This window comes from Synechococcus sp. Tobar12-5m-g (genome assembly GCF_024345415.1).
Taxonomy (GTDB): Bacteria; Cyanobacteriota; Cyanobacteriia; order PCC-6307; family Cyanobiaceae; genus Regnicoccus.
This window is the reverse complement of the sequence record NZ_JAGQBB010000002.1, coordinates 1-53879: the sequence shown is the minus strand read 5'-3', so window position 1 is coordinate 53879 and position 53879 is coordinate 1. Positions and strand designations below refer to the sequence as shown.

The following is a 53879-nucleotide window of genomic DNA, read 5'->3' as shown; positions in this document are numbered from 1 at the left end:
CCTCGAAACCATGGGTTATCTGCCTGGTGAGGGGGAGCACACGGCCGATCTGGTGCTCTACAACACCTGCACGATCCGCGACAACGCCGAGCAGAAGGTCTACAGCTATCTGGGCCGCCAGGCCCAGCGCAAACGCCTCAATCCCCATCTCACCTTGGTGGTGGCGGGCTGTGTGGCCCAGCAGGAAGGCGAAGCCCTGCTGCGGCGGGTGCCTGAGCTGGACCTGGTGATGGGCCCCCAGCACGCCAACCGCCTAGATGCGCTGCTGGAGCAGGTGGAGAGTGGCCAGCAGGTGGTGGCCACTGGCGAGCGCCAGATCCTCGAAGACCTCACCACCGCCCGGCGCGACAGCAGTGTCTGCGCCTGGGTGAACGTGATCTACGGCTGCAACGAGCGCTGCACCTACTGCGTGGTGCCCGCGGTGCGGGGCCAGGAGCAGAGCCGCACGCCCGAAGCGATCCGGCAGGAGATCGAGGAACTGGCCGCCCGGGGTTTCAAGGAGATCACGTTGCTGGGCCAGAACATCGATGCCTACGGCCGCGACCTGCCCGGCATCACCCCGGAGGGGCGCCGCCAACACACCCTCACCGATCTGCTTCGCCAGGTCCACGATGTCGCTGGCATCGAGCGGATCCGCTTCGCCACCAGCCACCCCCGCTACTTCACCGAGCGGCTGGTCGACGCCTGCGCCGAGCTACCCAAGGTGTGCGAGCACTTCCACATCCCCTTCCAGAGCGGCGATGACGCCGTGCTCAAGGCCATGGCCCGGGGCTACACGGTGGAGCGCTACCGCCGCATCATCAAGCGCATCCGAGAGCGCATGCCGGAGGCCTCCATCAGCGCCGATGTGATCGTGGCCTTCCCCGGTGAAACCGACGCCCAGTTCCGCCGCACCCTGGCCCTGATCGAGGAGATCGGCTTCGATCTTGTCAACACCGCCGCCTACTCGCCGCGCCCCAACACCCCCGCCGCCGATTGGCCAAACCAGCTGCGCGAGGACGTGAAGGTGGAGCGATTGCGGGAACTCAACGCCCTGGTGGAGCGCACCGCCCGCTCCCGCAGCACCCGCTACCTGGGCCGCAGCGAGGAGGTGCTGGCCGAGGGGATCAACCCGAAGGACCCTGCCCAGCTGATGGGCCGCACCCGCACCAACCGGCTCACTTTTTTCCCCGCAGCAGGGCACAGGGCCGGCGACCTGGTGATCGTGGCGATTGAGGAGGTCAGAGCCTTTTCGCTCAGCGGCCGCCCCCTCGCTCGGCCGGCCTGACCCCGGCCGCCCCTGGCCGGGGGCGGATCGCTGATACGTTTGGCCCCGATCCGGCCCGCCGCTTGCTTCATGCCCACCCCTCCCCGCTGTCTTGGCCTGGTGTTCGGCGGGGCCTCAGGGGAGCATGCCGTTTCGATCCTTTCGGCGATCACCGTGCTGAAGGCGCTGCAAAGCGGCGCCAATGCCCAGCGCTACCAGGTGCGTTGCTTCTACATCGACGAGGTGGGGCGCTGGTGGCCCCCCGCCGTGGCCGACGCCGTCCTGCGCAGGGGCCTGCCTGCCACCGGCTCGGAACTTCCTGCCACGCCGGTTCTGGCTGGCTTCCAGGGGCTGCCGGAGGGGGCAAACGAGGTGGAGGTCTGGTTTCCTGTGCTGCACGGGCCCAATGGCGAGGACGGCACCATCCAGGGCCTGTTCACCTTGATGCGGGTGGCCTTCGTGGGATCGGGTGTGCTGGGCTCGGCGCTGGGCATGGACAAGCAGGCCATGAAGGCCGCCTTCGCCGCCGCCGGCCTGCCCCAAGTGCCCTACGCCGCCGTGCAGGCCGCCGAGCTGGGTGCCGATCCTGAGCGCTTGCTGGATCGGCTCGAGGCGCAGCTGGGCTACCCCTGCTTCGTGAAGCCCGCCAACCTGGGCTCTTCGGTGGGGATCAGCAAGGCCACCGACCGCCGCTCACTGCTGACGGGGTTGCGCCAGGCCGCGGCCTTTGATCCCCGCCTCGTCGTCGAGCAGGGAGTGACGGCCCGGGAGCTGGAATGTGCCGTGCGCAGCCTGGGCAACGGGCCCGGAGGCCCCCTGCAGGCCTCGGTGGTGGGCGAGATCCGCTTCGAGGCCGACTGGTATGACTACGAGACCAAGTACACCGAGGGGCTCAGCAGCACCGAGATCCCGGCCCGACTGCCGGAGGCCGTCAGCGCGGAGCTGCGCCGCCTGGCCATCCTGGCCTGCCAGGCCGTGGCTGCTTCCGGCCTGGCGCGGGTGGACTTTTTTTACGACGAAACCAATGGCACAATCTGGCTGAACGAGATCAACACCCTGCCAGGGTTCACCAGCCAGAGCATGTTTCCGATGCTGTGGCAGGCCAGTGGTGTATCGCTTGAGGACCTGGTGCACCAATTGGTCGGGGCGGCAGGGGAAAATGAGCTGTCGATGGTCGGAGAGATGCTGGCGCCATGAGTCACGGCCTGCTCTGGTTGCCACTCCTGGTGGTGTTCGTGCTGCTCACGGCCCTGGGCTGGCTGGAGCGGCGGCGGCAGCGGCTGTTCCGCAGCTGGGCGGAGGGGTCGGAGCTGGCCAAGCTGGATGGCTGTGGAGCAGCCCGGCTGCTGGAGGGGGTGCTCACCTGGAGCAGCTTCGAGGCCGGCGAGCTCAAACCCCAGGGCAGTTTCGTGATCAGCAAGCTTGAGCTGCTCGAGCTGATGGCCCTGGGATCCGGCGATGCGCCCCTCACCGAAGAAAGCCAGGGCCGCTGCCGCATCCGCCTGGTAGGCAACGGCGAACAGAAGGATCTGGCCTTCTCCGATGCCGAGCGTGCCCGCCGCTGGATGGACGATCTGATGGCCCGCTCCCGCTGCGAGCTGTGACAGCCAGCGCCAGACCGTCCCAACCCGATCCCCCGGGCGTCGAGCGTCGCCGGCAACTGCGGGACCTGCGCCGCAAGGAGAGGCTTCGCAATCTCTGGCGCCTGCTGCTGTTCTCAGCCTGTGCCGCTGGTCTGGGTTATGCCCTGTTGCGCCAGGGCTGGAGCCTGCGCAGCCCTGGCCAGGTCGAGGTGCTCGGCAGCCAGCAGGTCAGCCATGACCAGGTGATTCGCGCCGCCAGGCTTCAGTTCCCGGTGCTGCTGCTCAGCCTCCAGCCCAAGCGCCTGCAGGACGAGCTGGCCGCTGCCCTGCCGGTCGAGCAGGTCAGGGTGGAGCGGCTGATGCTGCCGCCGCGCCTGCGTGTCGCCCTCGTCGACCGCCAGGCGGTCGCCCGGGCCGAGCGACGCACGGCCAGTGGCCTGGAGAAGGGCTATGTCGATCGTCTCGGCAATTGGATGAGCGTCGTGCAGCAGCAGGTGGCCAGTCCGCGCAACGGTCTGGCGCCGGAGGTTCAGGTGGTGGGTTGGCAGGATCGTCACCGCCAGGTGCTTGCCCAGATCCTGGAGCGCCGCAGCAGACTGGGCAGCCCGCTGCGGGAGATTCGCTTCGAGCTGGACGGCAACCTCTGGCTGGTGACCCAATCGCTGGGGCAGGTTCGGCTCGGGCCGCCGGACGCCCAGCTGGTCCGCCGTCTGGATGTGCTTCAACACCTCTCCAGCCAGCTGCCCGCCCAGCTCAAGGGCCGCCCCTTTCGCTCGATCGACCTCAGTGACCCCGACCAGCCTGAACTGGGCCAGACCCCAGCGACCACCGCCTCCGGCGCCAAGCCTCTGGCCGGTTCCGGGGTCGACTGAACCGTGTGGGGCGCCCCAAAGCCGAGGGGGATCCCTGACGCGGCCAACCATGAAATAATCCTTTAAGGAAAAGTGATCGTTTGAACAGATTGGAGCCGTCCAATCGCCGACATAATGCTTGCCATGTCGAACGGAAGAGGGCTCTGCGTGGAGACTGCACTGGAAGCCACCGCCACAACAGTCCCCCCCTCTGAATCCCATCCCTTCTCCGTGACCACCTCTCACCCTTCCTCCAGCAACAACGGCATCGTCCCCAGCCAGTCCGCCAGGATCGAGGTGATCGGCGTCGGCGGCGGCGGCAGCAATGCGGTCAACCGCATGATTGCCTCCGACCTCGAGGGCGTGGGCTACCGGGTGCTCAACACCGATGCCCAGGCCCTGCTCCAGTCGGCCTCCCAAAAGCGGGTGCAGCTCGGCCAGAAGCTCACCCGGGGCCTTGGTGCCGGCGGCAATCCGGTCATCGGCCAGAAGGCGGCGGAAGAATCCCGCCCCGAGTTGCTCGCTGCCCTCGAAGGGGCCGACCTGGTGTTCATCGCCGCCGGCATGGGGGGTGGCACCGGCACCGGGGCGGCCCCGATCCTCGCCGAGGTGGCCAAGGAATGCGGAGCCCTCACCGTGGGCATCGTCACCAAGCCGTTCAGCTTCGAGGGCCGCAAGCGGCAGAAGCAGGCCGAGGAGGGGATCGCCCGCCTGGCCGAGCATGTCGACACGCTGATCGTGATTCCGAACGACCGGCTTCGCGACGCCATCGCCGGTGCTCCACTTCAGGAAGCCTTCCGCGCCGCCGACGACGTGCTGCGCCAGGGGGTGAAGGGCATCAGCGACATCATCACCAAGCCGGGCCTGGTCAACGTGGACTTCGCCGACGTGCGTTCGGTGATGACCATGGCCGGCACCGCCCTGCTCGGCATTGGCGTGGGTTCCGGTCGCTCTCGCGCCACCGAGGCGGCCCAGGCCGCCATGAGCAGCCCCCTGCTGGAATCGGGCCGCATCGACGGCGCCAAGGGTTGCGTGATCAACGTCTGTGGCGGCAAGGACATGACCCTCGAAGACGTGGGCAATGCCGCCGATGTGATCTACGACATGGTCGACCCTGACGCCAACATCATCGTCGGGGCTGTGGTGGACGAAAAACTCGAGGGAGAGATTCACGTCACGGTGATCGCCACGGGTTTCGAGAGCGGCATCTCCTACCGCCAGGACCAGCAGACGCCCAGCTTCACCAGCCCCCAGACCCCCCACGGCCAGGCCGGTGACCACCAGCGGGGGGCAAAGATCCCCCCTTTCCTGCTGAACCGCCAGGGCCGCACCAGCAGCGACCTCTGATCAGGACCTGCCCCTGTCGTTCAAGGTGCGCTCGAACGGCTTGAAGAGGGTGACCCGGAGTCGACGCCTGCCTGGAGCATCCCGTGTGGCTGCCACCTTCCGGTTCTGACCAGATTTGGGCGTCCCGGCCGCATCGGTCCGAGTCAAAGCGATAGTAGCAATCAGCTTTCGCGTCACCCCGCCCGTGCCCCTGCGTCCCGGTGATCTCGTGCATCGCAAGCAGGCGGGGCAACCGATCCGGATGCTGACCGCCTGGGACGCCCTCTCGGCCGCCTGGGTGGAGGAGGCGGGCGCCGAAGCGCTGCTGGTCGGCGACTCCCTGGCGATGGTGGTCCTGGGCCATCCCACCACCCTGCCGGTGACCCTCGAGCAGATGCTTCACCACACCCGGGCCGTGGCCAGGGGGTTGAGCCGTCCCCTGGACCAGCAACCCCTGCTGATCTGTGATCTTCCCTTTCTCAGCTATCAATGCGGGCCCGAGCGGGCCGTGGCTGCCGCCGGCCGGGTACTGAAGGAAACAGCGGCCGCGGCGGTGAAGTTGGAGGGCGGCGAGCCGGAAACCCTCGTGGTGGTTGACCGCCTGGTCCGCACCGGCATCCCGGTGATGGGCCACCTCGGGCTCACCCCGCAGTCGGTGCATCGGCTGGGCTACCGACGCCAGGCGAACGATCCGCTCAGCCAGGAGCGGCTGCGGCGCCAGGCCTTGGATCTGGAAGCGGCTGGTTGTTTCGCCCTGGTGCTCGAACACGTGCCCGATGGGCTGGCGGGCAGCCTCCGGCGCCAACTGACGATCCCGGTGATCGGCATTGGGGCGGGCGACGACTGCGACGGCCAGGTGCGGGTCACCGCCGACCTGCTCGGGCTCAGTCCCCGCCAGCCCCCGTTCAGCCCGGCGTTGATCGATGGCCGTGGTCTTGCCGTTGGGGCCCTGCGGGGCTGGCTCCAGGATCAGGCCGCCCGTCCCACCAGTCCAGCAGCTCCCGCAGCACCGCATTGCTGAGGGCTAGGCCCGCAGGGTCGCTGAGCCGCCAGCGGGAACCTTCGATCAGCAGCAGTCCACCCTCCAGAAAGGGTCCGAGCCGTTGCCGCAGGCCCCCCAGCTCAGCGGGGCCGATGCCGTGCTCGGCGGCCAACCGGTCCATCGACACCCCTTCGCGGCGGCGCAGCCCCACCAACAGCAGCTCATCGAAGGGCGGAGCGCTCACCGCCCCGCCGCGTTCCTCGGGCTGATGCTGCCGCCGGGTGTTCAGCCACTCCCCATAGGCCGCCCGGGTACGGGGCCGGGCCTGGCGCTCCCCGAACGGTGCCGCCGTGGCCCCCATCCCGAATCCCCACCAGCCCGCACCACTCCAGTAAACGCGGTTGTGACGCGAGACGTGACCCGGCTGGGCGTAGTTGGAGATCTCGTAGTGGCCATAGCCGGCGCCCCGCAGGCGCTCGGAGGTGAAGTCCATGAGGTCGGCCCCCATCTCAGGGTCGGGCAGGGGAAGTTGACCGCGTCGCTGCCGCCAGGCGAACACCGTGCCAGGTTCCACGATCAGGTCATAGATCGAGAGATGGGGCGCTTCGAGGGCCAGGGCCTGCCCCAGTTGCCCGGCCCAATGGTCCAGCGTTTGCTCGGGCAACCCCTGGATCAGGTCCAGGCTCCAGCTGCGCAGCTGGCCCTGGCGCCACGCTGCGGCCAGCCAGGCGGCCGCTTCGAGCAGATCGGCCCGCCGGTGGCGGCGCCCCAGACGCTCGAGCACCGGGTCATCAAAACTCTGGCCCCCCAGGCTCACTCGGTTCACGCCGATGGCCAGCAACTGGTCCAGGCGGTCCCGGTCGAAGCTGGCCGGATCCATTTCCAGGCTGATCTCGGCCCCGGGCGCCAGGCCGAAGTGATCGCCGAGGGCCGCCAGCAGGGCGCCGATCTGGCCGGGGGTGAGCAGGGAGGGCGTCCCGCCACCCACATACACCGTGGAGAGGGGCGGGCCGGGTGGGGAGCCGGCGATCTCGGCGTGTAGCAGCTTGAGGTAGGCCTCGATCGAACCGGAGTGGGCGCCGTCGGCCCTGTCGCCGAGGGGGACCACGGCGAAGTCACAGTAGAAGCAGCGCCGCTGGCAGAAGGGGATGTGGAGGTAGGCGCTGCGGGGTTCGCTCACGGATGTGGGGCCAATCAGGGGCAGAGGTGTGGATACCAGACCCAGGCAAATCGGCTGGAATCGGCCATGCTGCAGGGCCATAACCATGGTCAGCCCCCAACTCACCCATGGTGGACCCGCTGATCCTGCTGCTGTTCCTGGTCTCCGGAGCCGCCACCGGCTGGTTGGGCGTCGACCTGTTGCCGGAGGGGTTGCTGGTTCAGGTCACCAACCTGGATGGTCTGCGCTGGGTTCTGGGGGGGTTCGGCGCCTTCTTCGGATTGCTGGCCGGCTTCTTCTTCCAGTTGCTCCGCCGCCGCCTGATGCGCCAGGTGCGCTCGATGCCCACCGATTTACTGGTGAGCCGGGCGGTGGGTCTGATCCTGGGGTTGCTGGTGGCCAACCTGCTGCTGGCGCCGATCCTGCTGCTGTCCCTGCCCTGGGAGGTGGTGTTCGTCAAACCGCTGGCGGCGGTGCTCAGCAACGTGTTCTTCGGGGTGCTGGGCTACAACCTCGCCGAGGTGCACGGCCGCACCCTGCTGCGCCTGTTCAACCCGTCCAGCACCGACGCCCTGCTGGTGACGGAAGGGGTGCTCCAACCTGCCAGCGCCAAGATCCTCGACACCAGCGTGATCATCGACGGTCGCATCCGCGGCCTGCTCGACTCGGGCCTGCTGGAGGGCCAGGTGATCGTGGCCCAGGCGGTGATCGACGAACTCCAGCAGTTGGCCGATTCGGGCAACAACGAGAAGCGGGGCAAGGGGCGCCGGGGCCTGAACCTGCTGGCGGCCCTGCGGGAGCGCTACGGCCGCCGCCTGGTGGTGAACAGCACCCGCTACGAGGGCAGCGGCGCCGACGACAAGCTGCTCAAGCTGACGGCTGACACCGGCGGCACCTTGCTGACCGCTGACTACAACCTCGCCAAGGTGGCCGAGGTGCAGGATCTCAAGGTGATGAACCTCAGCGCCCTGGTGATCGCCCTGCGGCCGGAGGTGCAGCCCGGCGATGCCCTGCAGCTCAAGATCGTGCGGGAGGGCAAGGAGGCCGACCAGGGGGTGGGCTACCTCGAAGACGGCACGATGGTGGTGGTGGAAGCGGCTCGCAAGCGGATCGGCCAGCGGTTGCCCGTCACCGTGACCGGCGCGCTGCAGACCCCAACCGGCCGGATGGTGTTCGCCCGCTGCGACCCGGACGGGCCGAAGCACGGGGCCGTGGTTCAGCCGGCTTCAGACCCCCGCTAGGCTGACTTCTGGTTCTGGATCAGGTGAACGGATGTCGGTGTCGGCCCCTTACTACGGAGATTCCGCCGTGATGCGCACCCCTCCGCCAGACCTGCCGTCGCTGCTGCTGAAGGAGCGGATTGTTTACCTCGGCCTGCCACTGTTCTCCGACGACGACGCCAAGCGCCAGATGGGCGTGGACGTGACCGAGTTGATCGTTGCCCAGATGCTCTATCTGGAATTCGACAATCCGGAAAAGCCAATCTTCTTTTACATCAACTCCACCGGAACGAGCTGGTACACCGGTGATGCGATCGGGTTCGAAACCGAAGCCTTCGCCATCTGCGACACCATCCGCTATGTGAAGCCACCGGTGCACACCATCTGCATCGGCCAGGCGATGGGAACAGCCGCGATGATTCTCTCGGCCGGGGCCAAGGGCCACCGCGCTGCCCTGCCCCATGCCTCGATCGTGCTGCACCAGCCCCGCTCCGGCGCCCGAGGACAGGCCAGCGATATCCAGATCCGGGCCCAGGAAGTGCTCCAGAACAAGCGGACCATGCTGGACATGCTCTCGGAGAACACCGGCCGGAGCGTTGAGCAGCTCAGCAAGGATTCCGATCGGATGACCTACCTCACCCCCGGCGAAGCCCTGGAGTATGGCCTGATCGACCGGATCCTCACCAGCCAGAAAGTGCCCCCCCTGGCGTTGGCCGGGGCGGCCTGACGGCCAGGCCCCTCTCCCACTCCCTTTCCCTTTCCCTCCTCCTTACCCAACTCCCGCACCATGCCCATCGGCACTCCCAGCGTTCCTTACCGCCTGCCCGGCAGCCAGTACGAGCGGTGGGTGGACATCTACACCCGCCTGGGCGTGGAGCGCATCCTCTTCCTCGGTCAGGAGGTGAACGATTCGATCGCCAACAGCCTGGTGGCCCAGATGCTCTATCTCGACTCCGACGACAGCAGCAAGCCGATCTACCTGTACATCAACTCTCCGGGAGGCTCGGTCACGGCGGGCTTGGCGATTTTCGACACCATCCAGTACGTGAAATCGGAGGTGGTGACGATCTGCGTGGGTCTGGCGGCGAGCATGGGGGCGTTTCTGCTGGCCGCAGGCACAAAGGGCAAGCGGGTGGCCCTGCCCCACAGCCGGATCATGATTCACCAGCCCCTGGGCGGCACCAGCCAGCGCCAGGCCAGCGACATCGAGATCGAAGCGCGGGAGATCCTTCGCATGAAGGACATGCTCAACCAGTCCCTCGCCGACATGTGTGGCCAGCCCGTGGAGAAGGTCGCCAAGGACACCGACCGCGACTACTTCCTCAGTGCTGCCGAGGCCAAGGACTACGGCCTGATCGACCGGGTGATCTCCCATCCCAGCGAAGCCTCAACCTGAGCGTAAGCTCGGTTCCTGCTCCCCGCCCCAGCCCCAGCCCGGATGGCCCAGCTCTTCTACGACTCCGACGCCGACCTCAGCCTCCTGAACGGCAAGACGGTTGCCATCATTGGCTACGGCAGCCAGGGCCATGCCCACGCCCTCAATCTCAAGGACAGCGGCGTTTCCGTGGTGGTGGGCCTCTACGAAGGCAGCCGTTCGGCCGAGAAGGCCAAGGCCGATGGCCTGGAAGTGTTGAGCGTGGCTGACGCCTGTGCCAAGGCCGACTGGATCATGGTGCTGCTGCCCGATGAATTCCAGAAGAAGGTCTATGAGGAAGAGATTGCGCCCCACCTGAGTGCTGGCAAGGTGCTGAGTTTTGCCCACGGCTTCAACATCCGCTTCGGGCTGATCAAGCCCCCCGCGGATGTGGATGTGGTGATGATCGCTCCGAAGGGCCCCGGCCATACGGTGCGCTGGGAATACCAGAACGGCCAGGGGGTGCCGGCCCTGTTTGCGATTGAGCAGGACGCCTCCGGCCACGCCCGCGCCCTGGCGATGGCTTATGCCAAGGCGATCGGCGGCACCCGCGCCGGCATCCTGGAAACCAACTTCAAGGAGGAAACGGAAACCGACCTGTTCGGTGAGCAGGCGGTGCTCTGCGGCGGCCTCAGCGAGCTGGTGAAGGCAGGTTTCGAAACCCTGGTGGAGGCGGGCTATCAGCCCGAACTCGCCTACTTCGAATGCCTGCACGAAGTGAAGCTGATCGTGGATCTGATGGTGAAGGGCGGCCTCACCGCCATGCGCGATTCGATCTCCAACACCGCCGAGTACGGCGACTATGTGAGCGGGCCGCGCCTGATCACCGCCGACACCAAGGCCGAGATGCGGCGCATCCTGGGTGACATCCAGGACGGCACCTTTGCCCGCAACTTCGTGGCCGAGTGCGACGCCGGCAAGCCGGCGATGGCGGAGGCCCGCCAGCGGGATTCTGAGCACCCGATCGAGCAGGTCGGCAAGGGGCTGCGTTCGATGTTCAGTTGGCTCAAAGCAGCCTGATCCGGAGGATCTAGCCGTGCGCCGGGGCCTGCTTTCCCTGGCCTGGGGCAGTGCCCAAGCCGGCGCCAGTCTCACCCTGGCCTCCAGTGCCTGGCTGGTCAGCGGCCTCAGTCCCTCCCCCCTGGTCAACAGCCTCCTCCCCGTTCTGGCTACGGCGACGGCCCTGGTGCCCCTGCCCCAGCGGCCTCTACTGGGCACTGTTCTGCAGATGGGGGCCACCCTGCTGCTTGTCGGGGTCGGCCTGTTGGGCAAAAACCCTGCCGGGTCCGGGGGCGCTGGGATTCCCTGGGCCCTGCCCCTGGCTTTGCTGGCCGTGCTGCTGTTCGGCCTTGGCCTTCAGCTCGCCCAGCTGCCCCTGCAGCGGTTCCTTGTGGGAAGTCAGGGGCTTTCGATGCGGCGTCTGCGCTCCGGCTCCGATCTGGGCGCCTTGCTGGGCCATCTGCTCACTGCCCTGCTGTTCCCGATCGGCAAAGCGGTGCTGCAGTTCTCCCAGGCCCTCGTGCTGCTGCTGCCGGTGCTGCCCGCCGCCCTGCTGTCGCGCCGAGCCGGCCAGCCCACACCAACGGCCATGGTGTCCGCCGCGGTGGTGCCCTCCAGTCCGGGCGCCCTGAACTGGCGCTGCTGCCTCCAGGGGCTCCTGTTCGGCAGCCTGTTCGGCCTCCTGCCGCTCTGGGTGCGCCAGGAGGGGGCCGGCAATTGCTTCGACTTCGGCATGCTGCTCACCGCCTATGGGCTGGGTCGCCTGCTGGCGGCCTCCTGGCCCGCCTTTCCCCTGCCGTTCCCATCGGCCTTGGCGAGTCCGTGGTGGCTGAGCCTTCTCCGGGGGGGGGCCTACCTCCTGCTCGCCGTTCTGCTGGCGGCCACCCAGTGGCTGCCGGGCTGGAGCTCCTTGGCCCTCTTCCTGCCAATGGGGGCCCTGGCCGGTTGCAGCGATGCCCGGTTGGCGGCTTCCCTGGACAACCTGGCCGACGAGCCAATGCGCTGGCAGACCCTGGAGCGCTCCAGTGGGGTCGGTGCTCTGGCCGGAAGCGTGTTGATGGGAGGCGCGGCGCAGGCGTTCGGGCTGCCGGTCGCCCTGCCGCTTCAGGTGCTCGGCTTTGTCGCCGCTGCCCTGCCGCTCTCCAGGCCGTCTCCCTCCCCAGGGCGGGCTTGAGCACCCTGATCGCAGCCCCTGCCCTGGTGGCCTGGCTGAATGTGGCTGTGGCCTGCGGTCTCGATCGTTGGATCGGCGATCCGGCCGGCTGGTTGCACCCGGTGCAGGTGATGGGCTGGTGGATCAGTGCCCTGCGCGGGCGGGCTGAGGCCTGGGCTGGCGATCGACCCTGGAAGCTGCGGCTGGCCGGCGGATTGATCACCCTGCTGCTGGTGGGTGCCAGCGGGGGGGCGGGCTGGCTGGTGGAGGCACTGGCCCGATGGTGGCCAGTGCTGGGTCGGCCGCTGCTGTGGCTGGCCCTGGCCAGTTGCCTGGCTGGCGGGAGCCTGGAGCGGGCGGTGCGGGGCGTTCTCGATCAGCTCGAAGGCCCCGGGAGCGAAGGCCAGGGCGGCGATGGCCTGGGCCCTGCCCGTGGCCAGCTCGCCTGGATCGTGGGCCGCGACGTGGAGGGCCTGGACGAAGCGGAGCTGCTGCGGGCGGCGGCGGAAACGGCGGCGGAGAACGGCGTGGACGGCCTGTTCGGCCCCCTGTTCTGGATGTTGGCGGGGGCAGGCCTGGGCTGCTCTCAGGCGGCGGGCCACCCCCCGATGCCGGGCCCCCTCGCGCTGGCCTTGGCCTACAAGGCTGCCAGCACCCTCGATTCGATGCTGGGCTATCGCCGCGGCCAGTTGGAGTGGCTCGGCACCGCCGGTGCCCGCCTCGATGACCTGCTCACCTGGCTGCCGTGCAGGTTGGTGGCGATCAGCCTGCCCCTGGTCAGCCGCCGTCCCGGCCAGATCGTCCGCCAGCTGGCCCTGTCCCGTCGCCAGGGTCGCGGCGACCCTTCCCCCAATGCTGGACTCTCCCAGGCGGCCTACGCCCAGGCCGCCGAGGTGCAATTGGGCGGCGTCAACCGCTATGGGGGGGTGGCCCGAGCCAAGCCGATCCTCGGGGCCGGCTTTCCCGGTGCCGATCGGGGCGCCGTGGAGCTCATCCTGCGGTTGAGCCGCCGCCTGGAAGCCCTCTGGTTGACGGTCAGCTTGGGGCTGGCGCTGCTGGCAGCGGGGCTGGGATCTCAGTAGGCGCCGCGGTCCCTGGGGAAGAGGATGACCCCCACCGTGCACACCATGATCGCCAGATCCAGCAGGACACTGCGTCGCCGCGTATAGCTCACATCCATCTTGACGCGGATGGGGTAGGAGAGATTGTTGCGCCCGGACACCTGCCAGATGCCGGTGAGACCAGGACGAACCGCCAGCACCTCGTCCATCTGGCGGCCATAGCAAGCGATCTCGGCCCTGACAATCGGGCGGGGGCCGACGACGCTCATGTCCCCCTTGAGGACATTGAGGAACTGGGGCAGTTCATCGAGGCTGGAGCGCCTCAGAAACCTGCCGATCCGGGTGATGCGGGGGTCGGACTTGAGTTTGAAATCCTTCTTGAACTCGGCCTTGAGTTCCGGTGACTGGGCCAGGAGTTTGCCCAGAATTCGATCGGCATCGGGCCGCATGGTGCGGAACTTGATGCAGCCGAACTCCTTGTAGCCCCGGCCCATGCGCCGCTGCACGTAAAACACGGGGCCCGGTGAGCTGAGCACCACCAGGGCCGCCAGCAGCAGAAACAGGGGGCTGCCGAGCGCCAGAACCGCCAACGAGAAAACCAGATCGCCGCTGCGCTTGAGGACCCGCGAGAGTTTGGCCTGGTCGTCGATCAGCTCGCGAGCACTGGGAAGGGCCGGAGCCAGGGGAGACAGGTTGAGACCGAGGGAGGCTGATTGCGCTCGGCCGGCCGGAAGCGGGCGTCGAAAGGAAGCCGCCGCCAGCACGGTGGACACCGCAGAGAGGGGCTCGAGCGGTTCCGGCTGGAATGGATTGGGGTGATGAAGGTCCATCACGCTCCCCTTGGTGAGGGAACTGTAAAAATTCACGACCCCTCTGGCCAGCCAGGACGGTCACTCAGGCCAGAGGCACAGAGGGTTCACGGCAGGGGGAACGGCAGGGCGGCGCGGCCCTGCTCCTGAGCCGCCAGATGGCCCTCCCAGTACCGCTCGATCAGGGCCAGCAGCCGGCTTCGGAACCGCTCCGGAGCGAACTGATCCGCCCAGGTGCGCTGCTTCTCCGCAGGCAGACGCTTCCAGAGCTGTCCCTGCTCGAAGTGCTCCAACGCCTCCACCAAGGAGCCGACCGTCTGGTCTGGGAACAGCAGACCGGTGGGGTGGGAGGCGCCGCGGTTCAGGCAGCGCACGCTGTCGAGCGAGCCGCCTTTCCCCAGGGCGATCACGGGGGCACCGGCGGCCATGGCCTCCACGGTGGCGATGCCGAAGTCCTCCAGGCCCCCGTAGACGTAGGCGCGGCAGCGGCCCATCAGCTCGCTGACCTGTTCAGCGCCGCGACGACCCAGAAAGCGCACGTTCGGTCCGGCCAGGCCCTCCAGCCGTTGCCGCTCGGGCCCATCGCCCACCACTAGCAAGGGAAGGCCGGTGCGCCTGAAGGCCTCCACCACCCGGTCCACCCGCTTGTAGGGCACCAGGCGGCCGACCGAGAGGTAATAGTCGTCGCGGGGGAGATCCCAGCGGAAGCGCTCCACCTCCACAGGCGGATGCAGCACCTGGCTGGATCGGCCCCAGCAGCGGAGGATCCGCCGCGCCGTGAAGCGGGAGTTGGCGATCAATCGGTCCACCCGCCGGCTGCTGATCACATCCCACTGCCGCAGCTGGTGCAGTTGCCAGCGCACCAGGGGTCCGAGCGGCCCGCGGGCCAGGCTGGAGCCGGCCAGGTAGGCGGGCATCTGGTCCCAGGCGTAGCGAACGGGGGTATGGACATAACTGATATGCAGCTGGTCGGGTGCGGTGAGCACGCCCTTGGCCACCAGGTGGTTGCTGCTCAGCACCAGCGGAAAGCTGGAGAGATCAAGCAGCTCGATCGCCAGCGGCAGCAGGGGCAGATACTGCTGGACGTGGCTGATGCCCCAGGGCAGCTCCTGGATGAAGGAGGTCTGGATGGTGCGGCCGGCCAGCCAGCTGCCGGGCCGGCGGCTTTCCCCATCCACCAGGGAGAACAGCTCCGGGCTCAGCAGGCGATCGATCTCCCGCACCACCTGCTCGGAGCCGCCCACCGAGCGGGGGGTGAACCATTCATGAACGAGCGCGATCCGGCTGGGCAGGGCAGGCATCGCGGCACCGTAAGTGGCACCGGCAGGCCGCGCACGTCACGAATGCTCTCAGCTGATTGCGCTCCTCCGCTCGGATCCGGATGCTGAACGCACTTCCTGCCCACCATGGCGATTCGCGAACTGCTAGAGGACGCCCTCGACGAACCTTCGATCGGCCTGACCCGTTGCTTCGGGTGGTACGCCACACCGGTCGGCATTGCGGCGCTCTGGCTGTCCGGGCAGGCGCCCTCCCAGCCGCCCTTTGACGAGGCCCTGCAGGAAGGGCTGCAGGTGGGTCTGGATCTCAGTCGCGAGGAGCGGGAGTTCCATCAGATCCCCAAGGGCCTGGTGCTGCTGTTTCACTCCTGAGGGTGAAAGACTTGGGCCCCTTGCTGGTGTTGGCCATGGCGGAGCGGAGCAACAGCGACAGTCCCGGGGCGCCAGGGTCCTTCTGGCAGTCCAAGCCGGTCTGGTGCCAGCCCTGGACCATCGTGGCCACCGGCACCGGGGTGAGCCTGGCGAGCTGGCTTCTGCTGCACCGCTGGTGGATCACCGCTCCCGTGGTCGGAGCCGTTCTGGTGTGGTGGTGGCTGTTCCTCGTTCTGGTGCCCGCGGGTTTCGTCGAGGCCGCTGGATCAGCGGATCCGGATCCGGCCAAGTGAGCCCGACGGAGCCGGTTGGTGGTCATTCCAACAGCACGCTCGGGCCTGGTTGGCTTGAGTAGGGTCATTGAGGGCACCAAGCCCCGCCCATCCAGAGCCCTTCACCATGAGCTACGAACCCGGTACCAGTGAGTGCCGGTTGTTGATCGACAGCAAGGCCCAGATCGAAACGGCCCTGGCCAATCTCACCCGGCTGGAGAATACCGATCACATCAGGCTTCAACTGCTGGCCGTCTACAACCAGCTGGAAGGTCTGCACGACCTCCAGCGTGCCCAGCGCTGAGCGGTTCCGGAGCCGGCATGGGCCTGCTGGGATGAAAGCGCCTGAGGAAGCCTTCGAGCGCCATGGGTGCGCATCGGCGACTCCAGCCCGGACCGTCCTGTTCCCGGCCCCAGGCGGAGATCCGCAGGGGGCAGTCTCCCCCTTCGCGATAGACGATCAGATAGCGATAGGCGCAGGTGGGGCAGAGCACCGGCGAGGCCAACGGCTCCCCCTGGCGCGCACAGCGCAGGAAGCCACTCAGCAAGCCCGCCGCTCCAACGGCGGCGGCGCCCCTGTCCTTCGCCGCCGCGGCGAGGACCAGGGCGGCTCCCGCCGGGTAGCCGTCGTGGGGGAGCCAGAGGTGGAGCGGCGCCCAGCCGGGAAAGCCCAGAAAGGAGAAAACGGCACCGGTGGCCATGGCCAGAAGCAAACGAGGATCTCCCCGTCCAGTGCCACCGGTGTACCAATGCCCTGCCCGCCCCCACGTCCCTGAACCGACCGATTGCCCTGTTGAGCCCCCTGCTGCTGCTGGCTTGGGGGAGCTCTGTGGATTTTGCCACCCTGCTGCAAGTCGGTCAGGCGATCACGACGGCCGATCGCAACCTCCAGGCCAAGGGCTGGCGGCCAGCGCCCGAGCGGCAGCCCGATCAGCTGGACCGGGAGCGGGCCGGCAACCCGCTGGCCAGCCTCAGCGCCTGCTCCGGCTCCGGCCTGGGCTACTGCCGTTACGACTACCGCCGCGGCCAGCACACCCTCACCGTGATCACAGCGGCTTTCCTGCCAGGGGCCGGTCCTGGAGCCAGTGTGGTGCGCTGGAGCGATGGCCCGGCAGGGCGGCTCTGGGGGCTCTGCCAACAGGAGGCGAGTGCCAGGCTGCTCCCCTGCGGGGGCCAGTGAGCGGGGCAGGTAACCAGCGCAGGGGAGCAGGGCCGATAGGTTTGAGCCTGCGACGCTGCAGCGCCATGGCTGACAACAACGCCCGGCCGCCCTGGTTGAACTGGCTCTTCCTGTTGATTTTCCTCTGGAGCAGCTGGCAACTGGCCGGGTTCTGGTTCCAGCACCTGCACTGAGCCTCGTTTGGGGCTAACGGGGCAGAGGCTGTCCCTCTTCCCCGACCTCGAGGGCCTGGCCCAGCTGGCCCAGCAGCACGGCGGCGGCCTGCTGCCGGTTCAGACCTTGAGCACTGGCGGCTTCGACCCAGGCTCTGCAGAGCACGGTGATCGCCTCCAGCTCCGCTGCGCCGGCGCGCAGGGCCTGGAACGCCTGGGGCAGGGGGGCATCGCTGGGTCCGGCCGGCCCGCCATCGACGATGTACTGGGTTCCGTCACTGCCGGAATACAGTAGTGATCCGCGGGGCCCCCTCAGGGGGGCCGTAGCTGGAGTGGACGGTCGATCGTTGGATTCGGACATGGCCGATTCAGTGGTGGAGGCGGTTCAGGGGTAAGGGGAAAAAATCAGTGGTAGACGTTCGGGACGTAGAACTGTTCGTTCATCGGGGGGCGCTGGTAATCACCACCGCTCTTGCGGGGGGGCAGCTCGATCGCCTCCGGCGTCATGTCTTCGTAGGGCACCTTGCTGAGCAGATGGCTGATGCAATTCAGCCGCGCCCGTCGCTTGTCGTCGGCTTCGACGGTGAACCAAGGGGCTTCGGGAATGTTGGTGTGGGCAAACATCTGATCCTTGGCTTTGGAGAATTCCAACCAGCGATCCCTGGACTCGAGGTCCATGGGGCTGAGCTTCCAGCGACGGGCCGGGTCGTCGATGCGGGATTGAAAGCGGAGCTCCTGCTCCTCATCACTGACTGAGAACCAGTACTTGAGCAGAACGATGCCCGAGTTGACGAGCATGCGCTCAAATTCCGGAGTGGACTTCATGAACTGATCCACCTGCTCTTCCGTGCAGAAGCCCATCACCCGCTCGACACCGGCCCGGTTGTACCAGCTGCGGTCAAAGAGCACGAGCTCACCAGCGGAGGGGAAATTCTCCACATAACGCTGGAAGTACCACTGGGTTTTCTGCTGGTCGGAGGGTGTGCCCAGCGCCACGACTTTGCAGCCCCGGGGATTCATCGGCTCGGTGATCCGCTTGATCGTCCCCCCTTTCCCGGCCGCATCACGGCCTTCAAAGAGGAGAATCATGCGGAACCCGGTGTGCTTGACCCAGTACTGCATCTTCACCAGCTCGATCTGCAGCCGCTCAAGCTCCTTCTCGTAGAACTTCTTGCCGAGCTTCTCCGGTCGGCCGGGGGGTGAGGACGGGGCTCCTTCCTCCACGTCGTCTAGCAGCGCGGTGGGGTGGTAGCGATCGTTCAGGCCATTGCCGGCCTTGGCCTTCTTGCCGGCTTTCGGCTGTTTGCCCTCCTTTCCCTTACCCATTCAGTTGGCCCCTGTGCCTTGGTTCTAACCAGCCTTAGGGGGATGCAGACCCTGTGACGGCTCGAATGATACCGATTTTGAGACCGCTTGCCCTGCCAGGGCCGCGCTCTACGCCATCGAGCGGCCAGTGAGGCTCACGCAGAACCCGCCGGGGTTGGCGGCGCTCAACGGCAGACCCAGCCGCAGCTCACCACCATGGGCCCGGGCGACCCGCTGGGCGATCGCCAGGCCGAGCCCACAGTGGCCATGGCCGCCGCGAGCCGCATCGAGGCGCTGGAACGGCATCAACGCCGCGGAGCGCTGCTCCTCGGCAATGCCGGCTCCCCTGTCCCAGATCTGCAGCTCGAAGCCGTCGCCCTGCCAGGGCAACAGCCGCAACAGCACCGGGGGCTGGCCATAGCTGAGGGCATTGTCGACCAGGTTGGCGACCGCCCGGCCCAGGGCGATCGGCTGGATCCGGGCCGTGACCGGCAGGAGGTCGAGCTCCAGCGGCTGCCCGTCATAGCGGGCGGCCAGCTCGGCCAGAAACTCCTGCAGGGGTACCTCTACCGCCAGCTCACCGCCACCGCCCCCGGCGAAGAGCAGGAACTGGCCGGTGATCCGCTCGAGATCGTCGAGGTCGGCTTCCGCCTTCTCCCTTCCACTACCGCCGAGTCCACCGGCCGGCAGCAGCGACAGGCGCAGCCGCAGGCGGGTCAGGGGCGTCTTGATATCATGGGCGATGCCGGCCAGCATCGTGGCCCGCTCCTGCTCGCTGCTGGCCAGGCGATCCAGCATCGCGTTGAAGTGGCGGGTGAGGCGGCGCACCTCTGGAGCGCCGCGCTGGGTGAGGGGGTTGGGCTGACTGACGCGCCCCACGCGACCCAGGGCCTTTTCCAGCTGCTGCAGCGGGCGTTGCACCTCCAGCAACAGGAACAGGGCACCCGCCACCACACTGCCGCTGATCAGCGCGAGGGTGGCCAGCAGCGGATCCGGGGGCCAGCCCAGTTGGGGACGGATCCCCGCATAGAGCCAGACCGGCTCCAGCGGCGAGGCCAGCTCGATCCATACGCCGCGGGCTTCACCGTTGGTGGGAACAACCTGGGGACAATGCGGCAGGCGGCGGCAGAGTTCCTGGCGCAGCTGAGCCGCCTGGTCCTTGAGCCTGGCGTCGCGGCCACGGCCGAGGAAGCCCAGGTCGGGAGTGGGAACGGGAGGCTCCCCCACCCCCAGCTGCAGGCCGCTCAACTGGGACACCGCCGCTGGCGGGAAACGCTCCAGGGCCAGCTCGGAGAGGCGCAGGTTGAGGGCCACCTGGGGCCCCATCTGGGCCACCTGGGCCTGGCCGATCCGTTCTCCCAGCAAGGCCTGAAGCAGCACGAGGCTGATGCCCCAGCCGCCCAGCACGAAGGCCCCCAACCGCAGCCACAGGGCAGCCGAGGGCAGGGAGGCCGCCATCGCTCAACGGCTCCGCGGGGCGCCGTCGGGCACAAACACGTAGCCATAGCCCCAGACCGTCTGCAGGTAGCGGGGCCGGCTGGGGTCGGGCTCGATCAGGCGCCGCACCCGCGACACCTGCACATCCATGCTGCGGCTGTCGGTTTCGCTGGCGGGGCCACGGGCCAGCTCGATCAAGCGCTCCCGCGACAGGGGGCGGTGCGGATGCTGCACGAAGGCGGCCAGCAGGCTGAACTCGCCACTGGTGATCGTCACCGGCTGCCCCTCCCGCTCGAGGGTGCGGGCGGCCAGATCGAGGGCATTGGCGCCGAAGCGGACCACCTCCCCTTCTGCCAACGGCGTACCGGCCGGAAGGTTGCCGCGGCGGCGCAGAACCGCTTCGATCCGGGCCGTGAGCTCCCGCGGCAGGAAGGGCTTAGCCAGATAATCGTCGGCGCCCTGCTCCAGACCGATGATCCTGTCCACCGCTTCGGCCCTGGCGGTGAGCATCACCACCGGCAGGTCGTCGCTGCCGTCGCGCAGGCGGCGCAGCAGGGTCAGACCGTCGTCCCCCGGCAGCATCAGGTCGAGTACGAGCAGATCGGGGCGCTGGAACTCCAGCCGGGCCATCAGCTGCCGGCCGTCGGTCAGGCAGCGCACCTCGTAGCCCTGGTCGGTGAGGTGGGTGCCCAGCAGCTGCCGCAGCTCCGGATCGTCATCCACCACCCAGATCGTGTGAGCTCGGCTCATGGCAAGGGGGACCGCTTCACTGCCTGAACTGTATGGAGCGGCGCAGGGCAGCCAGCGTGCCCCATCCCGCCATCGGGACCGGCCGTGGTTGTCCAAGGGTGACTGCCATCGCCGCCAGTGGGATCCGGTCACGGATTGGCCGCGCCCGCACCCGTCGGCGCCCCGAGGTTCTGATCCGCACTCCATAGGGTGAGCCGATGGCGTGTGTTCCCCCCTGCCTCCACCTCCGCGAGCGGTTCTGGCGCCGAGCCGGCACCGGCGGCGTTGTGGCGTTGGCGATCCAGCTGGCGACGGTGCTCCTGATCGGCGGCCTGGCCGCCGGGCCCGCGCTCGCCCAGGATTCCAGCCTGCTGAACAGCTATGAGAAGCGCCTGGAGGGCTGGTTTCGCCGGATCGATCGCAACGGGGATGGCCGGATCAGCCCGGGCGAATCGAAGGGTCACCCGTTTCTGGAGATGAATTTCGAGCGGCTCGATGCCCCCCGCCGGGGCTTTCTGCTGCCCCAGGATCTGGCCCCGGCCAACAACCACTACCTCGGTGAACGGCTGCGCAAGAGCTTCCACGGCGCCGACCGGGATGGCAATGGCGAGCTGAGCCAGGCGGAGGCGGCCGCGTTCCCCTGGCTGGCGAAGAACTTCAGCAACGTGGACCTCGACCGCAATGGCCGCGTCACCCTCGAGGAGTTCTGGGCCGTGCGCCGATCCCTGGCACCGCGCCGCTAGGGCTTGCGGATTCGCACGAAGGACAGGAGCAGGCGCGCCAGCTCGGTAGGCAGCTCCAGCACCCCGCCCAGCCCGGGGATGCCGAGCCGCAGGATCCTGAAGACACCATTGGCGAGCAGCAGCAGGGCCGCGATCGCCAGACCCACCACCAGCAGGATGCCGAAGGTCTGAGCGAGCCCGGCGGCCAGCAGTGCCAGGCCCTCGCCGATCCGGGAGAGCGCCTTGAGCAGGGTGCTGATCACCTTGCTGACCACCAGCAGCGAGTCGAGCCGGGCAGGTAACTGCAGCAACGCCACCAGCACCCCAATGCCGACGGCCATGTTGAGCAGAGCAAACAGGGCCTCCCGCCAGGGGGCTCGGCTGCGGCGCTTGCGAAACACCTTCCGGGGGGGAAGGGGCTTGAAACCCGGCTCGCTGAGGCGGTTCATCGTGTCTTCCCCCAGCGTCGCGCCTTTCCCATCGGTCTTCGATCAGATGCCCAGCATCGATCAGGTGTCAAGGGTGTAGCCGGCGCCCCGCATCCAGCGCTCGAACTCGATCAGCACCAGTTCATTGGGGCAGTCCACCAGGCTGAGACCTTCCACCGTGCAGTCGCCCTGGCCGCCGTGGTGCAGCGAGAGGTGGAAATCCTTGCCGCTCAGTCCGCACACCTCCGGATCGCTGCGCACCACCACATCCAGGCAGGCCCCCAGACGATTGACACGCCGCCGCAATTCCGACCAGCTCCTCGTCATCGTGATTTCCGGATGGACCCGGAGCCCTGGGCCCCTGGCAAGAGTCTGGCCCCGGAGGAAGGATCGTCAACGCTGCGGCAGCGATGGCCGGGTTCAAGGATTGCGCAGCGGCGGGCTGAGCGGTGCTGCGGGCGTGGCCGAAGGGCTGATGCTCGGGGCGGTGGGCCGCCGGGGAACCGGAACCATCAGGCCGATCGAAGCGGTGATCGCCAGGGCCGTTGCCGCCGCCACGGGGGAGAACAGCCGCTGGCGCAGGGGAATGCGCTCCAGAATCTCCCGTCGCGGCAGGGGTCGCTCCGGAGGAAGGCTGAAGCCCAGCTGCACGCGGGGATCCAGTCGCAGTTGGTCGAGGCAGCGGACCAGGTCGGAGAGTTCCGCGTCGTCGAACCGCAATTCCAGGGGGGGCGTGTCGGGCTGGCTGCTGAACAGGCGCAGGCGATGGCGGGTGGGGCTGCCGTTCTCCGCCACCGGCTCGATCTGAACCGGGTTTCCCTCGGCACCGAACCGGCGCGGCACCCCGCTGACCAGATGTCGGGTGTAGGGGAGGACCACCTGCAGCAGGGCCTCCAGGTGCTCCCGTTTCCCCTCCAGTTCGGTGTGGCCGGCCAGGGCTAGTTGCCAGCCGGAAAGAATGCCGATCACCTCCGGGCCCTGGCCGGCCGAGAGGTCCGGCAGGCCGTCGAGCCTGAGCCGGCAACTGGTTTGCTCGAAGCGGAGGCTCACTTTCATGCTGTGGCATCCATCAGGCTGGCCTTGAGGCGATCGAAGCCTCCTGTCCCGGCCCCGAAGGCCAGGCCCTGGATCAGCTGGAGCCGAAGGGGCGGTCCGGCGGTGGGGTCGAGCAGCTTCTGAACGCCACCGCGGCGGGGATTGAGCCGCTCTCGGACCAGCTCCTCCAGCCTCTTCTGGAACAGCCCCCAGCGCTCGGCCGTCACGGCGGCGGGTTCCGCCGAGGAGAGCAATTGACGAAGCATCGGATAGAGGCGGTCCGCCAGGGCGCAGAGCAGGTTGATCAGGGCGTCGGTTTCCGGTTCGCTCAGTTGACCGCGGCGACAGGCCAGCCTCAGCGGGTTGAAGCAACGCCGCTTCCAGAGCTCGACCCGGTTGGGGAAGAGATCGGTGAAGCCGAGTTGCCCGGCCATCCACAGCATCGCTTCGCCGCCGTTGAGGTCCAGGGCCTCCACGCTGAGCAGCATCAGATCCAGGCGCTCCAGGCCGCGCCGGGAGATCCCGGAGGCGCGTTCGGGGTTGGTCAAGGGGGCATCGGCCATGGCTGCGATGATGCCAGTGCCGGAGCCGATCCGTCACGCTCCCTCCTGATCCATGCTGCCCAGCCCCCCCTCGATCGACCAACGCCAGGCGCCCGATCTGCGCGAGCTGGTGCGCGAGATCCCCGATTTTCCCAAGCCCGGCATCCTCTTCCGCGATCTGACGCCACTGATGCGTGATCCCCGCGGTTGGCGGGAGGTGATGCGCCAACTCGCCGTGGTCTGCGAGAGGCTGGAGCCCGACCTGATCGTCGGCATCGAGTCACGGGGGTTCATCGTCGGCACGGCACTGGCCACGGTGGTGGAGCGGGGTTTCGTGCCGGTGCGCAAACCGGGCAAGCTGCCCGGTGAGCTGCGCGGTGTCGACTACGACCTTGAGTACGGCAGTGATCGGCTCGAGATCCAGCACGATGCCCTCTCCGGAGCGCCCAGGGTGCTGATCGTCGACGACCTGCTGGCCACCGGCGGCACCGCCGCGGCCTGCGCCCGCCTGGTGGAGCTGGCAGGCGGCCAGCTCTGCGGCTACGGCTTCGTGGCCGAGTTGGCGGCTCTGGGGGGCCGGCAGCGGCTGCCCGGGGACCATCCCGTCGAATCGCTGATCGTCTACGCCTGAGCGGGTGGGCCGCAGCCAGCTCAGGGTGCCGCCGCCGGTGGCGTGAAAGCCCAGTCGCTCACCAGAATGTGCGGCAGGGAAACAAGGCCAGGGCAGGATCAGCGCTGAGAAGCACCAGCCGCTCGATCTCCGCCTGGGCCGCCAGCATCCGGTCGAAGGGATCGCGGTGGGCCTGGGGAAAGGCACCGGCCCGCAGCCCATGGGCGTGGCGGATCGGCAGGCTCTGCAAACCATCGGCCTGCAGCAGGCCCTCCAGATCGGCCAAGGCCTCGTGCACGTCCGGCAGCTTGCCGCTGTGGTGCTTGATGCTCAGCTCCCAGACCGAGGCGGCGCTCACCCAGAGCCGGGAAGCGGGATCTTGAAGCAGCGTCAGCACGCCGCTGGAGAGCTGCTCCGGCAGAAACCACCACCAGAGCAGCACGTGGCTGTCGAGCAAATAGGCGTCATCGGCGTCGAAGCCCTCGCTCATGGCTGGGGCCGCGGCAGCAGCGTCCCGTCGTCCCACAGGGCCAGTTCATGGCCATCAAGGGGCCGCAGCAGAGCATCGGGATCGGCGAGCGGGGCGCCGCTGCGCAAGCGACCCGGCAGGCGCCGTGGCGGCGGGGGCTCCAGAGGCACCAATCGGGCCCAGGGCTTGCCGGCCTTGGCGAGCAGGATCGTTTCGCCGGCGTGGGCGGCATCGATCAGGCGCGAGAGCTGGGTCTTGGCCTCGTGCACGTTCACCAACCGCAGTCGGGAGGGGGGTTCCACCACGAGGAGCTCGTATCAGCCTTGCTTAGCTTAGGGCTTAGCTAAGTAAGGCTGCGGTCGAAACATTGTCCCTGGGAGCCACTGGCCGGGGACGGCCACCGTCAGTCCTGGCTGTCCTGCCAGGCCAGGACCAGATCGAGCTGCTCCAGGCTGATCAAGCCGAAACGCCAAAGGATCACCGGCAGGGGGGCCTGCTCCAGCTGGGCCTGCTTGACGCCCAGCTCCAGGGCGTTCTCACTGAGGCCCAGTTCCCGCCGCAGGTAGCTCACAAGGGCGGAAGGGGGCATCGGTTGGGGCGAGGTGCTGATCACCATGACGCCGGGGCCAGGGGGAGCGGCCTCACTTTGACCAGCGGCCGAACAACTGGCAAGGTCCCAGGCTCATCGCCTTCAGGCTCAGCCGCCTTAGGGGGGCAACCCGGCGCAACAGGGCCAGCACCAGGCGCCGCAGGCCAAGGGGCAGGGGCTGGCGGTTGGAGAACAGCCGCACCATCAGGTCCGTGGCCAGCAGGGTGAGCAGCACATCGCCCCAGCGCCGCCGCCCATAGGCCCGGCCGATCGAGGCCACGGCCAGCCTGCCCCGGGCGACGCGCTCGGCCTGGACCCGCAGCTCGCCCACATCCCGCCAGCACAGGTTCAGGCCCTGGCCACCGACCGGGTGGCAGCGGTGCAGGGTTTCCCCCACCAGCACGGTGTTGCCCCTGTGGAAGCGATGGGCCAGCTCCAGGGCCACCGGAAAGGCGCGCGGCGCGTCCAGCAGGGCGTCGACCTGCAGCGCTTCCGGCAGGACGCCGGCCAGGCTGTCGAGGAAGGCCGCCGGATCGAGCCCTTCGAGGGCCCGCAGCCGCCCGGCCGGAGCACTCCAGACCAGTTGAACGTGGTCGCCACCCAGGGGCAGAACGGCAAAGGGCCCCTGGGCGCGGAACAGTTCCCAGGCCTGGTCGGGTGCCGATCCGCGCAATCGCACCTGCACGCTCAGGCAGGCCTGGCGGTAGGGAAGCCGCCAGGAGCCGATCCCCAGGGCGGTGCGGCTTGGCGATCGGCAGCCGTCGGCGGCCACGATCAAATCAGCCTGGGCGGCAGGTTCTGGGCCCCTGGCCGTGCCACCAAGCAGGAGCCGGATGCCAGGAGCGGCCTGCAGCCGCTCCTGAAGGAGCTCCATCAGCTGCCTGTGCTGCAGGATCCAGCCCACGGCGTCGCTGGCCGGGACCCGCCTGGCGGCTGTCCCCAGGTCGGTGCAGTCGATCGGCACCCGCTCGCCCAGCTCGAGGTCGCAGAGCTGCAGGGAGCGAAACGGGGTCAGATCCGGGGCGAGCTCGTTCCAGAGGCCCAATCGCTGCAACAGCAGGCGGCTGGAGTGGGAGAGGGCGTAGGCGCGGCTGCGCTCCAGCAATTTGGCTGGGGGAAGCGGATCCTCCAGCTCCACATCCCAGCCCACGCTGCTGAGGGCAAGGGCGGCAAGGGCTCCGGTGGGGCCGGCCCCCTGCACCCTTGCCAGCAGGGGTGAACTCATCGGAAGCCGGTCCGGGCCATGGAGCAAGGCAATCAAAAGCCGCAACAGAAGTCTGTTGCGGCTGAGGAGTGAACGGAGTGATCAAGGGCGGTGGAAGGGGGACGGGAAGCCGCCCGGTCTCAGCCGATGCCGAGCAGACCGCGGGTGAAGGCCTCGCCGCCGAGGGCGAACTCGGTGGCCAGCAGGGCGATGAAACCGAGCATGGCCATGCGGCCGTTCAGCTTTTCGGCCCGGTCATGGAAGCCCCAGCCCTGCTCGGGAGCCACCACTTCCATGCGGGGCTCGGTGGCGAAGGCGTTGAGGCGGCCGCCATCTTCGGTGGTGACGGTCGCACCGCGGATGGCGGCGCGCTCAGCGGCTGGGGCGACGGTGGTGGCTTGAGCCATGGATGCCTCGTAGGGGGGATAAAGAAATTGTAACGCATTGTTTCGCTTCGTAACGCATCTGCTTGGTGCCGCGCCTGCTTCGTGACGCAACGCCGGCGGGATCAGCGCAACCGCCGCAGGCAGAGCTCCTCGAAGGCCGGCCGCAACAGGTAGGGGTACTCCCCCACCCAGAGCTTCAGGGCCGGGATCCAGGCATCGCTGAGGGCGCCGATCCTGGAAAAATCAGGGCGCTCGCTCAGCACCAGGCAGCGGATCGCCATCCCCTTGCGGATCTGTTTGTGCTTGTTGTCCATCGGGAAGCGCACCTGGCCGAGGTACCCCTCGTCGTCCTCCAACTCCAGGCAGAGCCAGGTGCGCCGGTTCTCCACCAGCTCCAGCCGGCCTGCCTTGTCGGCCTGTTCATTGCGTTGCTCGATCCGCTCGCGGGTGAACAGATCGGCCACCACCCCTTCAAAAATCGCCCCCGCTGGGTAGCGGCGCAGGGTGGCGTTGCGGCGGCCGGCCTCGAGGATCGGGCCCCAGAGGATGTAGAGCAGGAACACGAAACCCGCCACCAGCCAGATGGGTCCGAAGCGGTAGGAGAACTGGCTCTGGGCCACCAGCAGGGCGAGCACCCCGCCGATCACCGAGATCAGTACCCGCTGGAGGATCTTGCGCGGATCGCCGCTGCAGGCGTTGAACTGGGGGCCCGTGGCCACCGCCGGGATCAGCCGCTGCAGTTCTCCGGGCTTGAGGGGGATCAGCATCGGATCAAGGGTTTCAGAGCAGCCGCTCCAGGCCGTAAACCAGTCCGCTCAGTTGCCGCACCCGCCGCACCGTGAGCAGCACGCCGGGCATGTAGGCGGAGCGCTCGATCGTGTCGTGGCGGAGGGTATAGGTTTCGCCCGCGGCGCCAAACATCACTTCCTGGTGGGCCACCAGGCCCGGCAGGCGCACGGAGTGAAGCCGTAGGCCACTCTCCCGCCGGCCACCGCGGCAGCCCGCCAGGGTTTCGTGCTCCTCCACCTGGGGGGTGTTGAAGCTCTTGCCCAGCTCCTCGATCAGTTCGGCGGTCTTGAGGCAGGTGCCGCTGGGGGCGTCGGCCTTGCGGTTGTGGTGCAGCTCGGTGAGCTCGGCGAAGTCGTAGAAGCGGGCGGCGGCGGCGGCGGCCTGCTGCAGCAGCACCATGCCCACGGAGAAGTTGGGGATCACGGCGCCGCCGATGCCGGCCTTGTCGGCAAAGGCGGCCAGATCGGCCAGCTGGCCAGGACTCAGGCCGGTGGTGCCGACCACCGGGTGTACCCCGTAGGCGATCGCCGCCCGGGTGTGCTCGTAGACCACCTTGGGGTGGGTGAAATCCACCAGCACCGCGCCGGCCGGCTCGCTGCGCACCGCCTGGCTGGCCTGGCAGAGGGTGCCCTCCAGGTCGGCGCTGATCGCCACCTCCAGCTCCCCCAGCCCCAGCTCCAGCCCCAGATCGAGCCCTTCCTTCCCCGCCGTGGTGTCAATCGCCCCGACCAGGCGGCAGTCGGGCGCGGCCAGGACAGCCCTCACCACTTCGGCGCCCATGCGGCCGAGGGCCCCGGCCACGACCACGGCGATCGGCGCAGTCGGCTGGCCGGGATCGGCCGGCGGGGCGGGGTCCCCCAGGGAGGCGGTCATGGCGGGGCTCGCTCAGCTGAGGTGGGCCGAGCCTATGGCCACCGGCCACTGGAAGCTGTTAAGCCTTCGCTCCAGAACCCTCGCCCCCACAGCAACCTTCGTAAGCTGCTTCACATTGCTCAACCACCCCAGCGCCCATGTTCACGCAGGTCCGCTCCGCCAGCCGCCGGGTCAGCCCTGCCGATTGCGCCCTCCCCGCCGGCAGCGAGGGCCGCCCCGTGATGAAGGCTGTGTACGTGGTGCTGGAGCCCCAGTACCAGAATGCGCTCACCACGGCGGCGGTCAGCCTCAACGAGCACAACCCCTCCCTGGCAGTGGAGCTGTGCGGCTACCTGATCGAGGAGCTGCGCGATCCGGAGAACTACGCCGCCTTCTGCGCCGATGTGGCCGAAGCCGATGTGTTCATCGCCTCGCTGATCTTCATCGAAGACCTCGCCCAGAAGGTGGTGGAGGCGGTGGCGCCCCACCGCGATCGGCTCAAGGCTGTGGTGGTGTTCCCCTCCATGCCGGAGGTGATGCGGCTCAACAAGCTCGGCACGTTCTCAATGGCCCAGCTGGGCCAGAGCAAGAGCGCCATCGCCAACTTCATGAAGAAGCGGAAGGAGGCCAATGGCGCCGGCTTCCAGGACGCGATGTTGAAACTGCTCAACACCCTGCCCACGGTTCTCAAGTATCTGCCGGTGGAGAAGGCGCAGGACGCTCGCTCCTTCATGCTCAGCTTCCAGTACTGGCTGGGCGGCACGCCGGACAACCTGCGCAACTTCCTGTTGATGCTGGCCGACAAGTACGTATTCCCCCGCGGCGACACGGATCGGCCCGCGCTGCAGGTGGCCGAACCGGTGGTGTTCCCGGACCTGGGCATCTGGCACCCCCTGGCGCCGGGGATGTTCGAGGACCTCAAGGAATACCTGAACTGGAGTGCCAGCCGCGCCGACCTCAGTGAGAAGGCCAGGGGCGGTCCGGTGATCGGCCTGGTGCTGCAGCGCAGCCACATCGTCACCGGCGACGAGGCCCACTACGTGGCCGTGATCCAGGAGCTCGAATACCGCGGGGCCACCGTGATCCCGGTGTTCTGCGGCGGCCTGGATTTCTCCAAGCCCGTGAACGCCTTCTTCTACGACCCGCTCAACCCCGAGCAGGTGCTGGTGGATGGGGTGGTGAGCCTCACCGGCTTCGCCCTGATCGGCGGCCCGGCCCGCCAGGACCACCCCCGCGCCATCGAGGCGCTCTCGAAGCTCAACCGGCCCTACATGGTGGCCTTGCCGCTGGTGTTCCAGACCACCCAGGAGTGGGAGGAGAGCGACCTGGGGCTGCACCCGGTGCAGGTTGCCCTGCAGATCGCCATTCCTGAACTCGATGGCGCCATCGAGCCGATCGTGCTGTCGGGGCGCGACGACGCCACCGGCAAGGCCCACACCCTGCAGGACCGGGTGGAAGCGATCGCCGAGCGGGTGATCCGCTGGGCCTCGCTGCGCACCAAGCCCAGGCACGATAAGAAGCTGGCGATCACCGTGTTCAGCTTCCCGCCCGACAAAGGCAACGTGGGCACCGCCGCCTACCTGGATGTGTTCGGCTCCATCCACCGGGTGCTCGAGGAAATGAAAAAGAAGGGCTACGACGTGCAGAACCTGCCACGCGACGCCAAGGCGCTGATGGAGGCGGTGATCAATGACCCCGAGGCGCTGGTGGGGGCCCCCGAACTGGCGATCGCCCACCGCATGAGCGTCGAGGAGTACGAGCGCCTCACCCCCTATTCCGAGCGACTGGAGGAGAACTGGGGCAAGCCTCCCGGAAACCTCAACTCCGATGGCACCAACCTGCTGATCTACGGCCGCCACTTCGGCAACGTCTTCGTTGGCGTGCAGCCCACCTTTGGCTACGAGGGTGATCCGATGCGGCTGCTGTATTCGCGCAGCGCCAGCCCCCACCACGGCTTCGCCGCCTACTACACCTACCTGGAGAAGGTGTGGGGCGCCGATGCGGTGCTGCACTTCGGCACCCACGGCTCCCTGGAGTTCATGCCTGGCAAGCAGATGGGCATGAGCGACACCTGCTACCCCGATTCGCTGATCGGCGCCCTACCCAACCTCTATTACTACGCCGCCAACAACCCCTCGGAGGCCACGATCGCCAAGCGGCGCGGTTACGCCGCCACGATCAGCTACCTGACCCCGCCAGCCGAGAACGCTGGCCTCTACAAGGGGCTCAAGGAACTGGGCGAGCTGGTGGGCTCCTACCAGCAGCTGCGCGAGAGCAGCCGAGGTGTGCAGATCGTTAATGCGCTGGTGGAAACGGCGCGCCAGTGCAACCTCGACAAGGATGTGACCCTGCCGGAGGTCGATGCCAGCGCCCTCGATCTGGGTGGCCGCGATGACGTGGTGGGGGCGGTGTACCGCCAGCTGATGGAGATCGAGAGCCGGCTGCTGCCCTGCGGCCTGCACACGATCGGCAAACCCCCCACCGCCGAGGAGGCGATCGCCACCCTGGTGAACATCGCCGCCCTTGAACGGGAAGAGGAGGGCTACCGCAGCCTGCCGGCATTGCTGGCCGAGAGCATCGGCCGTACCATCGACGACATCTACAAGAGCAACGACGCCGGTGTGCTCGCCGACGTGGAGCTCAACCAGACGATCACCGAGGCCTGCCGCCAGGCGGTGGCCTCGATGGTGCGCTCCGTCACCGGCAGCGATGGACGCGTCAACCTGCGCGGCACCTTCGGCTGGTTCTTCGAGCTGCTGGAGCGCTTCGGTGTGCGGCTGCCCAGCCCCTGGCTGAGCGCCTGCCGCGCGGCGGGCTTCCCGGCGGTGGACCCTACGGAGCTCGACAAGCTGTTTGGTTATCTGCGCTTCTGCCTGGAGCAGATCTGCGCCGACATGGAGATGGAGAGCCTGCTGCGGGCCCTCGATGGCGAATACGTGATCCCCGGCCCGGGCGGCGATCCGATCCGCAACCCCGGCGTGTTGCCCAGCGGCAAGAACATCCACGCCCTCGACCCCCAGGCCATCCCCACCCGCGCCGCGGTGGCGGCCGCCAAGGTGGTGGTGGACCGGCTGATCGAGCGCCAGAAGGCCGAGCAGGGGGCCTGGCCTGAAACGATCGCCTGCGTGCTCTGGGGTACCGACAACATCAAGACCTACGGCGAATCCCTGGCGCAGATCCTCTGGTTCATCGGCGTCAAGCCGGTGCCCGATTCGCTTGGCCGGGTGAACAAGCTGGAGTTGCTGTCGCTCGAAGAGCTGGGCCGCCCCCGCATCGACGTGGTGGTGAACTGCTCAGGGGTGTTCCGCGATCTGTTCATCAACCAGATGGGCCTGATCGATCAGGGGGTGAAGATGGCTGCTGAGGCCGATGAGCCCCTGGAGCTGAACTTCGTGCGCAAGCACAGCAAGGAGCAAGCGGCCGCCCAGGGCATCAGCCTCCGCGAGGCAGCCACCCGGGTGTTCTCCAACGCCAGCGGCAGTTATTCCTCCAACGTGAATCTGGCGGTGGAGAACAGCACCTGGGAGGAGGAAGGGGAACTGCAGGAGATGTACCTCTCCCGCAAAACCTTCGCCTTCAACGCCGACAACCCAGGCGAGATGAACCAGAACCGTGAGGTGTTCGAATCGGCGATGAAAACCGCCGATGTCACCTTCCAGAACCTCGATTCCGCCGAGATCTCGCTCACCGATGTGAGCCACTACTTCGACAGTGATCCCACCAAGCTGATCGCCGGTCTGCGGGACGATGGCAAGGCGCCCACCAGCTACATCGCCGACACCACCACCGCCAACGCCCAGGTGCGCTCCCTGAGTGAAACGATTCGCCTGGATTCGCGCACCAAGCTGCTCAACCCCAAGTGGTATGAGGGCATGCTCAATTCCGGCTACGAGGGGGTGCGGGAGGTGGCCAAGCGGCTCAACTTCACCCTCGGTTGGAGTGCCACCAGCGGCGCGGTGGACAACTTCGTGTACGAGGAGGCCAACGACACCTTCATCAACGACGCGGAGATGCGCAAGCGACTGATGGAGCTCAACCCCCACAGCTTCCGCCGCATCGTGGGCACCCTGCTGGAGGTGAACGGCCGCGGCTACTGGGAAACGAGCGAGGAGAACATCGCCCAGCTGCAGGAGATCTACCAGGAGATCGAAGACCGTATCGAGGGGGTCAAGGGCTGAGCGGGCGGCGCCACAGGGCATCCGCCATGCGGGCGGTCTGCACGATCGGCACCACATCGTGCACCCGCAGCACGTCTGCCCCGGCTGAGATCGCCTGAGAGCAGACCGCCGCCGTGCCCCACAGCCGTGCCCGCGGCCGCGGCTCGTTCAGCACAGCGCCGATGAAGCGCTTGCGCGAGGGCCCCACCAGCAGCGGGAAGCCTTCGGCCCGAAGCGCGGCCAGGCCGCGCAGCAAGGTCAGGTTGTGGTCGGTGGTCTTGGCGAAGCCGAGGCCCGGATCCCAGATCAGTTGCTCCTGGCGCACCCCGGCGGCCAGGGCCCGATCCGTGGCCCGCAGCAGCTCCTCGCGCACCTCCGCCGTCACGTCGGCGTAGGTGGCCAGCCCGTCCATGTTCTGGCTGTCACCGCGGCTGTGCATCAGTACGTAGGGGCATCCTGCTGCCGCCACCACCGCCAGCAGCTCCGGGTCGCGGCGGCCGCCGCTCACGTCATTGATCCAGTGGGCACCCGCCGCCAGGGCAGCCTCGGCAACGGGGGCCCGGAAGGTGTCGATGGAGATCAGGGGGCCTTCCATGCTTCCGTCGCCATCCGCTAAGGCTGCGCGGATCAGCTCCAGAGCCGGCAGCACCCGGGCGATTTCCTCGGCGGCATTGATCCCCAGGGCGCCCGGGCGGGTGCTCTGGCCGCCCAGATCGAGCAGATCGGCCCCCTGGGCCACCATCCGCCGGGCCTGGCGCAGCGCCGCGGCAGGTTTCTCGAAGCGTCCGCCGTCGCTGAAGGAATCAGGGGTGAGGTTGAGCACCCCCATCACGTAGGTCCGGGTGCCCCAGGGGAGCAGGGCCGTCATCGGTTTGGGGCCGATCGACCCGTGACCGGGAGCACACGGATCTTCGCCGGGGTGTCGATGGTGATTCCCAGCCTGGCCGCCTCGCCCCCATCCAGCTCCACCACCCCGTCGGCGGGCTGGCCCGGGCCGTAGCTGCGGCAGGGCAGGCTGGGGCAGGGGGCGGCGGAGGCCTCGATGGCGATCACCCGTCCGCCGCGCAGGAACACCATGTCGAGGGGAACGAGGGTTTGGTGCATCCAGAAGCTCAGCGGGGCGGCCGGCTCGAAGCCGAACCACATGCCGCGCCGGGGGCCAAGGGGGGGGCGCCGCATCAGTCCCCAGGCGTACTGCCTGGACGTGCGGGGCACCTCCAGCTGAATGCAGACCGGTGATGCCGTCGGGCCGCTGGTCGCTGCCGGCTCCAGGCACCACTCCGCTTCGATCGGGAGGAACTGGGGAGGTTCGCTTGGTGGGCGCCGGTCTGCCCAGGCCGGTGTGCCCAGGGCGAGCAGCGCAGCCGAGAGGACACCCCAGCGGGCGGCTGTCCTTCTCATGGGGCCCTTGCTCATGGGGCCTGCCTCGCTGGGGCTGACGCCGGCTGGGAGGGTGGTTGGCGTTCGCAGAGGCAGTATCCCCGTCCCCGCAGGGTGTGGATCAGCCGCCCTTCCCCCTCCTCCTCCAGCTTCTGGCGCAGGTAGCGCACATACACCTCCACCACATTGCTGGCCGCCTCCTGCTGCTCACCCCAGGCCTCCCGCAGCAGCCGCTCCCGGCTCAGCACCTCGCCCTCATGTAGCAGCAGCACCATCAGCAGTTGATACTCCCTGGCCGTGAGGGCGATCAAGCGGGGTCCGCGCCGCACCTCGCGGCAGTTGGGATCAACCCGCAGGTCGGCCACCTGCAGCACGCCCCGGGAAGGCAGAGGCTGGCTGCGCAGCTGGAGATGCAGCCGCAACCGCGAGAGCAGGTCGCTGGAGCCCGCCGTCGACAGCCAGAAGTCGTCGGCGCCGGCGCTGAGGCAATGGGAGCGGCCTTCGATGCCGTCGGAGCCGATGTCGAGCAGCAGCGGCACCTCCGGCATGGTCAGCCGCAGGGTGGGCAGGAGCGCGCTGGCGTCCTCGCCAGAGAGCAGCACCACCGCCGGCGGTTCGCTCAGGGCGCCCAGGCGGGCGATGCGGTACCCCGAAGCCGCCAGGCGTTCGGCCCTGGCTTCGGCCTCCGGGCCGACCAGCAGAATCAGCTCCCCGCGGCTCATCGACGCTCTCGCCGAGCCGGCCCCCGCTGGCTGGCGCCGGGCTCGGAACTGCCGGGCTTGGCCACATGGGGCAGGCCCCAGCCGAGCTTGTTGCGCAGCACCTGGAAGAACTCGTGGTCGGCCAGCCGCACGAAGCGGGCCGCGTGTTCGCTGCGGCGGATCAGCACCCGGTCTTCGGGCCATACATAACAACCGGCGCTGCCGTCCACCACCATCATCAGCCGCTCCGGTGTGGCCGGGAAGACGGTGACGGGTTCCCGATCGCTGAACACCAGGGCCCGGGAGGCCAGGGAGTGGGGGGCGATCGGGGTGAGCTGCAGCACTGGGCAGTCGGGGGTGATCACCGGGCCGCCGGCGCTGAGGGCGTAGGCGGTCGAGCCGGTCGGCGTGGAGAGGATCACCCCATCGGCGGAGATGTCCACCGGCACGTGGCCGCCGATGGCGATCTCGAAGTGGCACATGCTGGTGAGCGGTTCGCGGTGCAGGGCCATCTCGTTGAGGCAGAGCACCTCCCAGCGCCGCTGTTCCCCCCGCATGACGCTCACCACGAGCATGGTGCGCTCCTCAACGCTCCAGTGGCCGGCCTGAAGCTGTTCGAGAACCTTCTCGAGCTCATGGACGTAGGTCTCGGCCAGGAAGCCCATGTGGCCGGTGTTGATCGTCAGGATCGGCACCCCGATCGGGGCCGTCTGGCGGGCGGCCGAGAGCACCGTGCCATCCCCCCCCAGCACAACCGCCAGGCGCATGCCGCTGTGGAAGCTGGAGGGCACGCAGGCGCTGTAGCCGAGGGTGCGCAGGTGCTGGTCGGGGTTGGCGAACCCCACCACCCCGCCGGAGCTGCTCACCCGCACCACGCTGGTGCCGGCCGCCGTGAAATGGGCTTCGATCGTGTCGGCCGTCTGCACGGCCAAATCCTTGCCATCGTTGACGATCAGTCCGACGCAGGGCACCGATCGCGGGCGGGGGACTACCGAGTTTATGGGGCGCCCCGGACCAGCTGCCTCCCCTGTTGGTGCTGAGCCCCTGCTCAGAACTGTTCGAGGAAGCGCAGGTCGCTGCTGAACAGGCGGCGGATGTCGTCGATGCCGTGGCGCACCATGCAGAACCGCTCCACACCAAGCCCGGCGGCGAAGCCGCTCCAGCGCTCGGGATCCAGCCCCAGGCCCTCCAGCACGGCCGGATCCACCATGCCGCAGCCCATCACCTCCAGCCAGCGGCCCCGCCATTGCACGTCCACTTCCGCGGAGGGTTCGGTGAAGGGGAAGTAGCTGGCCCGGAAGCGCACCGGCAGATCCCCGAAGAACGCCTGCAGGAAGGCGGTGACGGTGCCGCGCAGGTGGCTGAAATCGAGGCCCTCGTCGAGGGCGAGCACCTCCACCTGGTGGAACACCGGCGAGTGGGTGGCATCCACGGCGTCACGGCGGTACACCCGGCCCGGGGCGACGATCCGCACCGGCGGTGGGTTGGCCTCCAGGTGGCGGATCTGCACCGGCGAGGTGTGGGTGCGCAGCAGGGAGCCCCCCGGGAGATAGAAGGTGTCCTGCATGTCCCGGGCCGGGTGGTGGGGCGGGATGTTGAGGGCGGTGAAGTTGTAGTGATCGCTCTCCACCTCGGGGCCCTCGGAAACCCTGTAGCCCAGGCCGGCGAAGATGTCGACGATCTCCTCGGTGGTGGCGACAAGGGGATGGCGATGGCCGGCGGGGACGAACCGACTCGGCGCCGTCACATCAAGGCACTCGCCCCGCAGCCGCTCCTCCAGCGCCGCAGCCTTGAGCGTGGCCAGCCGCTCGCTCAGCAGGCCCTGGAGCTGCTCCTTGAGCAGATTGGCCCGTTGGCCCACCAGGGGCCGCTCCTCGGCCGAAAGGCGGCCCATCGCCCCGAGTACGGCGGAGAGACGCCCCTTCTTGCCGAGCAGTCCCACTCGCAAGGGCTCAAGATCGGCGGCGCTGGCGGCGGCGTTGATCGCGGCGGCGGCTTCGGCCTCCAGGCTTTCAAGCTGCTCGCTGAGCTGCTGGAGGCTGATCGTGGCGCTCACGGAACCCGGGCATCAACATCTGACTGTACGGATTCAGGCCGCTTAGCTTGCGGCCAGCCGAGGACGTGCCCTCCCTGACGATGCCCCCCCTACGGATCCTGATCAGCAACGACGACGGCGTCTTCGCCGCCGGGATCCAGGCCCTGGCGGCCGAGGCGGTGTCCCGGGGCCACCAGGTCACGGTGGTCTGCCCCGATCAGGAGCGATCCGCCACCGGCCATGGCCTCACCATGCAAACCCCGCTGCGGGCCGAGCCTGCCAATGGCCTGTTCGCCGCGGGGGTGACGGCCTGGGCCTGCAGCGGCACCCCCTCCGATTGCGTCAAGCTGGCCCTCGGCCGGCTGCTGACGAGCCCCCCCGACCTGGTGCTCTCCGGCATCAACCACGGTCCCAATCTGGGCAGCGACGTCTTCTACTCCGGCACAGTGTCCGCAGCGATGGAGGGCACCCTCGAAGGGCTGCGGGCCCTGGCGGTGAGCAGCGCCTGCTTCCACTGGCGGCAGTTCGAGCCGGCGGCGGTGCTGGCCCTCGATGTGGCAGAGCGGGTGGTGGCGGGAGGCTGGCCGGACGGGCTGCTGCTCAACCTCAACGTGCCGGCCCTGCCCGCCGCTGAGATCGGGCCGCTGCGCTGGTGCCGCCCGGCGGTGCGCCGCTACCTCGACCAGTTCAACGAGCGCACCGATCCCCGCGGCCGCACCTATTACTGGCTGGCCGGCGAAGTGGTGGTCGACCTGGAATCGGCAACGGCCGGCCCGCGGGACTGGCCCACCGACGTGGCCCAGATCCATGCCGGCGGTGCCGCCCTGACCCCCCTGCAGCCCGAGCTGTTCTGGCGGGGCGGGCTTGAGGCGCTGCCGGAACTGATGCCTCAGGTGGGCCGGTAGACCCGCTGCAGCAGCCACAGGCTGATCCAGAGGCCGATCAGGTGGGCGAACAGCACCTGGGTGTTGCTCAGCACAGAGAGCATCTCGATCGAGGTGATCGGCAGGCCCATCAGGCCGCCGCGGGTGCCGGGCGGAACGGCCAGCTGGGCGCCGAAGAAGCCCGGCACCTGCATCGACGCCTGCACGAAGAGGCTGCCGGCCAGGGCCTGGTAGCCGACGGCGGCCAGGGTCAGGCCGGCCAGATCACCGATCAGGCTGCGCTTGATCAGGCGGGCCGTTTCGCCCCGGCTGGGCCGCACCGGGCTGGCCAGGGCGCGGCCGCAGCGCACCACCAGCCAGGCCTGCCAGAGCGACCAGAGCAGCAGCAGGAAAGACAGGGTGGTGAGCGACAGCCCTGGGCCCAGGCCCAGGGCCCGGCTGGAGTTGGCGGCCAGCCGCCCGCTGATGTTGTTGAACAGCAGCACCCCGATCACCACAACCCCGAGCACCAGCTGGGCCCAGAAGCGGATCCAGCCCATCCGCCTGACCGCCGCGGACACCAACTGCAGGTCGAGGCGATCGGCCATCGGGAGCGGGCGGTGGGGAACGTTGCCCCAAACTTGCCATGGCTGCGGCGGCCCGCGGTGATCGGAGCCCGGGTGATCGGTGCTGCCGTGGAAAGATGGACGCCATCAGGGCACTGGCCGCACTGTTGATTCCCCTGCGCTCCCCCCAGGACGCCCTGGGCCCCACGGCCGTGGCGCTCGGCAGTTTCGATGGCCTCCACCAGGGGCACCGGCGGGTGATCGCGGCGATCGCCGCCGATCCGGTGCCTGGCCTGGTGCCCACGGTGGTGAGCTTCTGGCCCCATCCCCGCGAACTGCTCTACGGCGAACCCCGACTGCGTCTCGATCTGCCGGTCGAGAAGCTGGCGCTGCTGGAGCCCTGCGGCATTCAGCAGCTGGTGCTGGTGCCCTTCACCCATGACCTGGCGGCTCTCAGCCCGGAGGCCTTCGTGGAGCAGGTGCTGGTGGGGCAGCTCGACGCCCGGGAGGTGGCGGTGGGGGACAACTTCCGCTTCGGGGTGGGGCGCCGCGGGGACACGGCCGCCCTGCAGCGGATCGGGGAGCGCCACGGTCTGCGGGTGCAGGTGCTGCCGATGCTCTGGGATGGAGCCGAGCGGGTCAGCAGCAGCCGCATCCGCCGCGCCCTGGCCGCCGGAGCCATCGCCGAGGCCACCCGGCTGCTGGAGCGCCCCTACCGCTTCAGCGGCCAGGTGGTGCGCGGCCGCGGCCTGGGGAGAAAGCTGGGCTGGCCCACGGCCAACCTGCGGGTGGACGGCCGCAAGTTCCTGCCTGCCGAAGGGGTGTACGCCGCCCTGGTTCGCGGGGGAGGCCCCGGCGGCGGCCCGCTCCAAGCAGCGCCGATGGCCGCCGTGATGAACCTCGGCCCCCAGCCCACGGTGGACCCCCTGGCCCCCTCGGCGGTGGAGGTGCATCTGCTCGATCGCGAGCTGGAGCTGGAGGGCTGGGAACTGGAGGTGGAGCCCGTGGCCCTGCTGCGCCAGCAGCGGTGTTTCGAGAACCTGGAGGCCCTCAGCGCCCAGATCGGAGCCGATGCCGCACTCTCTGGGCACCTGTTGGCGGCGATGGCCGGGGCGCTGGAATCAGGCTGCCGGGGTCAGGTGGCGGGGTAGGCGTGGGTGAGACCCCAGCTGATGAACAGGCCGATGCCGCCCAGCAACAGAATCCCCGACACCAGCACCAGCATGGGGTTGTCGCTGCTGATCACGTCGTTGCCGCCCGAATCCTTGGCCACCGGTTCCCAGCGCTTTGCCACCAAGCTAAAGAAGACCCAATGCCCCAGCCGGCCCGTGTGATCCAGCCGACACCACCTGACCCCGAACCGATGCCCACCCCCCTGCCGTCTGCACCGGTGCGCCGCCTGATCGATGCCAACCTCGATCGGGCCCGGGAAGGGTTGCGGGTGATCGAAGACTGGTGCCGTTTCGGCCTGGCCCGCCACGATCTGGTGGCCCGCACCAAGGACATGCGCCAGCGGCTCGGACAGCTCCACCACGACAGCTACAAGCTGGCGCGCCACAGCGCCAGCGATGGATCGGCCGGCCTCGGCCACCCCGCCCAGCTGGAGCGCCGCAGCCCCGCCCAGGTGGTGGCCGCCAACGCCGGCCGGGTGCAGGAGGCCCTGCGGGTGCTGGAGGAATTCGGCCGTGCCGACGATCCGGCCCTGGCCGCCGAGGCCGCTGCCCTGCGCTATGCCCTCTACGACCTGGAGGTGGACCTGCTGGCCGGCGGCGGTGACGGCGATCGCCGTCGCCGCCAACTGGCCCAGTGCCGCCTCTACCTGGTCACCAGCCCGTCACCGCGGCTGGAGGCCACCGTGGCGGCGGCCCTGGAGGCGGGGGTTCGGCTGGTGCAGTACCGCGCCAAGGAGGCCGAGGACGGCCAGCGCTTCGCCGAAGCCAGCGCCCTGCGCCAGCTCTGCGCCCGGCATGGTGCCCTGTTCCTGGTCAACGACCGGGTGGATCTGGCCCTGGCGGTGGACGCCGACGGGGTTCATCTGGGCCAGGGAGACCTGCCACCGGCGCTCGCCCGCCGCCTGCTGGGCCGGGAGCGCCTGATCGGCCGCAGCACCCATCGGCTCGAGCAGCTGCAGCAGGCGGTGGCCGATGGCTGCGATTACGTCGGGGTCGGGCCAGTCCACGCCACCCCCACCAAGCCCGGCCGCCAGCCGGTGGGCCTGGCCTATGTGGCGGCGGCGGCGGCCCAGAGCCCGATTCCCTGCTTCGCGATCGGCGGCATCGACAGCACCAACCTGGCGGCGGTGCTGGCCGCCGGGGCAACGGCGGTGGCGGTGGTGCGGGCGATCACGGCTGCCAAAGATCCAGCCGCCGCCACCCGCCAGCTGCTGGAGCTGCTCGATGGGGGAGCCGGGGCGCCGGATCCCGGAGAGGTCCCTCAATGACGGCGGCGGAGACGATCACCCTGCGGCTGAACGGGGAGGAGCGCCGCAGCCCGGCCGGCCTCAGCCTGGAGGAGCTTCTATGCCACTGCGGCTACGAGCCCCGCCTGGTGGTGGTGGAGTTCAACGGCTCGATCCTGGCCCGGCGGCACTGGCTGGGGCAGCCGGTCCAGGCGGGGGATGTGCTGGAGGTGGTCACCATTGTGGGGGGGGGTACCTAGATTCAGAGGATGCTTCGGGCGTTTTCCGTGCCCTCCCTTCGTTCCTTCCCCACCATCGCCATGATTCGCCGCTTCTCGGCCTGGCTGTTCCTGCCCCTGGTGGCCAGCGGCCTGCTTCTGCTCGGCTTCCCTCGCGCCAGCGAGGCCGCCAGTGGGGGCCGCATCGGTGGTGGCAGCTTCCGCTCGGCCCCTTCGATGCCCCGCGGCGGCGGCGGCGGCTTCCAGGGGGGTGGCGGCTATCGCGGCGGCTACGGGGGCGGTGGTTTCGGTGGTGGCGGGATCGGATTCCCCTTCCTGATCCCGATGTTCGGCTTCGGCGGCGGCGGCCTGTTTGGCTTCCTGATCTTGATGACGATCGCCGGGGTGCTGGTCAACGCCCTGCGCGGTGGCGGTGGCGGTGGTGGGGCCTTGCCCTCCGCCAGCGGTGGTGGCTACGCCCCCGTCGCCGAGGGCCCCGTGAACGTGGTGCAACTGCAGGTGGGCCTGCTGGCCACGGCCCGGGAGCTGCAGCAAGACCTGCGCCGGCTGGCGGCCACGGCCAACACCTCTGACAGCGGCGGCCTCCAGAAGGTGCTGCAGGAAACCAGCCTGGCCCTGATGCGCCAGCCCGACCTCTGGGTCTACGCCAACTGCGAGGTGGGTCAGGTGCCCTTCGTGAGCGCCGAATCCACCTTCAACCGCCTCTCGATGACCGAGCGCAGCAAGCTGCGCAGCGAGGTTACCTCCAACGTGGGGGGGCAGCGCTTCCAGGACACGGCCAGGCCGGTGGGGAATGCCGATGCCGCCAGCGATTTCATCGCGATCACTCTGCTGGTGGCCAGCCGGGGCCGGATGCCGATCAAGACCGTGAACACGGCTGAAGGCCTGCGGGAGGCCCTGCGGCTGATTGGGGCTGTGCCCGCCACCGACCTGCTGGCGCTGGAGGTGATCTGGCAGCCGGAAGGGGCCGGCGAGGTGCTCAGCACGGAGGAGCTGCTCACCGCCTACCCCCAGCTTCAGCACCTCTGAGTTCCCACTGCCGCGTTCAGCGCCGCGCTCAGGCCCTGGCCTTGAGGATCCGTAGCGCCGCCATGGCGGCGCCGTAGCCGTTGTCGATGTTCACCACGGAGAGCCCGGGGGAGCAGCTGGCCAGCATCCCGTGCAGGGCGGCTGTGCCACCGGCCCCCACGCCATAGCCCACCGAGACGGGCACGCCGATGATCGGCTGGGGCAGCAACCCGGCCAGCACGGTGGGCAGGGCCCCCTCCATGCCGGCGCAGGCGATCAGCACCCGGGCGCAGGCCAGGGCTTCGAGCTTGCCCAGGAGCCGGTGCAGTCCCGCCACGCCCACATCCACGATCAGATCGGCACGGGTGTCGTGGCAGCACAACGCCAGCCAGGCTTCCTGCGCCACCACCAGATCGCTGCTGCCGCCGCAGACGATCGCCACCGGAGCGATCCCTGGGTCCGCCTCTCCGGCTTGATGGGCTTCGGCTTGATCAGTCCAGGGCAGTGGGCCGAGGGTGAGGCAGCGGGCCTCGGGGTGATGCCGGAGTGCCAGCGGCGGGTGGCGGCGGTGGTGGCGAAGGCGGGCGAGCACGGCGGCGGCCTTCTCCGCCGACACCCGGGTCACCAAATGGACCCCGCCCCCCTTGCCCGGCGAGCCCTCGGAAGCCAAGGCGGCCAGGCGCTCCAAAATGGCGGCGATCTGGGCGGCGCTCTTGTCCTCACCCCAGATCGCCTCCGCCAGGCCGAGCCGCTGCCGCCGGCCCAGGTCCAGTTCGGCCAAGCCTTCCATCAGGGCTGGATCCAGGGGGCGCCCGGCCGCCTGGTCGCCGGGGGACTGGCTGCTCAACGCTCCGGTAGCAACGCGCCGCTGGAGAGCAGCGGAAAGGGATTGGCGGCTCCCTCTTCCAGGGCCAGGCAGCGGCGCGCCTCTGCCTCGAAGTGGGCCTGCAGTGCCTCAAGCTGGGCGGTTGGGATGGCGTCCCAGTCGGCCTGGCGAGACCAGCCGATCAGCAGCACCCCCTCCTGGCGCTTGGCATCCCAGAGCAGCTCCCGGCCGCGGTAGCCGGCTTGCTGGCGCAGCCAGGGATCCCAGCTGAGCGCCTCGGCCTGGCTCCAGCAGCTCCGCTGGGCGTCGGGCACCTTGAGCCGCAGCACCTCCACCACACCGCTCTCGCCGAGCCTCAGGCCGCTGGATCCTGGCGGTAAGGCGCTGGTCGCGGCCGGCCTGAGCAGCGGCAGGCCGAGCCACAGCCCGATCAACAGCAAGGCCTCCAGGCCGATCAGCACGGCCCGGCTCATGGTTTCTGCAGCAGGGCGACGGCGTGGCAGGCGATCCCCTCCTCGCGGCCGGTGGGCCCCAGCCCCTCGTTGGTGGTGGCCTTCACCCCCACCTGGTCGGGCTCCACCCCCAGCCGCGCCGCGATCGCAGCCCGCATCGCGGTGATGTGGGGCTTGAGCCTGGGACGCTCCGCCACCACCACCGCATCCACGTTCACCACCTGCCAGCCGCATCGCCGCACCAGGCCGATCACCTGCTCGAGCAGCGCCAGGCTGTCGGCCCCTTTCCAGCGGGGATCCTCGGGCGGAAAATGCAGGCCGATGTCCCCCAGGCTGAGGGCGCCCAGCAGGGCATCGATCAGCGCATGCACCAGCACATCGGCATCACTGTGGCCATCAAGCCCAAGGCCATCGGGATGTTCCAGCGTCTCGCCCCCGAGGATCAGCGGCCGACCCGGCACCAGCCGGTGAATGTCATAGCCGTTGCCAATCCGTAACTGCATGCCCCCCCTCCCAGGCTGTGTCCCCCCAGTCTCCCAGCCCACCCCCGCTCCCTCCCCCTCCTCCATCCCCCTCTCCCTCCTCCTCCCCCCGTCGCTCCCTGAGCCGGGTGGCGCGTCGAGCGGAGCGGTGGTGAGCGCGCAGCGCGACACCGCGACCCGACGCACCACCCGGCTCAGGGAGCCTGGCTGGAGAGCCAGCGCCCATAGAGGTCAGGCCGCCGCTCCCGGGTGCGCTGCACCTGCTGATCGGCGCGCCAGCGGGCGATGGCGCCGTGGTCGCCGCTGCGCAGCACCGCTGGCACCTCCAGGCCGCGGAAGCTGGCCGGGCGGGTGTAGTGGGGGTGCTCCAGCAGCAGGGCGGTGTGGCTTTCCTCTTCCAGGCAGGCGGCGGTGCCGAGGGTGCCGCTGAGCAGCCGCACGACGCCGTTGATCACGGTCATCGCCGGCAGCTCGCCGCCGGTGAGCACGAAATCCCCGATCGACACCTCCTCATCGGCCAGGGAGCGGATCCGCTCGTCGAAGCCCTCGTAGTGGCCGCAGAGCAGCACCAGCTGATCGCACTCCTCGGCCCAGCGGCGCAGATCGGCCTGGCGCAGCGGCTGTCCCTGGGGGGACATCAGCAGCACCCGTCGCCGTTGGAGCACCGGAATCGCTTCGAAGGCGGCGAACACCGGCTCGGGCTTGAGCACCATGCCGGCGCCGCCGCCGTAGGGCTCGTCGTCCACCTTGCGGTAGCGGTCGGTGGCGAAATCGCGCGGGTTGTGGGTGTGGAGCTCGGCGAGGCCCGCCGCAAAGGCCCGGCCGATCACGCCGAGGTTCGCCAGGGGGGCGAACGCCTCGGGGGCGAGGCTCACCACATCGAGCCGCAGGCCGCTCACGGGCGGCTGACCCGGCGGATTTCCGAGCAGAAGCTGGCCTGGGCGGCGCTGCCGCCGGCGCCGTGCTCCACGCTGCTGCGCAGCCGCAGGTTGGGCTTGGTGAACCAGATGCGCTCCCGCCGCTCCAGTTCGGCAGCCTGGGTCACCAGCTCCAGGCTGCCGTCGGGCCAGAGCTGCCAGCGGCCAAGGGGGGCGGAGGCTTCCCCATCCAGCACGGTGCCGTCGGCCTGGAAGCCCAGCCGGCTGGTGTGCCCCAGCGGCGAGGTGACCATTAGTTCGCCCAGGCTGCCCGGGGTGATGGCTTCAAGAAAAACCACCGTCACATCGCCGCGGTCGCTGCTGTGCCAGGCGTCATCGTCTTCGCCTGGGGCACTGCTGGTGCTGAACCGGCTGCGCAGCCCCATCCACTGGCCGGCGCAGAGGGCCAGGAAGGCCGGCAGGGATTCGGGCGGAAAGGCTTGGGTGGGGGCAGGCGTTGGAGCGGGGATCGGGCCGGTCACGGCGGGGCTGGTGAGGGCGGAGGACCCATCCTGCAGGAACCCGGCTCAGGAGCCGCTGTAGCCCAGCTCCGCCAGCCGCGCCGCGCTGCGTCGCCAGTTCGGCACCACCTTGACGAACAGCTCCAGATAGACCGGCCCCGCGAACACCTTCTCCATCTGGTGGCGGGCGCCCGTGCCGATCTCCTTGAGCATGCGGCCCCCCTTGCCGATCAGGATGCCCTTCTGGCTGGAGCGCTCCACCAGCACCGTGGCGAGCACGGCGGTGCGCTTGTCGTCTTCGACGATGCGCTCGATCTGCACCGCCACCGAATGGGGGATTTCCTCACGGGTGTGGGTGAGCACCTGCTCGCGGATCAGCTCCGAGAGCAGCAGCTGCTCCGGCTGGTCACTCACCGTGTCGGTGGGGTAGAGGTGGGGGCCCAGGGGCAGTTGGGCGGCCAAGGCCGCCACCAGATCGGCGCAGCCCTCGCCGGTGCTGGCGCTGCAGCCTTGCAGCGGGGCGCTGAGTTCGGCCTGCTCCAGCAGCTGGCGGTAGCTGGCCTCAAGTCCTTCCGCCGCGGCGGGATCGACCAGGTCCTGCTTGTTGAGTGCCACCAGCACCGGGGCGCGGCAGTGGCGCAGCAGATCAACGATGAAACCATCGCCCCGACCGGCCGGCTCGCTGCCATCCACCAGCAGCAGCACCACATCCACCTCGCCGATGGCGCCGCGGGCGCTCTGCACGAGCCGCTCGCCGAGCAGGTGGTGGGGTTTGTGGATGCCGGGCGTGTCGAGCAGCACCAGCTGGGCCGTTGGGGTGGTGAGGATGGCGCGCAGGCGGTTGCGGGTGGTCTGAGGCACCGGGGAGGTGATCGCCACCTTTTCGCCCACCAGCCGGTTGAGCAGGGTGGATTTCCCCACGTTGGGCCGGCCGATCAGGGCCACGAAACCGGAGCGGAAGTCTGCCGCCACTTCGCTCGGCAGGGTCGGAGCCGGCAGCCTCGAGCTTGGCAGGTTGTGCTCTGGCAGCTTGGGAATGTCCATAACCTCAACAGTGCCAGTCCACTGACCAGGGAGGTCCAATCCGATGCCCGATTCCGCTGCTGCTCCAGTGCCGGCGTCAGCGCCAAGCTTTCCCCAGGCGATGGAGATCACGGCCCAGTGGATTGGCCTATGGGAGGGCGGTGAACTGAGCGATGAGGTGCTGGCCGAGCGGGTGGGCGAGCTGGTGGCGAGCCGTGATGGGGCCAGGGGCTTCTTCGTGGTGGCCCTGGCGGGGGATTCAGCCTTGCTGGATCGCCTGCCGGAGCCCCTGGCGCAAAGCCTGTTGCTGGCCGGTGAGGGGGTGGTGGACTTGACGGTGCGCAACCTGGCGATGAGCACGGCGATGGCCGTGCAGCACGGCCGCCAGGGCGACGAGCAGCAGCAGGGGCGCTCGGAGCGCGTGCAGCGCCGTTGCGCCGAGTTGCTGCAGTGGCTCGATCCCACCCTGGTGGGGAAACGGCTGGAGGTGTTGCTGGAAGCCACCGCCGGCAGTGGCGAGGATGTTTCCTTCCTGAAGCGCTGGGGCTACGACCAGGAGCAGACCGAGGCGATCGCCGCGGCGATCAGGGCGCTGGGCCGTGGTGACTGAGGCCCAAGGCTGTGGGAAGCAATCAAAAGATCCATCACCGGACTTGATGGCAAGGAAAAGCGTTCTTGTCTTTCGGAGCTGGTCTCGGGAAGTGTCTCGCTGAAGTCGGGATGGGCGGGGAACCCTTAACCCCCGCCCGCTGGGGCAAGGTCGCCAGCGGGTGGGATCCCCACGGGCTCAGGGGCTGCTGGCAGGGCGGCGGTGGAGCTGCGCTCGATCGGCGCCGGCAGGGGCTCGAGGCTGACCACGGCAGCCACCACCTTGCCGGGCTCCGGCAGTCGCTGCCGCCGCGACCAGTCTTCGATGTCTTGTAGGGCCGCCGATGCGGCAGGACGCCTCAGCACCTGTACGGTCCCATCGGCGTGGATCGCCACCGGCACCTGCTCGCTGCTGCGGATCCGCAACGAGGGGACATGAACCATCTGGGATTGCTGCACCACTGGCCGCGTGGCAGGCGCTGGGCCAGCTGCTCCCAATTGACGCATCGCTTGCCGCATCGGCTCACGCCATTCGGGGCTGAGCGGCGCCAGGGGATCTCCACTGGCCTGCCAGCGAGCCCGCTCTGATCGGGCCAGCGCCGGCATCGGTGCTTCCTGGAGGGAGGCAAGGCTGAGTGGCCCGCCCAAAAGCTCTGCCGGTGTAAAGCCCCCGGGAAGCAACGGCCTGAGGATGCCCAGGGTGTCGCCGTCAAGGGAATTCGCCACAGGCGTGCCGGGGTTGGTCATCTCCTGTGACCGTTGGGTTGATGAGCCGGCAACGCTGTCGGTCTTGAGCATCACCGCCCCGGTGGCCAGGGTTGGACCGCTTTCCGTTTGCAGGGCGGACCGATGGGGCTTCAGGCCCAACAGATCATCAGTGTGCAACAGGACTTCCATGGGATCCCTGGCCCGCTCACCCCAAGACAGTTTGGTGGGTTGAACTGGCTGGACTGGTTCGGCCAGCCGCCGGGCTTGGTTGTGCTGGTCGATCGCATCGACCAGCAGCGCTGGTAACCAGAGCAGCTGGATGAGTGAAGCAAAGCCCACAGCCCGAAGGGTCGAGGGAAAGGAAGTGTTCATTCGGGGACGCCTGGGTAAGGGACAGGAAGAACAGTCCGGGAAACAGCCGGGAGATCAACAGCGGTTGGTGCCGTTGTTGTTGCCGAGAGAGCAGTAGATGGCATAGATGTTGAGTGCTTGTCCTAGTGGTGCGATCACCTGATTCACCACGTCCACGGTTTTGCCGTAGAGGCTTCTTGGCACAATCACCGAATCCCCATCTCGCAGGGGCGGGTTGAAGGCATTGGAGACCCCCTGGTTGTAGTTCATTGAAAAGGTTTGGCGAGAAACGGTGCCGTTGCGGTTGATTCTCACCAACTCCACATTGTTTTTCCTCGCACGCCAGTCCGTCGGGCCGCCTGCCTTGAGAATGGCCTGCACCAAAGGGGTGTTGGCCTTCACTTGAAGGGGACCGGGGCTGCGGACCTCACCAATGATGTTGACGTTGATGGTCTGGGGAGAGAGGTTGATGGCCCCGAGCGCGATCACCTCCTCAGGCAATGGATCCTGAGCGCGGGCAACGGTGATCGTGTCACCGTCAAACACAAACGGATTCTGGCTGAGGTTCCCGTTCTGCAGAAGCCTGGCCAGATCAAGGGTGACCTGCTTGACTTCATTGGATAATCCTGGAAGCTTGCGACGCAGGGTGACCGAGCGGATGTTCGAGTTCAAAGTGATCCCACCTGCCTTCTGGATCGCAGACACCACGGTGGGAAGTCCTGGATTTCCGGCGCCGGCCACACCTGCAACGGCCGAGGCCTCACCCCCTGCAGAAAGACTGTATAAACCGGGGGTTTGAACTTCCCCGAGAACGGTGACCTGCATGGCCCGGGGCTGACTGAGGGACAGAGTCAGCTCGGGGCGGATCAGGAAACGCCCGTAGAGCTGGGTGAGCCACTGGGTGGCCTGGCTGATCGTCAAGCCAGTGAGCTGAGCGGAGCCGAGCAGGGCCAGGGAAGCGGTGCCGTCATTGAGGATCTCGAGGCTGCCTCCGTAAGCTTGGGCGCTCGGGTCGAGCATCTGCAATTGCAGTCTGTCGCCCGGGCCAAGAATATAGACATCTTGTTGAAGAGGAGCTGGCTGAACGACGTCAGCCGAGGTTCTGACCCCCTTGGTGAATGGAGAAGAGGGAGCAGCGCCTACCACAGGCATCATGGAGAGTGGAGATACCGCGATGATGAGAAGAAGCTTCAGACGCCTGAATCCTCGAGCCATAGCAACTTGGTACCAAAACATCAGCCAATGGCTGTTCAACCCATTGTAGGAGTAACCTTACACCAGTTTTGAGAGCGTCCTGGTGCTGACGGAGGCTGGATCCCCTACCCCTCATTCCCCTTTTGGCTCAGGCCCTGCCTCGCCCACGCCACTGTCCCCCTTGGCGGCAAGGCAACCCGAGGAGAGGCCCAATGGTTCGCTCGTCAAGCTGTTTCGAATCCTGAAAAGGCGGCAGGCACTCTTCCTACTCGTCTTTTCTATAACAACGGCTTTGTTGGCAGGCAATGCCCTGAGGAAGAGGATTGTTTCGCCTATGTATGTTGGTGAATTCCAGCTTCTGGTTACTGATCCCCTGGCGAATGTTGGTGCTTCCAGCCCAAGTGCGGGCGTGGTCGAATCTCTTGCGAAGACAACATCGGTGGGGAACACGGACATTCCAACCCTCATTCAGCTGCTCAATAGCCCCGTCGTACTCAAGCCGATTGCGGAGTCCCAGGATGTTCCATTGGGCACCCTGATCAACAATCTGGAGATCTCGAGCACCCTCAAAGATACGGAAGGTGTTTTGAGGGTACGTCTACGCTGGTCAGATCCCGTTCAGGGACGCAATATCCTCACGGCCCTCGCCGATAGCTACCCGAAGTATGCGCTTGTTCAGCGTCAGCAGAAGCTCGGACAGGGGCTGGAGTTTCTTGGGCAGCAGGCACCAGCGCTTCAGAAGAGGGTGGACGCACTCCAGCGAACCCTCAAGCAGTTTCGTGAGTCCAACAATTTCCTTGAGCCCCTTGCCCAGGGGGGGAGCATCATTTCCACCCGGGATAGCCTTTTGAACCAACTTCGATCCCTCCAGGTGGGACAAGCGGAACTGGAAACGCAGCTTGCTTCGGTCCGTTCCGGAAAGCTGGTCACCCTTCCCAGTGGATCCCCATCGGGGAATCAAGGCCCCAGTCAGGGAAGCCCCACCGGGGCCAGCCCCCAGCTCGGCTTGTCGACCAGTCCCCGCGCTGGTTCTTTGGCACCTCCGAGCAACACGGTGACCACCCCCCAGCAGCAACTCGCCCAACTGGATCAGCAGATCGCCACCGCCCGGGCCACCTTTAAATCAGATTCCCCGCAGCTCCAATCACTCCTTGCACAGCGCAACAGGATCAAGCCATTGGTGCAGAGCCAATCGATCGATCAGCTGAGCAGTGAGCTCTTCGCCAACAAGGCCCAGCAGAACGAATTGAATCGACAGATTTTACTCTTAAATATGAACTTTCAGCAGAACCCCGAAGAAATTCGAAAATACAACGAACTTCAACAGAAGATTGATGTTGCTCAAGCAAACTACGTTTCTTACATTCAGGCAAGGGAGAACTTTAGGCTTGAGGTTGCCAAGCAAACGGTGCCGTGGCAGGTCATCTCTCCCCCTCAATTTGAGGATGTGCCTATTGAGCCCAACCTCCCTCGGGAGTTTTTCCGAGCCATTCTAATCGGGCTTGTTTTGGCCATTGCAGCAGTTCAGTTGCGTGAAAGAACAGATGATGCTTTTCACACCCCCGGTGACGCAGAGAAGGAATTAGGCCTGCCTGTCTTGGGCTTAATACCCTACATCCCGAAGATTTCAAGTGATTCACTCATGAATCGCTTGAAGGATCTTCCTGGTGCTGAGCGTTTCGCCATCAAAGAATCTCAGAGAAGCCTGTTCACGACATTTAGACATCTAGGAGCTGATCGCAAAATCCGATTGGTGGTCATCACATCCACCGTTCAAGGCGAAGGAAAATCAACAGCTACTTCGTTCTTCTCTGATACACTTGTGGAATTGGGTCTTCGTGTTCTGATCGTTGATGCGGACCTGAGAATTCCTTCGCAGCACAAGCACTTGGGTGTGGACAATATCAAAGGGTTTTCAGATTACCTTTGCGAAACTGATCATGAGATTGATTCCTACATCCATCAGATTAATGATCATCTCTTTTTGCTCCCTGCAGGTTCACGAGCTCCCGATCCAGCACGACTGTTCAATTCAAAACGATGTGCGGAAGTAATCCAGCAGATTCGTGAGCTGCCTGGCTACGATCTTGTTATCTTTGATACCCCACCTTCGCTTCTGCTTTCCGACTCAGTTCTTTTGGGAGAGAAAGTTGACGGTATTCTCTATCTGGTTGGGCTTGGAAGAGTTGGCAGAGAAATTGTGCCCCAAGCTATCAAGCGACTCAAGGGAACGGGTGTTGACATCTTGGGATTAATATGCAACCAGGCAACACAACCCACTCACCTTAATGATTATGGCTATGAATACGGCTATAAATACAATCAATCATACTCTGTATACCATGATGCCTATTCTAGAAGAAGCGAATTCAGCCAAGGGAAAGACGATCAGGGGTACCCGTCGAAAACTCCTGAAGGTGCTCCGATTGCTGGGAAAGGATCTTCTGTTGGGAATGGATCCTCAGGAAGTCCGGCTGGGTCTTCGGGTGTTGCTTCGATGCTCGTCAGGATAAATCAATGGTTCCGAAAATAACTCCGGCGCTACATCCTATTGCTTGATGATCTCTTTAAGCAATTCAAGATGTTGATAGACCGGGTTGGCTTGAGGATGGGCCTTTCTAACGGACTCCATGGCATTGACAACTGAAACTCCATTGATCAAGCTCACATGGGCAATCGCTAGCAGAGGTGATCGTTCTTGACCGGCCCAGCAGTGTAGATAAAGGGGTGGAGATTGATTCATCAGCCCACGAGAAACATTGATGGCTTCAAGTAAGGTCGACTTGAGGAGCAATTCTTGATGGCGGTGGTCCGGCAAGGATACGCGGCCATGCACAACATCATAGTCAGGACTGGGAAGGAACTGCTCTTCCTCAAGATAGCAACAGCTGAAACAGGAAAGAAAACCTGCCTTTTTCAGGGCTTCCCAGTGGTCTGCCGTGAGGGGTGCTGGGCCTATTCCCAGGCGGTTGGGCAGGATCCAACTGAACCAAAGGGGCTTCATCTGCTTGCGGAATCCTGAAAAGACGGACAATCTAGTCTTCCCCTGGAGAGTTTTGAGTGGTTACTTTTTGTCAGCACATCTGCTTGGCTTTTTCAGGGGGGGGGGGTGGGGGGCTGCATGAGACGTTCTGATGGTTTTTGGAGAATGGTGAGGAAGTTTTGGATTAAGGAGTCAAGGAGGTGCTGCGAGCCTGTTGTGGGTCGTTAGGACTACTTGTAGGTGGTTGATACTCTGGAACAAGTTCATGGATCAAGCTGAGGGCCCCTTTCACATTCCAGTTGGTCAGTTCTTGATCCAGTTTCTCGAGAAGTGGCTTCAACTTTCTTGTGGGATGCTCCCGTTTGCCGGCTCGGCGGATCAGGGGATGGCAGGTTGCTTCGTCTGTGGGGTTGATCAGGAGTTCTTCAAACAGCTTTTCTCCAGGCCTTAATCCGGTAAACCTGATTTCGATATCACCATTGGGGTGTTCTCGGTCGATCACACGAAGCCCAGAGAGTTCGACCATTTGACGAGCCAGATCGGCAATCCGCACCGGATCACCCATGTCAAGAAGGAACAGATCGCCACCTTTGGCCATAGCCGTGGACTGAAGCACCAGCTGCACAGCTTCAGGGATGGTCATAAAGTAGCGAGTGATAGCCGGATGGGTCACCGTGATCGGTCCACCTTCTTTGATCTGTTGATGAAAGAGGGGGATCACGGATCCAGATGAGGCCAGCACATTGCCGAATCTGACCATTGAGAAGATCGGCCCACCGCCCCTGCATGCCTCCACCGTTTGCGCGGCTTCCTGAATCATCAATTCGCAGATCCGCTTGCTTGCCCCCATGAGATTGGTCGGACGTACCGCCTTGTCCGTGGAGATCAGAACCACCCTTTTCACCTTTGCACTCAAGGCAGCGTTGATGACAGCAGAGGTGGACCTCATATTGTTAGCAATGCCCACACACAGATTCGCCTCGACAATCGGGACATGCTTGTATGCCGCCGCATGGTAAATCGTGTCAACATGATGTTTTTTGCACAAGAATTCCAGATGATTCCTGTCGGAGGCATCCCCCAGCACTGCGACGCAATGGGGGCTCGGGCCCAGCTGGCCGATGAGTTCCTTGTCCAGGTTGTAGAGGGCAATTTCGGTTCGCTCCACCATCACCAAGGTTCTGGCGCCGAGCCGGTGGATCTGGAGGCACAGCTCGGTTCCAATCGACCCGCCTGCTCCCGTGACCAGCACCGATTGCCCTGTCACCCCAACTCCAAGCAGCTGGGGATCTGGCTTTGAGGGGTCCCGGCCTAGCAGATCTTCGATCGAGACAGGCCTGAGTTCTTCGACAACCTTTTCGGCTGTCGCCAATTGGCTCAGGGAGGGTATCGCCAGCACCTTGAGGCCATGGGCCGTGAGTTTATCAACCAGTTGGCGTTTGTGATGCCGGCTCAGCGAGGGAACAGCCAGGAGAACTTGCTCGATCTGGAACTTCTCAATCAAGCTGTTCAGCTTCAAGGGCGACCGGATCGTGAGACCCAGAAGCCGGCGGCCATGGAGACTGGAATCATCGTCGAGGAAGCAGATCACCTTAAAGCGTGGATCATTCTCCAGAGCCTTGTAGAGGCTGGCCCCGGTTGGACCAGCCCCATAGATCAGGGTGGGTACGGAGATTGGAGTGTTTCGTTTCTGATTGTTCGCTTGCTGGATCGTTTTGGATTTCTCTAACTGAAAGCGCAGAACATCGCGCAGCATGATTCTGCTGCTGATCGCTCCAGCCGTGAACAACAGGAAGTAAAGGATCCAGAACGAGGTGGGTGGTCGCAGTGCATCAGCCAGGCTGCTGATCAAGAACAAGCATGCCGTCAGGAGGAGAGACCTGGGCACCAGGCCATAGAGGGAGTGACTGCCTGAATATCGGGTCAGGCCTTGGTACCAGCCGCTGCTGAAAAGAATGGCCAACCCGCTGAGAATCGCCCAGGGAAGCAACCAGAGATGGCTGGATAAATAGTTGCTGAACAGGCCAATATTCTGGTTGAAGCGTAGGTAGAATGCCCCGAGGAAACTGAGGCTGATCAACCCTCCATCAAGGAGAACCAGCAGCGCTCGCCGCAGCCAGGTGGGAGAACTGAAAGCTTGTTGAAAGAAGTTCTTCAACTCACGAATCCGGGCGGTTGATCATGCAGAACCAAAGGATGGAGGAATCGGACGGTTTGATGCTTTTTCATTGCGTGAGGGGCCCGGCTAGGGGAGCCTGAATGGAGCCGCTAGGAGTTTGTTGCTGATAGAGCAGCGCCCTGCCGGGTATGGCGAATCGCCCCCCTAAGCCGAGTTACTGCAAGGAAGCGGACGCACTGGGGTTCCGCAGACCATTCCCATCGTCGGGCCCTGGC

General features: G+C 67.0%; 61 protein-coding genes and 1 other RNA gene (1 of these 62 running past the window's edge). 26 read left to right on the top strand and 36 right to left on the bottom strand.

Translation table 11 applies throughout. The features are described 5' to 3' along the window. The 5 genes from miaB to ftsZ all read left to right on the top strand — a co-directional run. A protein-coding gene (gene miaB, locus KBY66_RS02055) for a tRNA (N6-isopentenyl adenosine(37)-C2)-methylthiotransferase MiaB (protein WP_255087484.1) crosses the window boundary here: on the top strand, positions 1-1267 show its 3' portion. The gene continues 92 nt to the left of window position 1, outside the view; only the last 1267 of its 1359 coding nucleotides appear in the window; the start codon falls outside the window, past its left edge; its stop codon occupies positions 1265-1267. Positions 1268-1336: 69 nt separating this feature from the next. Then, complete coding sequence (locus KBY66_RS02050; RefSeq protein WP_255087483.1) at positions 1337-2443, top strand: D-alanine--D-alanine ligase family protein; 1107 nt, start codon at positions 1337-1339, stop codon at positions 2441-2443. Then, positions 2440-2850, top strand: a complete 411-nt coding sequence (locus tag KBY66_RS02045; RefSeq protein ID WP_255087482.1) for a hypothetical protein — start codon at positions 2440-2442, stop codon at positions 2848-2850. The genes KBY66_RS02050 and KBY66_RS02045 overlap by 4 nt, the downstream gene beginning before the upstream one ends. Beyond that, entirely contained in the window at positions 2847-3701 is an 855-nt protein-coding gene (locus tag KBY66_RS02040) for a cell division protein FtsQ/DivIB (protein ID WP_255087481.1), read from the top strand. Before KBY66_RS02045 ends, KBY66_RS02040 begins: the two co-directional genes overlap by 4 nt. Positions 3702-3911: 210 nt before the next feature. After that, positions 3912-5027, top strand: coding sequence for a cell division protein FtsZ (gene ftsZ, locus KBY66_RS02035; RefSeq protein WP_255087480.1), 1116 nt, complete (start codon positions 3912-3914; stop codon positions 5025-5027). A gap of 48 nt (positions 5028-5075) precedes the next feature. Here the strand turns inward: ftsZ and ffs are convergent. Then, positions 5076-5172: signal recognition particle sRNA small type (ffs, locus tag KBY66_RS02030), an RNA gene on the bottom strand. A gap of 45 nt (positions 5173-5217) precedes the next feature. On the opposite strand from ffs, the gene panB reads away from it, so the two are divergent. Next, complete coding sequence (gene panB, locus KBY66_RS02025) at positions 5218-6027, top strand: 3-methyl-2-oxobutanoate hydroxymethyltransferase (protein ID WP_255087633.1); 810 nt, start codon at positions 5218-5220, stop codon at positions 6025-6027. On the opposite strand, the gene hemW is transcribed toward panB, so the two are convergent. Next, complete coding sequence (gene hemW / locus KBY66_RS02020) at positions 5912-7168, bottom strand: radical SAM family heme chaperone HemW (RefSeq protein ID WP_255087479.1); 1257 nt, start codon at positions 7166-7168, stop codon at positions 5912-5914. The two genes, panB and hemW, sit on opposite strands and share 116 nt — an antisense overlap. Before the next feature lie 107 nt (positions 7169-7275). Here hemW and KBY66_RS02015 point away from each other — a divergent pair, with 107 nt between their 5' ends. From KBY66_RS02015 to cbiB, 6 genes are read left to right on the top strand one after another with little or no spacing between them, the layout of a single operon-like run. After that, positions 7276-8388, top strand: coding sequence for a PIN/TRAM domain-containing protein (locus KBY66_RS02015; RefSeq protein ID WP_255087477.1), 1113 nt, complete (start codon positions 7276-7278; stop codon positions 8386-8388). A 31-nt stretch (positions 8389-8419) separates the two neighbouring features. Beyond that, positions 8420-9094 (top strand): ATP-dependent Clp protease proteolytic subunit, encoded by a 675-nt coding sequence (locus KBY66_RS02010; protein ID WP_255087476.1) that lies wholly within the window; start codon positions 8420-8422, stop codon positions 9092-9094. 60 nt (positions 9095-9154) lie between these two features. Next, positions 9155-9763: an ATP-dependent Clp protease proteolytic subunit gene (locus KBY66_RS02005; protein WP_255087475.1), complete on the top strand. Its 609-nt coding sequence runs from the start codon at positions 9155-9157 to the stop codon at positions 9761-9763. A gap of 42 nt (positions 9764-9805) precedes the next feature. Beyond that, positions 9806-10801 carry a ketol-acid reductoisomerase gene (ilvC, locus tag KBY66_RS02000; protein ID WP_255087474.1) on the top strand — a complete coding sequence of 332 codons (996 nt, stop codon included), beginning with the start codon at positions 9806-9808 and terminating at the stop codon, positions 10799-10801. A gap of 16 nt (positions 10802-10817) precedes the next feature. Further along, positions 10818-11954: a hypothetical protein gene (locus tag KBY66_RS01995; RefSeq protein WP_255087473.1), complete on the top strand. Its 1137-nt coding sequence runs from the start codon at positions 10818-10820 to the stop codon at positions 11952-11954. Continuing rightward, on the top strand, positions 11951-13015 hold the full coding sequence (gene cbiB / locus KBY66_RS01990; RefSeq protein WP_315855471.1) for an adenosylcobinamide-phosphate synthase CbiB: 1065 nt from the start codon (positions 11951-11953) through the stop codon (positions 13013-13015). The genes KBY66_RS01995 and cbiB overlap by 4 nt, the downstream gene beginning before the upstream one ends. Here cbiB and KBY66_RS01985 read toward each other — a convergent pair. Both KBY66_RS01985 and KBY66_RS01980 read right to left on the bottom strand, forming a co-directional pair. Next, positions 13009-13824, bottom strand: coding sequence for a sugar transferase (locus KBY66_RS01985; protein ID WP_255087472.1), 816 nt, complete (start codon positions 13822-13824; stop codon positions 13009-13011). The two genes, cbiB and KBY66_RS01985, sit on opposite strands and share 7 nt — an antisense overlap. Positions 13825-13910: 86 nt before the next feature. Beyond that, entirely contained in the window at positions 13911-15104 is a 1194-nt protein-coding gene (locus KBY66_RS01980) for a glycosyltransferase (protein WP_255087471.1), read from the bottom strand. 105 nt (positions 15105-15209) lie between these two features. Between KBY66_RS01980 and KBY66_RS01975 the strand changes: the two genes are divergently transcribed. The 4 genes from KBY66_RS01975 (at position 15210) to KBY66_RS01960 (ending at position 16904) form a co-directional block, all read left to right on the top strand. Further along, positions 15210-15452 (top strand): hypothetical protein, encoded by a 243-nt coding sequence (locus KBY66_RS01975; protein ID WP_255087470.1) that lies wholly within the window; start codon positions 15210-15212, stop codon positions 15450-15452. Between the two features lie 35 nt (positions 15453-15487). Next, positions 15488-15745: a DUF6737 family protein gene (locus tag KBY66_RS01970; protein WP_255087469.1), complete on the top strand. Its 258-nt coding sequence runs from the start codon at positions 15488-15490 to the stop codon at positions 15743-15745. Between the two features lie 106 nt (positions 15746-15851). Further along, positions 15852-16028 carry a hypothetical protein gene (locus tag KBY66_RS01965; RefSeq protein ID WP_255087468.1) on the top strand — a complete coding sequence of 59 codons (177 nt, stop codon included), beginning with the start codon at positions 15852-15854 and terminating at the stop codon, positions 16026-16028. Between the two features lie 489 nt (positions 16029-16517). Further along, entirely contained in the window at positions 16518-16904 is a 387-nt protein-coding gene (locus KBY66_RS01960) for a hypothetical protein (RefSeq protein ID WP_255087467.1), read from the top strand. A gap of 186 nt (positions 16905-17090) precedes the next feature. Here the strand turns inward: KBY66_RS01960 and KBY66_RS01955 are convergent, their stop codons facing one another. The 4 genes from KBY66_RS01955 to KBY66_RS01940 all read right to left on the bottom strand — a co-directional run bounded on the left by KBY66_RS01955 (position 17091) and on the right by KBY66_RS01940 (position 20548). Next, a complete protein-coding gene (locus KBY66_RS01955) occupies positions 17091-17417 on the bottom strand; it encodes a hypothetical protein (RefSeq protein WP_255087466.1) in 327 nt (108 codons plus the stop codon). Positions 17418-17461: 44 nt separating this feature from the next. Next, positions 17462-18382 (bottom strand): polyphosphate kinase 2, encoded by a 921-nt coding sequence (gene ppk2, locus KBY66_RS01950; protein WP_255087465.1) that lies wholly within the window; start codon positions 18380-18382, stop codon positions 17462-17464. Positions 18383-18490: 108 nt separating this feature from the next. Then, positions 18491-19819, bottom strand: coding sequence for an ATP-binding protein (locus KBY66_RS01945; protein WP_255087464.1), 1329 nt, complete (start codon positions 19817-19819; stop codon positions 18491-18493). 3 nt (positions 19820-19822) lie between these two features. After that, the gene (locus KBY66_RS01940; RefSeq protein WP_255087463.1) at positions 19823-20548 is read right to left on the bottom strand and encodes a response regulator; all 726 of its coding nucleotides are present in this window, start codon (positions 20546-20548) and stop codon (positions 19823-19825) included. Between the two features lie 197 nt (positions 20549-20745). Between KBY66_RS01940 and KBY66_RS01935 the strand changes: the two genes are divergently transcribed. After that, positions 20746-21270, top strand: a complete 525-nt coding sequence (locus tag KBY66_RS01935) for an EF-hand domain-containing protein (protein WP_255087462.1) — start codon at positions 20746-20748, stop codon at positions 21268-21270. On the opposite strand, the gene KBY66_RS01930 is transcribed toward KBY66_RS01935, so the two are convergent. From KBY66_RS01930 to KBY66_RS01915, 4 genes are all read right to left on the bottom strand, one after another. After that, positions 21267-21698, bottom strand: a complete 432-nt coding sequence (locus KBY66_RS01930; RefSeq protein WP_255087461.1) for a hypothetical protein — start codon at positions 21696-21698, stop codon at positions 21267-21269. The genes KBY66_RS01935 and KBY66_RS01930 overlap by 4 nt on opposite strands. Positions 21699-21758: 60 nt before the next feature. Next, positions 21759-22004 (bottom strand): hypothetical protein, encoded by a 246-nt coding sequence (locus tag KBY66_RS01925; protein WP_255087460.1) that lies wholly within the window; start codon positions 22002-22004, stop codon positions 21759-21761. A 93-nt stretch (positions 22005-22097) separates the two neighbouring features. Then, on the bottom strand, positions 22098-22733 hold the full coding sequence (locus KBY66_RS01920) for a DUF4335 domain-containing protein (protein WP_255087459.1): 636 nt from the start codon (positions 22731-22733) through the stop codon (positions 22098-22100). Beyond that, the gene (locus KBY66_RS01915) at positions 22730-23275 is read right to left on the bottom strand and encodes a DUF3038 domain-containing protein (protein ID WP_255087457.1); all 546 of its coding nucleotides are present in this window, start codon (positions 23273-23275) and stop codon (positions 22730-22732) included. The genes KBY66_RS01920 and KBY66_RS01915 overlap by 4 nt, the downstream gene beginning before the upstream one ends. Before the next feature lie 52 nt (positions 23276-23327). Between KBY66_RS01915 and KBY66_RS01910 the strand changes: the two genes are divergently transcribed. Further along, a complete protein-coding gene (locus KBY66_RS01910) occupies positions 23328-23885 on the top strand; it encodes an adenine phosphoribosyltransferase (RefSeq protein ID WP_255087456.1) in 558 nt (185 codons plus the stop codon). 58 nt (positions 23886-23943) lie between these two features. On the opposite strand, the gene KBY66_RS01905 is transcribed toward KBY66_RS01910, so the two are convergent. The 7 genes from KBY66_RS01905 to dapB all read right to left on the bottom strand — a co-directional run bounded on the left by KBY66_RS01905 (position 23944) and on the right by dapB (position 28174). Next, on the bottom strand, positions 23944-24354 hold the full coding sequence (locus KBY66_RS01905; RefSeq protein ID WP_255087455.1) for a type II toxin-antitoxin system VapC family toxin: 411 nt from the start codon (positions 24352-24354) through the stop codon (positions 23944-23946). Then, positions 24351-24635 carry a type II toxin-antitoxin system Phd/YefM family antitoxin gene (locus tag KBY66_RS01900; RefSeq protein ID WP_255087454.1) on the bottom strand — a complete coding sequence of 95 codons (285 nt, stop codon included), beginning with the start codon at positions 24633-24635 and terminating at the stop codon, positions 24351-24353. The genes KBY66_RS01905 and KBY66_RS01900 overlap by 4 nt, the downstream gene beginning before the upstream one ends. A gap of 101 nt (positions 24636-24736) precedes the next feature. Then, positions 24737-24949, bottom strand: coding sequence for a DUF2949 domain-containing protein (locus KBY66_RS01895; RefSeq protein WP_255087453.1), 213 nt, complete (start codon positions 24947-24949; stop codon positions 24737-24739). A 25-nt stretch (positions 24950-24974) separates the two neighbouring features. Then, the gene (locus tag KBY66_RS01890; protein ID WP_255087452.1) at positions 24975-26147 is read right to left on the bottom strand and encodes an FAD-dependent monooxygenase; all 1173 of its coding nucleotides are present in this window, start codon (positions 26145-26147) and stop codon (positions 24975-24977) included. 119 nt (positions 26148-26266) lie between these two features. After that, complete coding sequence (locus KBY66_RS01885) at positions 26267-26533, bottom strand: high light inducible protein (RefSeq protein WP_255087451.1); 267 nt, start codon at positions 26531-26533, stop codon at positions 26267-26269. Positions 26534-26634: 101 nt separating this feature from the next. Continuing rightward, a complete protein-coding gene (locus tag KBY66_RS01880; protein WP_255087450.1) occupies positions 26635-27279 on the bottom strand; it encodes a hypothetical protein in 645 nt (214 codons plus the stop codon). A 13-nt stretch (positions 27280-27292) separates the two neighbouring features. After that, the gene (gene dapB, locus KBY66_RS01875; RefSeq protein WP_255087449.1) at positions 27293-28174 is read right to left on the bottom strand and encodes a 4-hydroxy-tetrahydrodipicolinate reductase; all 882 of its coding nucleotides are present in this window, start codon (positions 28172-28174) and stop codon (positions 27293-27295) included. 137 nt (positions 28175-28311) lie between these two features. Here dapB and KBY66_RS01870 point away from each other — a divergent pair, with 137 nt between their 5' ends. Continuing rightward, complete coding sequence (locus KBY66_RS01870) at positions 28312-32331, top strand: magnesium chelatase subunit H (RefSeq protein ID WP_255087448.1); 4020 nt, start codon at positions 28312-28314, stop codon at positions 32329-32331. Here KBY66_RS01870 and folP read toward each other — a convergent pair. The 5 genes from folP to pheS all read right to left on the bottom strand — a co-directional run bounded on the left by folP (position 32321) and on the right by pheS (position 36447). Next, positions 32321-33178, bottom strand: a complete 858-nt coding sequence (gene folP, locus KBY66_RS01865; RefSeq protein WP_255087446.1) for a dihydropteroate synthase — start codon at positions 33176-33178, stop codon at positions 32321-32323. The genes KBY66_RS01870 and folP overlap by 11 nt on opposite strands. Further along, entirely contained in the window at positions 33175-33711 is a 537-nt protein-coding gene (locus KBY66_RS01860) for a DUF192 domain-containing protein (RefSeq protein WP_255087445.1), read from the bottom strand. Before KBY66_RS01860 ends, folP begins: the two co-directional genes overlap by 4 nt. 11 nt (positions 33712-33722) lie before the next feature. Next, positions 33723-34412 carry a winged-helix domain-containing protein gene (locus KBY66_RS01855; protein ID WP_255087444.1) on the bottom strand — a complete coding sequence of 230 codons (690 nt, stop codon included), beginning with the start codon at positions 34410-34412 and terminating at the stop codon, positions 33723-33725. Beyond that, positions 34409-35362: an NAD(+) kinase gene (locus tag KBY66_RS01850; protein ID WP_255087443.1), complete on the bottom strand. Its 954-nt coding sequence runs from the start codon at positions 35360-35362 to the stop codon at positions 34409-34411. The genes KBY66_RS01855 and KBY66_RS01850 overlap by 4 nt, the downstream gene beginning before the upstream one ends. Positions 35363-35439: 77 nt before the next feature. Next, a complete protein-coding gene (gene pheS, locus KBY66_RS01845; RefSeq protein ID WP_255087442.1) occupies positions 35440-36447 on the bottom strand; it encodes a phenylalanine--tRNA ligase subunit alpha in 1008 nt (335 codons plus the stop codon). Between the two features lie 80 nt (positions 36448-36527). Here pheS and surE point away from each other — a divergent pair, with 80 nt between their 5' ends. Then, entirely contained in the window at positions 36528-37331 is an 804-nt protein-coding gene (gene surE, locus KBY66_RS01840; RefSeq protein WP_255087441.1) for a 5'/3'-nucleotidase SurE, read from the top strand. Here the strand turns inward: surE and KBY66_RS01835 are convergent. Then, entirely contained in the window at positions 37316-37897 is a 582-nt protein-coding gene (locus tag KBY66_RS01835; RefSeq protein WP_255087440.1) for a DUF3611 family protein, read from the bottom strand. The genes surE and KBY66_RS01835 overlap by 16 nt on opposite strands. 95 nt (positions 37898-37992) lie before the next feature. Between KBY66_RS01835 and KBY66_RS01830 the strand changes: the two genes are divergently transcribed. After that, entirely contained in the window at positions 37993-39006 is a 1014-nt protein-coding gene (locus KBY66_RS01830; protein ID WP_255087439.1) for a bifunctional riboflavin kinase/FAD synthetase, read from the top strand. On the opposite strand, the gene KBY66_RS01825 is transcribed toward KBY66_RS01830, so the two are convergent. Further along, the gene (locus KBY66_RS01825; protein ID WP_255087438.1) at positions 38991-39128 is read right to left on the bottom strand and encodes a hypothetical protein; all 138 of its coding nucleotides are present in this window, start codon (positions 39126-39128) and stop codon (positions 38991-38993) included. The two genes, KBY66_RS01830 and KBY66_RS01825, sit on opposite strands and share 16 nt — an antisense overlap. A gap of 90 nt (positions 39129-39218) precedes the next feature. Between KBY66_RS01825 and KBY66_RS01820 the strand changes: the two genes are divergently transcribed. The 3 genes from KBY66_RS01820 to KBY66_RS01810 are packed head-to-tail and all read left to right on the top strand — an operon-like array spanning position 39219 to position 41521. Then, a complete protein-coding gene (locus KBY66_RS01820; RefSeq protein WP_255087437.1) occupies positions 39219-40295 on the top strand; it encodes a thiamine phosphate synthase in 1077 nt (358 codons plus the stop codon). Further along, positions 40292-40513: a sulfur carrier protein ThiS gene (gene thiS, locus KBY66_RS01815; RefSeq protein ID WP_255087436.1), complete on the top strand. Its 222-nt coding sequence runs from the start codon at positions 40292-40294 to the stop codon at positions 40511-40513. The genes KBY66_RS01820 and thiS overlap by 4 nt, the downstream gene beginning before the upstream one ends. Before the next feature lie 60 nt (positions 40514-40573). Then, entirely contained in the window at positions 40574-41521 is a 948-nt protein-coding gene (locus KBY66_RS01810) for a DUF1517 domain-containing protein (RefSeq protein WP_255087631.1), read from the top strand. Positions 41522-41549: 28 nt separating this feature from the next. On the opposite strand, the gene larB is transcribed toward KBY66_RS01810, so the two are convergent. The 6 genes from larB to era all read right to left on the bottom strand — a co-directional run bounded on the left by larB (position 41550) and on the right by era (position 45682). Continuing rightward, complete coding sequence (gene larB / locus KBY66_RS01805) at positions 41550-42290, bottom strand: nickel pincer cofactor biosynthesis protein LarB (protein ID WP_255087630.1); 741 nt, start codon at positions 42288-42290, stop codon at positions 41550-41552. A gap of 53 nt (positions 42291-42343) precedes the next feature. Then, a complete protein-coding gene (locus KBY66_RS01800) occupies positions 42344-42799 on the bottom strand; it encodes a TIGR03792 family protein (RefSeq protein ID WP_255087434.1) in 456 nt (151 codons plus the stop codon). Beyond that, positions 42796-43281, bottom strand: a complete 486-nt coding sequence (gene ispF / locus KBY66_RS01795) for a 2-C-methyl-D-erythritol 2,4-cyclodiphosphate synthase (protein ID WP_255087433.1) — start codon at positions 43279-43281, stop codon at positions 42796-42798. Before ispF ends, KBY66_RS01800 begins: the two co-directional genes overlap by 4 nt. Before the next feature lie 173 nt (positions 43282-43454). After that, entirely contained in the window at positions 43455-44150 is a 696-nt protein-coding gene (gene trmD / locus KBY66_RS01790) for a tRNA (guanosine(37)-N1)-methyltransferase TrmD (protein ID WP_255087629.1), read from the bottom strand. Positions 44151-44155: 5 nt separating this feature from the next. Beyond that, on the bottom strand, positions 44156-44659 hold the full coding sequence (locus KBY66_RS01785) for a phycobiliprotein lyase (RefSeq protein WP_255087432.1): 504 nt from the start codon (positions 44657-44659) through the stop codon (positions 44156-44158). Positions 44660-44704: 45 nt separating this feature from the next. Then, entirely contained in the window at positions 44705-45682 is a 978-nt protein-coding gene (gene era, locus KBY66_RS01780) for a GTPase Era (RefSeq protein WP_255087431.1), read from the bottom strand. Between the two features lie 43 nt (positions 45683-45725). On the opposite strand from era, the gene KBY66_RS01775 reads away from it, so the two are divergent. Further along, positions 45726-46271 (top strand): hypothetical protein, encoded by a 546-nt coding sequence (locus KBY66_RS01775; RefSeq protein WP_255087430.1) that lies wholly within the window; start codon positions 45726-45728, stop codon positions 46269-46271. A gap of 125 nt (positions 46272-46396) precedes the next feature. Here KBY66_RS01775 and KBY66_RS01770 read toward each other — a convergent pair whose 3' ends face one another. Beyond that, positions 46397-47116 (bottom strand): hypothetical protein, encoded by a 720-nt coding sequence (locus tag KBY66_RS01770; RefSeq protein WP_255087429.1) that lies wholly within the window; start codon positions 47114-47116, stop codon positions 46397-46399. A gap of 267 nt (positions 47117-47383) precedes the next feature. Then, on the bottom strand, positions 47384-48544 hold the full coding sequence (locus KBY66_RS01765) for an SLBB domain-containing protein (protein ID WP_255087428.1): 1161 nt from the start codon (positions 48542-48544) through the stop codon (positions 47384-47386). 139 nt (positions 48545-48683) lie between these two features. Between KBY66_RS01765 and KBY66_RS01760 the strand changes: the two genes are divergently transcribed. Beyond that, the gene (locus tag KBY66_RS01760; RefSeq protein ID WP_255087427.1) at positions 48684-51035 is read left to right on the top strand and encodes a GumC family protein; all 2352 of its coding nucleotides are present in this window, start codon (positions 48684-48686) and stop codon (positions 51033-51035) included. Positions 51036-51050: 15 nt separating this feature from the next. On the opposite strand, the gene KBY66_RS01755 is transcribed toward KBY66_RS01760, so the two are convergent. Together KBY66_RS01755 and KBY66_RS01750 are read right to left on the bottom strand one after the other, a co-directional pair. Next, positions 51051-51536, bottom strand: a complete 486-nt coding sequence (locus KBY66_RS01755; protein ID WP_255087426.1) for a hypothetical protein — start codon at positions 51534-51536, stop codon at positions 51051-51053. A 133-nt stretch (positions 51537-51669) separates the two neighbouring features. Next, on the bottom strand, positions 51670-53643 hold the full coding sequence (locus KBY66_RS01750; protein WP_255087425.1) for a polysaccharide biosynthesis protein: 1974 nt from the start codon (positions 53641-53643) through the stop codon (positions 51670-51672). Positions 53644-53879 lie beyond the last annotated feature (236 nt).

What these genes read in the sequence shown, in the direction of transcription:
- KBY66_RS01810 (WP_255087631.1), top strand. Translation starts at nt 40,574, where the DNA reads ATGATTCGCCGCTTCTCGGCCTGGCTGTTCCTGCCCCTGGTGGCCAGC.
- KBY66_RS01915 (WP_255087457.1), bottom strand. Translation starts at nt 23,275, where the DNA reads ATGGCCGATGCCCCCTTGACCAACCCCGAACGCGCCTCCGGGATCTCC.
- KBY66_RS01835 (WP_255087440.1), bottom strand. Translation starts at nt 37,897, where the DNA reads ATGGCCGATCGCCTCGACCTGCAGTTGGTGTCCGCGGCGGTCAGGCGG.
- larB (WP_255087630.1), bottom strand. Translation starts at nt 42,290, where the DNA reads ATGGAAGGCTTGGCCGAACTGGACCTGGGCCGGCGGCAGCGGCTCGGC.
- KBY66_RS01945 (WP_255087464.1), bottom strand. Translation starts at nt 19,819, where the DNA reads ATGGCGGCCTCCCTGCCCTCGGCTGCCCTGTGGCTGCGGTTGGGGGCC.
- KBY66_RS02005 (WP_255087475.1), top strand. Translation starts at nt 9,155, where the DNA reads ATGCCCATCGGCACTCCCAGCGTTCCTTACCGCCTGCCCGGCAGCCAG.
- KBY66_RS01905 (WP_255087455.1), bottom strand. Translation starts at nt 24,354, where the DNA reads ATGAGCGAGGGCTTCGACGCCGATGACGCCTATTTGCTCGACAGCCAC.
- KBY66_RS01855 (WP_255087444.1), bottom strand. Translation starts at nt 34,412, where the DNA reads ATGAGCCGCGGGGAGCTGATTCTGCTGGTCGGCCCGGAGGCCGAAGCC.
- KBY66_RS01880 (WP_255087450.1), bottom strand. Translation starts at nt 27,279, where the DNA reads ATGCTGATCCCCCTCAAGCCCGGAGAACTGCAGCGGCTGATCCCGGCG.
- KBY66_RS01860 (WP_255087445.1), bottom strand. Translation starts at nt 33,711, where the DNA reads ATGAGAAGGACAGCCGCCCGCTGGGGTGTCCTCTCGGCTGCGCTGCTC.
- KBY66_RS01940 (WP_255087463.1), bottom strand. Translation starts at nt 20,548, where the DNA reads ATGAGCCGAGCTCACACGATCTGGGTGGTGGATGACGATCCGGAGCTG.
- KBY66_RS02045 (WP_255087482.1), top strand. Translation starts at nt 2,440, where the DNA reads ATGAGTCACGGCCTGCTCTGGTTGCCACTCCTGGTGGTGTTCGTGCTG.
- KBY66_RS01975 (WP_255087470.1), top strand. Translation starts at nt 15,210, where the DNA reads ATGGCGATTCGCGAACTGCTAGAGGACGCCCTCGACGAACCTTCGATC.
- KBY66_RS01925 (WP_255087460.1), bottom strand. Translation starts at nt 22,004, where the DNA reads ATGACGAGGAGCTGGTCGGAATTGCGGCGGCGTGTCAATCGTCTGGGG.
- KBY66_RS01980 (WP_255087471.1), bottom strand. Translation starts at nt 15,104, where the DNA reads ATGCCTGCCCTGCCCAGCCGGATCGCGCTCGTTCATGAATGGTTCACC.
- KBY66_RS02015 (WP_255087477.1), top strand. Translation starts at nt 7,276, where the DNA reads ATGGTGGACCCGCTGATCCTGCTGCTGTTCCTGGTCTCCGGAGCCGCC.
- ilvC (WP_255087474.1), top strand. Translation starts at nt 9,806, where the DNA reads ATGGCCCAGCTCTTCTACGACTCCGACGCCGACCTCAGCCTCCTGAAC.
- KBY66_RS01895 (WP_255087453.1), bottom strand. Translation starts at nt 24,949, where the DNA reads ATGGTGATCAGCACCTCGCCCCAACCGATGCCCCCTTCCGCCCTTGTG.
- ppk2 (WP_255087465.1), bottom strand. Translation starts at nt 18,382, where the DNA reads ATGGGTAAGGGAAAGGAGGGCAAACAGCCGAAAGCCGGCAAGAAGGCC.
- KBY66_RS01885 (WP_255087451.1), bottom strand. Translation starts at nt 26,533, where the DNA reads ATGGCTCAAGCCACCACCGTCGCCCCAGCCGCTGAGCGCGCCGCCATC.
- KBY66_RS02050 (WP_255087483.1), top strand. Translation starts at nt 1,337, where the DNA reads ATGCCCACCCCTCCCCGCTGTCTTGGCCTGGTGTTCGGCGGGGCCTCA.
- dapB (WP_255087449.1), bottom strand. Translation starts at nt 28,174, where the DNA reads ATGACCGCCTCCCTGGGGGACCCCGCCCCGCCGGCCGATCCCGGCCAG.
- KBY66_RS01890 (WP_255087452.1), bottom strand. Translation starts at nt 26,147, where the DNA reads ATGAGTTCACCCCTGCTGGCAAGGGTGCAGGGGGCCGGCCCCACCGGA.
- ispF (WP_255087433.1), bottom strand. Translation starts at nt 43,281, where the DNA reads ATGCAGTTACGGATTGGCAACGGCTATGACATTCACCGGCTGGTGCCG.
- KBY66_RS01970 (WP_255087469.1), top strand. Translation starts at nt 15,488, where the DNA reads ATGGCGGAGCGGAGCAACAGCGACAGTCCCGGGGCGCCAGGGTCCTTC.
- KBY66_RS01910 (WP_255087456.1), top strand. Translation starts at nt 23,328, where the DNA reads ATGCTGCCCAGCCCCCCCTCGATCGACCAACGCCAGGCGCCCGATCTG.
- KBY66_RS01765 (WP_255087428.1), bottom strand. Translation starts at nt 48,544, where the DNA reads ATGTTTTGGTACCAAGTTGCTATGGCTCGAGGATTCAGGCGTCTGAAG.
- KBY66_RS01955 (WP_255087466.1), bottom strand. Translation starts at nt 17,417, where the DNA reads ATGTCCGAATCCAACGATCGACCGTCCACTCCAGCTACGGCCCCCCTG.
- KBY66_RS01930 (WP_255087461.1), bottom strand. Translation starts at nt 21,698, where the DNA reads ATGAACCGCCTCAGCGAGCCGGGTTTCAAGCCCCTTCCCCCCCGGAAG.
- era (WP_255087431.1), bottom strand. Translation starts at nt 45,682, where the DNA reads ATGGACATTCCCAAGCTGCCAGAGCACAACCTGCCAAGCTCGAGGCTG.
- folP (WP_255087446.1), bottom strand. Translation starts at nt 33,178, where the DNA reads ATGACGGCCCTGCTCCCCTGGGGCACCCGGACCTACGTGATGGGGGTG.
- thiS (WP_255087436.1), top strand. Translation starts at nt 40,292, where the DNA reads ATGACGGCGGCGGAGACGATCACCCTGCGGCTGAACGGGGAGGAGCGC.
- KBY66_RS01820 (WP_255087437.1), top strand. Translation starts at nt 39,219, where the DNA reads ATGCCCACCCCCCTGCCGTCTGCACCGGTGCGCCGCCTGATCGATGCC.
- KBY66_RS01935 (WP_255087462.1), top strand. Translation starts at nt 20,746, where the DNA reads ATGGCGTGTGTTCCCCCCTGCCTCCACCTCCGCGAGCGGTTCTGGCGC.
- KBY66_RS02010 (WP_255087476.1), top strand. Translation starts at nt 8,420, where the DNA reads ATGTCGGTGTCGGCCCCTTACTACGGAGATTCCGCCGTGATGCGCACC.
- KBY66_RS01985 (WP_255087472.1), bottom strand. Translation starts at nt 13,824, where the DNA reads ATGGACCTTCATCACCCCAATCCATTCCAGCCGGAACCGCTCGAGCCC.
- KBY66_RS01800 (WP_255087434.1), bottom strand. Translation starts at nt 42,799, where the DNA reads ATGAGCCGGGCCGTGCTGATCGGCCTGGAGGCCTTGCTGTTGATCGGG.
- surE (WP_255087441.1), top strand. Translation starts at nt 36,528, where the DNA reads ATGCCCCCCCTACGGATCCTGATCAGCAACGACGACGGCGTCTTCGCC.
- KBY66_RS01870 (WP_255087448.1), top strand. Translation starts at nt 28,312, where the DNA reads ATGTTCACGCAGGTCCGCTCCGCCAGCCGCCGGGTCAGCCCTGCCGAT.
- KBY66_RS01775 (WP_255087430.1), top strand. Translation starts at nt 45,726, where the DNA reads ATGCCCGATTCCGCTGCTGCTCCAGTGCCGGCGTCAGCGCCAAGCTTT.
- KBY66_RS01830 (WP_255087439.1), top strand. Translation starts at nt 37,993, where the DNA reads ATGGACGCCATCAGGGCACTGGCCGCACTGTTGATTCCCCTGCGCTCC.
- KBY66_RS01920 (WP_255087459.1), bottom strand. Translation starts at nt 22,733, where the DNA reads ATGAAAGTGAGCCTCCGCTTCGAGCAAACCAGTTGCCGGCTCAGGCTC.
- KBY66_RS01965 (WP_255087468.1), top strand. Translation starts at nt 15,852, where the DNA reads ATGAGCTACGAACCCGGTACCAGTGAGTGCCGGTTGTTGATCGACAGC.